The following is a 56,522-nucleotide window of genomic DNA, read 5'->3' on the forward strand; positions in this document are numbered from 1 at the left end:
CCTACAGCTTGTGCTTCGACACCACGAGTTTGGCACATCGCAATGCCGTCAGGGGAGAGCGGCATCCACCCCATCTCCGGCGTCGCCGCATTGGCAATCCGCCGCCCGCCGCTATCATCCCCCTGTCCCGACGGAAGGCGCCATGACCCGACCCCCGCTTCTGATCCCGCGCCCCGAGGGGCTCTACTGCCCCGGCGGCGATTTCTTCATCGACCCGACGCGCCCCGTCGCCCGCGCGCTGATCACCCATGGCCATTCCGACCATGCCCGCCCCGGCCATGGCGCGGTCATGGCCACGGCACAGACGCTGGACATCATGGCGATCCGCTACGGCGAGGACTTCACCCGCAGCCGTCAGGTGCCGGAAGGCCCGACCCGCATCGGCGAGGTCACGGTCAGCTTCCATACGGCGGGCCATGTGCTCGGCTCGGCCCAGATCGCGGTGGAAGGCCAGGGGACGCGCATCGTCGTCTCGGGCGACTACGCCCGCGTGCCGACCCCGACCTGCGCGCCCTTCGAACCAGTCCCATGCGACATCTTCGTCACCGAGGCGACCTTCGCCCTGCCGGTGTTCCGCCACCCGCCGCCGCAGGCAGAGATCGCCCGGCTGCTGGCCAGCGTCACGGCCTATCCCGACCGTGCGCATCTGATCGGCGCCTATGCGCTGGGCAAGGCGCAGCGGCTGATCGCGGCGATCCGCGCGGCGGGGTGGGATGCGCCGATCCATATCCACGGCGCGCTGCAACGGCTGTGCGATTACCACGTCGCGCAGGGCATCGACCTGGGCGACCTGCGCCCGGCGACCGAGGGCCGCAAGGCCGATTTCGCCGGTTCCATCGTCATCGCGCCCCCCTCGGCCTTCGCCGCCACCTGGGCACAGCGCTTTCCCGATCCGGTCATCGCCTTCGCCTCGGGCTGGATGCAGGTCCGCGCCCGTGCCCGCCAACGCGGCGTCGAACTGCCGCTGGTCATCTCTGACCACATCGACTGGCCGAACCTGACCGCCACCATCACCGAACTGGACCCCGCCGAGGTCTGGATCACCCATGGCCGCGAGGACGCGCTGCTGCGCTGGTGCGAACTGACCCGGCGGCAGGCGCGGCCCCTGCACCTTGTCGGCTACGAGGACGAGGCGGAATGAGCCTCGCCGCCTTCGCCACGCTTCTGGAGCGGCTGGCCTTCACCCCGCAGCGGCTGGGCAAGGAACGCCTTCTCGCCGCCGCCTTCGCGGGCCAGCCCGATCCCGAACGCGGGTTGATGCTGGCCGCCCTGACCGGCGACCTGAAGCTGCGCCAGGTCACGCCCGGCCTTCTGCGCGGGCTGGCCGAGGCGCGGGTCGATCCGGTGCTCTTTGCCGCCAGCTACGATTTCGTCGGCGACCTGGCCGAGACGATCGCCCTGATCTGGCCCGAAGGCGCACGGTCCGACCCGCCGCTGTCCGAAGTTGTCCAAGAACTTTCCACCACCCCGAAGGCCCGCCTTCCCGCCCTGATCGCCGCCCGGCTCGACGCTCTCGGCGGCTCGGAACGCTACGCCTACCTCAAGCTGGCCACCGGAGCCCTGCGGGTCGGCGTCTCGGCCCGCCTCGCCCGCGCGGCCTTCGCCGGCTGGGCCGGGCTGCCCCTGACCGAGGTCGAGGAGATCTGGCACGCCCTCTCGCCCCCCTACCATGAGCTTTTCGCCTGGGCGGCGGGCGCCCCGCGCCCCGAGGCCGCCGCCCGCGCGCCGTTCCGCCCGGTGATGCTGTCCACCGCGACCGATCTTGACCAGCTGGCGGCGCTGGACCCCGCCGATTTCGCGGCGGAATGGAAATGGGACGGCATCCGCGTGCAGGCCGTCAGCGACGGCGGCACGCGGCGGCTCTATTCCCGCACCGGCGAGGACATCAGCGCCGCCTTTCCCGATGTGGTCGAACGCATGACCTTCGAGGGCGTGCTGGACGGCGAACTGCTGGTGCGGCGCGGGGACGAGGTGGCCCCTTTCGGCGACCTCCAGCAGCGGCTGAACCGCAAGACCGTGACGCCCGCGCTGCTGCGGTCGCATCCGGCGGGGCTGCGGCTTTACGACGTGCTGTTCTGGCAGGGCAGGGACCAGCGCGACCGGCCCTGGCAGGACCGCCGCGCCGTGCTGGCCGATGCCGTGGCCGGACTCGACCCGAGGATCGACCTGTCCCCGGAACTGGCCTTCGCCGGCTGGGACGACCTGGCCGCGCTGCGCGCCGCCCCGCCCTCGGCGGTGATCGAGGGGGTGATGATCAAGCGCCGCGACAGCCCCTATCTGGCGGGCCGGGTGCGCGGCCACTGGTTCAAGTGGAAGCGCGATCCCTACCTGATCGACGCGGTGCTGATGTATGCCCAGCGCGGCCATGGCAAGCGGTCGGGCTACTATTCCGACTTCACCTTCGGCGTCTGGAACGGGGATGAACTGGTGCCGGTGGGCAAGGCCTATTTCGGCTTCACCGATGCCGAACTGAAGGATCTGGACCGTTTCGTGCGCAACAACACGGTGGACCGCTTCGGCTCGGTCCGTTCCGTGGCCCGGACCCGGGTGGTCGAGGTCGCCTTCGAGGGGCTGAACCGTTCCTCCCGGCACAAGTCCGGCGTGGCCATGCGCTTTCCCCGCATCAACCGCATCCGCGACGACAAGCCCGCTGCCGAGGCCGACGATCTGGCCACGCTTCAGGCCCTGCTGGACAGGAACCCGGCGGGCAGCACGAAGTGAAGACAGGCGCGGGATCGGAACCGGCGGTCGGCCCGGCCGGCGTGGCCGTCATCCCGTCGCGCCCGGCCCGGCCTGCGGCGTGCTCACATGCCGCGCCGCCGCCCGCGATGCCGCCCCGGCCGCGGCGCGCCGGCTCTCGCCCCGCACCAGGCCTGCCGCCAGCGTGCCGATGAAGGCATCGCCCGCGCCGTGCGAGGACACCACCTGCACCGGCTCGGCCGGCAGGGCGAATGCCGTCCCCGGCTCTGCCGCCGCAAGGCCATGGGCGCCGGCGGTGACGATCACGGCGCGAAAGCGCGCGGCCAGGCGGCGGGCGGCGGCGGCGGCGCTGTCCAGCGAGGCCACCTGGCCTGCCCCCATCATCTCGGCCTCGACGGCGTTGACCACCAGCAGGTCCACCAGCCCGGCCAGTTGCGGCGGCAGGTCCCGCGCCGGGGCCGCGTTCAGCAGGCAGCGGATCCCCCGCGCCCGGGCCGCGTGCGCCGCCGCCAGGTTCAGCGTCTCGGGGATCTCGTTCTGCAACACCAGAAGCCCCACGTCCTGCCACAGCTCCGGCGCCGCCAGCGCGGCGGGATCGGCCAGAAGATTCGCCCCGGAGACGATGGTCGCGGCATAGTCGCCCTGCGCATCCAGGATCGCCACGCTCATCCCCGAGCCCGCTCCGGGCAGGGTCGCCACGAACCGGTCGTCCACGCCGCCCGCCCGCAGCCCCGCGCGCAGGAAGGCGCCGAAACCGTCGTCGCCCACCGCGCCGAACATCCGGCAGGGCACCCCGGCCCGCACGGCCGCCACCGCCTGATTGCCGCCCTTGCCGCCGAACCGGGGATACCAGCGCCGGCCGATGGCGGTCTCGTCGCGGCGGGGCAGGTGGTCGGCCTCGACGATGATGTCATGGTGCAGGCTGCCGACGACAAGGACGGTGGCCGGGACTTTGGCTTCGGTCACGGGGGACTCCTTCGCTTTCGCCGCAGGTTACGGCGCCCGCAGCCTTGCGCAAGCTGTTGCCCGCAGCGGCTGCCGGTGTAGCATCCGGCCAGGCGACCCTGGCACGAGGCCCCCATGCCCGACTTTCCGATCATCGACAGCCACCTGCACCTGTGGGATCCCCGGCGGCTGGACTATCCCTGGCTGGCCGGCCTGCCGCTGGACCGGCCCTTCCTTCCGGCGGATTTCCGCGCCGCCAGCGCCGGGGTGGACATCGAGGCGCTGGTCTTTCTGGAATGCGCCGCCGCGCCGCATCTGACCTTCGCCGAGGCGCAGGCCGTCCTCGGCTGGGCGGAAGAAGAGCCCCGCATCGCCGCCATGGTCTGCAACGCCGCGCTGGAGCGGGGCGACGCGGTGCGCGGCGATCTGGAGCGGCTGGCGGCGACCGAGAAGGTCCGCGGCATCCGCCGCATCTATCAGGACGAGCCCGACCCGGACTTCTGCCTGCGGCCCGATTTCGTGGCCGGGGTCCGTGCCCTGTCCGATTACGGCCTGTCCTTCGACCTCTGCCTGAAACATCCCCAGCTGCCCGCGACCATCGGCCTTGTCGATGCCTGCCCCGACGTGCCGATGGTGCTGGACCACATCGCCAAGCCCGGCATCGCGGCGGGGCTGATGCAGCCCTGGGCCGACCAGCTGCGCGATCTGGCCCGGCGCGAGAATCTGGTCTGCAAGCTGTCCGGCGTGGCCACCGAAGCGGCAGAGGACTGGACGCCCGCGACGCTGCGCCCCTACATCGATGTGGCGCTGGAGGCCTTCGGGCCATCGCGGATGATGTTCGGCGGCGACTGGCCGGTGTCCACCTTGCGGCTCGGCTATCGCGACTGGGTGGCGCTGGTGGACGAAGTGACCGCCGATCTGTCCGATACCGAAAGGCGGCAGATCTTCCGCGACACGGCGAGGGCCTTCTACCGGCTCTAGTGTTCCGCATCTAACACAAGCTTCCGCCTTGAGTGACGAAGGGCAGCAATGCGGGACAAAGCTGCCATCCGACGCCGTGCGACGTCTTCGAATGCTGGCGCGAAAGCTATCGCTGACAATTCGAGCGGACGTCAATTGCCCTCATTAAGCTATTTATGAAGAATATCCGTCGTCGCGAAAACGCCAATACGCCGCGGCGCACCGGCTTTCAAACGCGCTGGTCTGCATCAAGGTGATGTTCAGGATGCAGTTTGAGTGCTCGCGCGGTATTCCGATCCCTTGTCCCCAATGTAGCGTGCGTTCTCCTCGCGCAGACGTGCCGCCGCGTCGTCATAGAGGAACGGAAGGAAGGCAAAGCGCCTGCCCTTTGTGACAGTGCTCACTTTATGAAGAAGCGAACATGAAAACACCACCGCACCGCCGGGCGGAGCCTTGAAACTGCGCGGTCCATATTCCGGAAAACTGACTTCGCCACCCTCGAAGTCGTCATTGAGGTTCACCGATACCGCAAACCGTCGATGCACTGTGCCCTTTGTGGTGTTGTCCCGGTGTGCTGAGAAATGCCCCCCATCCTCGGCGGCATAGCAAGAGACGATGTATCGCTCCATCCGCGTCACCTTGAATTGGTAAACCTTCTTGATCTCCGGTACAACACGGCGCACGAAACGCGCTTGCAGGGCAGAAATCAGGTCCTTGTCCTCGATGTTGTAGTCCTTGCGCCGTTTGAAGCCTGGGTCCGTTATGCCAATGGTCCTGCCGTCGACCTCGCGCATAAAGCCGCTCTCCTCGCCGCCTTGTGCTTCGTAAAGGCCGATCAGATGACGGCACAGCTCGGGCTCAAAGACCCGCGGCAGGAACAGGATCGGCGCCATGATCTCAACCCCGGCGTAGCGCTCCGGTGGAGGCAGATCGTCGATCACAGCCATGACAGCTGCAATATCGCCTCTGTCCTCCCGAAACGGAATCGCAGCAATGACCCGCATTGTAGGGTCAATGACCACCCATTGCCGTGCAAACGCTACGTGTCCGCCAACCGGCTGCGCATCCGCCGCCACGACACCATAAAGGCGCGATGCAACAAGGTCGAAGTCCCAGAAATGACGATAGCCGGGAATTCGGTTCTGAACGCGGTTGGCGGCCTCGTCGCCAGGGTCCACGCTCACGCCAAAAAAGCAGGCCTGAACGTCGTTAAATACATCAGGCCGCGCATATGCAGCGTTAAGTGCGGCCTGCGCATGGCCATCAGCCGCGCTGCCGAAGAAGCAAAGCACGAGATACCGCCCCGCAGCTGAATCGAAAGCGTAGCGTGGATTGCTGACGCTGCGTTGAATGAAGGAAGGAGCGGGGTCGCCCGGCGTGATCAGGGTTGGACTGTCGGTCTGCAATGGTGACGCCATGTCTTGGCCCTTTCCGTCTGGGTTTTCGCCTTCAATTCTCAACAAGAACACGTATGCAAGTCAATCTGTTGCCCGCCTCTGCCAAGAGTCTGCAAAGGCAAGCACCTGCAGGTCCAGTCAGACCCAAATGAGAGTCCGTTTCGGGCTCCAAGCAGTCATTGGGCATCTTGTGCCAGGTGACGAACACTTGCCTCACATCACCGCGCCGATCTGCCATGGCACGAACTCGGCCCCGCCAAAGCCCAGCTCTTCCGACAGCGTGCGCGCGCCCGAGGCGACGGCGATGATCTTCTCCAGGATCTCCTCGCCCTTGGCCTCGATGCTGGTGCCCTCGAGGATGTCGCCGCAGTTGATGTCCATGTCCTCCTTCATGCGGGCATACATCTCGGTGTTGGTGGCCAGCTTGATGCAGGGGCTGGGCTTGTAGCCCGAGACGGAGCCGCGCCCGGTGGTGAAGACGATCAGCGTGGCGCCGCTGGCGATCTGGCCGGTCACGCTGCACGGATCATAGCCGGGGCTGTCCATATAGACGAAACCGGGCGTGGTGATCGGTTCGGCGAACCTGTACACCCCGCTCAGGGGGGCCGTGCCGCCCTTGGCCACCGCGCCCAGCGATTTTTCCAGGATCGTCGTCAGCCCGCCGCGCTTGTTGCCGGGCGAGGGGTTGTTGTCCATCTCGCCGCCGTTGACGGCTGTGTAGTTCTCCCACCAGCGGATGCGCTCCAGCAGGCGCTCGCCGACTTCCGGGCTGACGGCGCGGCGGGTCAGCAGGTGTTCGGCGCCGTAGATTTCCGGCGTCTCGGACAGGATCGTGGTGCCGCCCATCCTGACCAGCAGGTCGCTGGCGTGCCCCAGAGCCGGGTTCGCGGTGATCCCGCTGTATCCGTCCGATCCGCCGCATTGCAGCCCGACGATCAGCTTCGACACCGGCGCGGCAACGCGCGTGACCTTCGAGGCGACCTCTGCCATCTCGCGCAGCACGCCCAGCGCCCGGTCGATGGTGGCGCGCGTGCCGCCCTCGCCCTGGATCGTCATGTAGCGGAAATTGCCGTCAGGCCGCAGCCGGCCCTGACCCACCAGGTCCGGCACCTGCATCACCTCGCAGCCCAGACCCACCAGCAGGATGCCGCCGAAATTCGCGTTCCGCGCATAGCCCTTCAGCGTGCGCATCAGCGTGTCGTAACCCTCGTTCACCCCCGACATGCCGCAGCCGGTGTTGTGGACGATGGGCACGAAACCGTCGATGTTCGGCATGGACGACAGCACGGGGTCCTTCTCGGCCGCCTCGGCGATGAAGCGCGCGACGGACCCCGAGCAGTTCACGCTGGTCAGGATGCCAAGGTAGTTGCGCGTCCCCACCTGCCCGTCCGCGCGGGGATAGCCCAGGAACTCGCGCGGCGGCAGCGGGGACAGGGGGCGGACCTCGGCGCCGATGGCATAGTCGGTCGAATGCGGCCCCATGCCCAGATTGTGGCTGTGGATGTGCCCGCCCGCCGGGATGTCCTCGGTCGCCTGGCCGATGGCCTGGCCATAGCGCAGCACCGTCTCGCCCCTGGCAATCGCGCGGGCGGCGATCTTGTGGCCGCGTGGGACAGGGCCGGGCAGGGGGACGTCCAGCCCCGCCACCGCGGCGCCCTTGGGCAGGTCGGCCAGCGCGATCACCAGGTTGTCCCGCCCGTGCAACCGTATTACGGCATCCGCCATCGCCTTCCCCCTTCACCCGCGGGGGCCAGGCCGCTTGACAGCCCGACCACCCGGTCTAACATGTTAGCATGCTACCAGCGCCCGCAACCGGATCACAAGACCAGAATGGCCCGGCCCGGCTGGAGCCGCTGGACCGCTTTCAGGGCTCGCTCGGCCAGCGGGTCTACCAAAGCCTGAAGCAGGCGATCCTTACGCTGGAGTTCCGCCCCGGCGACAGCATCCGCAAGCCCGAGATCTGCGACCGTCTCGGCGTCTCGCGCAGCCCGGTGGCCGATGCGGTGGCGCGGCTGGCGGCGGACGGGCTCGTGGATGTGATCCCCCAGGCCGGCACCTTCGTCACCCGCCTGTCGATGACCGACATCCGCGAAGGCGCCTTCATCCGCGAGGCGATCGAGGTTGCCGCCGCCGAACGGGTCGCCGCGCAGATCACCGAGGACCAGCTGCGCGACCTGCGCCGCAACCTGCGCCTGCAAGAGGCGCTGGTGTCCGAGGGCGACCGGCGCGGCTTCATGGCGCTCGACGCGCAGATGCACGAGATGATGCTGTCCTTCACCGGCTTTCCGCGCCTTGCCCAGGTGGCGCAGACCGCCTGGCTGTCGGTGGATCGCGCGCGCCAGCTGATCCTGCCGGTCGAAGGGCGGTTGCAGGCCACGCTGGAGGAACACCGCGCCATCCTCGCCGCCTTCGAGGCGCGCGACCCCCAGGCGGCCCGGCAGGCGCTGCAACACCATCTGCGCCAGCTGCTTACCTATCTCGCGCCGCTGGAACGCGCCCATCCCGAACTGTTCGCAGCCCCATGATCCCGAACAAGCCCCGCTATGCCACCCGGCTGAACGCCTTCAAGCGGAAGGGCGACACGGTAAAGCAGATGATCGCCGCCGCCGGGCAGGTCGGGGGCCTTGATGCCGCCGACCTGAACTTCCCCGACCATTTCGACCACCATTCCCCGGCCGAGCTGTCGCGGATCCTCGCCGACCACGGCATGGCACTGAACGGCCTCGCCATGCGCTATTACACCGATCCGGGCTTCCGCCTCGGGGCCTTCAGCCACCCCGACCCATCGGTGCGCCGCGCCGCCATCGACCTCACGAAACGCGGGATCGACGCGCTGGCGGCGATGGGCGGGCGGCTGATGACGCTCTGGCTGGGGCAGGACGGCTTCGACTATTCCTTCCAGGCCGATTACGCCCGGATGTGGGACGACAGCATTTCGGCCATCGCCGAGGTCGCCGACCACAACCCCGCCATCGACATTGCCGTGGAATACAAGCCCAACGAACCCCGCGCCCATGTGGTGATGCCCGACATGGCGACGACGCTGCTGGCCCTGGCAGAGGTCGCCCGGCCCAACACCGGCGTCACGCTCGACTTCTGCCACATGCTTTTCGCGGGCGAGATGCCCGCCCGTGCGGCGATGCTGGCAGGCCGCCACAGCCGCATCCTCGGCGTCCACCTGAACGACGGCTACGGCAAGCGCGACGATGGCCTCATCGCGGGCTCGGTGCATCCGGTGCAGACGGTGGAACTCTTCATGGCGCTGGACCGTCTTGCCTATGACGGGGTGATCTACTTCGACACCTTCCCCGACCACGGCGGCACCGACCCCGTGGGCGAGGCGCGGGCGAACATCGCCGCGACCGACCGCCTGCGCGCCATCGCGCGGTCTCTGGCTGGCAACGCCGATCTGGCGGCGGCGCAGACCCGCCAGGACGCCGCCGCCGCAACCCGGATCGTGATGACTGCGCTTTACGGCGCCTGAGGCCGCTCGTCGTCGCCCCGTGCGACGGGGCAGACGGTGCAGGAGCAGGCATCAGACCGGCGCATCCGCCCGGATCAGCCCCTCGTCCCGCAGCGCCTGCCACAACGCCTGCGGGATCACCGCCTGCGCCGCGGCCAGGTTCGACGCCATCTCCGAAAGCCCCTGCCCGCCGGGGATGACCGAGACCACCGCAGGATGCCGCAAGGGGAACTGGAACGCCGCATCGACCAGCCGCACCCCATGCGCCGCGCAGACGTCTTGCAGACGTGCCGCCTTGTCCAGCACCCAGTCCGGCGCGGGCGCATAGTTGTAATGCACCCCGGGTTTCGGCCCGACGGCCAGCACGCCCGAATTGTAGGGCCCGCCGACGACGATCCCCACGCCCCGCGCCTGGCACATCGGCAGGAAACTCTCCAGCGCCTCCTGCTCCAGCAGCGTATAGCGCCCCGCCAGCAGGAACAGGTCGAAATCGCCGCGCTCCAGCAGCCACTGGCAGGGCTGCCATTCGTTGATCCCGCCGCCGAAGGCCCGGATCACCCCCTGATCGCGCAAGGCCACCAGCGCGCGGTAGCCGCCCGCCATGAAGGCCTCCAGCCGCTCCTGCAAGGCGGCTTGCGAGCCGTGGTTGAAGATGTCCAGATCATGCGCATAGAGGATGTCGATCCGGTCCAGCCCCAGCCGCTCCAGCGAAAACTCCAGGCTGCGCATGGTGCCGTCATAGCTGTAGTCATAGACCTCCTTGCGCGAGGGCACATCGACCCATTTCCCCGCCCCGTCGCCCTGTCCCGGCGGGACGGCCCGCAAAAGCCGCCCGACCTTGGAGGACAGGACGTATTCGTCGCGCGGCTTGCCCCGCAGGAACCGGTTCAGCCGCGTCTCGGCCAACCCCAGCCCATACAGGGGCGCGGTGTCGAAATAGCGCACCCCGCCCTCCCAGGCCGCCTCCAGCACCGCATGGGCCTCATCGTCGCCGATCGCCCGGAACAGGTTGCCCAGAGGCGCCGTGCCGAAGCCCAGTTCAGTGAAGGTCAGCCCCCCGTTCCCCAGCCGATCCCAGTGTCTTGTCGCCAGCATCCGCCCCTCCCGCTTGCTGACATGCTAGTATGATCCGGCTTCCCGTCCAACGCCTTTCGCGTTAGCGTGACCCCTGTGGGAGGATGAGAATGTCACGCTTCAAGGCCGTTTTCGGCGACCGCAAGCCGGTCATCGCCATGGTTCATCTCGGCGCCTCACCGGGAGCGCCGTTGCATGACGCCGCCGCCGGGGTCGAGGGCATCCTCGCCGCCGCCCGCGCCGACCTGCGCGCGCTGCAAGCCGCAGGCTTCGACGCGGTGATGTTCGGCAACGAAAACGACCGGCCCTACGAGCTGCGCGTCGATACCGCCACCTCCGCCACCATGGCCTACATCATCGGCCGCCTGCGGGACGAGATCACCGTGCCCTTCGGCGTCAATGTCCTTTGGGACCCGATGTCCACCTTCGCCGTCGCCGCCGCCACGGGTGCGGCCTTCGTGCGCGAGATCTTCACCGGCACCTATGCCTCCGACATGGGCATCTGGGCCCCCGAAGCCGGCGCCGCCGTCCGCTACGCGCAGCGGCTTGGCGCTGGCAACGTCGCCCGCCTCTACAACGTCTCCGCCGAATTCGCCGACAGCCTCGACCGCCGCCCCCTGCCTGACCGGGCACGCTCCGCCGTCTTCTCCTCGATCCCCGACGCCGTCCTCGTCTCGGGCGCGATCACCGGCGAGGCCGCGCGGATGGAGGACCTCGAAGCCGTCAAGCGCGCCCTGCCCGCCACCCCCGTCCTCGCCAACACCGGGGTGAAACACGCCACGATCGCCGATGTCCTCGCCGTCGCCGACGGCTGCATCGTTGGCTCCGCGCTCAAGCACAACGGCGACACCTGGGCCGCCGTCGACCCCGACCGCGCCGCCGATTTCATGGCCCGCGCCCGCGCGGCCCGAGGTGGGAAATGAGGGTCGGGAAATGACTCTCCCCTCCGTCGCCGACCTCACCACCCAACTCATGCTGATCCCCGGCCTCGCCGGATACGAGACCCGCGTCGCCGCCGCCATCGCAGCACACCTCGAAACCCTCGGCCTGCCGCACACCTCCGACCGCCTCGGCAACCTGACCTGCACGATTCCCGGCGACCCGGCCCTGCCGCCCGTGATGATCTTCACCCACATAGACCAGCTCGGCTTCATCGTCCGCAAGATCGAGCCCTCCGGCCTCATCCGCCTCGAACGCCTCGGCGGCGTCCCCGAACGCGCACTTCCCGCGCAAGCCGTCCTCCTCTGCACCGACCACGGGGACCTCCCCGCCCTCATCGCCAACAAAAGCCACCACGCCACCACGCCGGAGGAGAAATACAAGGTCCTCCCCTACGCCGAGCTCTACGTCGATGCGGGCTTCACCTCGAAAGCCGAAGCCGAGGCCGCAGGCGTCCGCATCGGCACCCCCGTCACCTACCTCCCCCGCGCGCTGACCCTTGCGGGCGGCCGCATCGCCGGCACCTCCGTGGACGACCGCGCCGGATGCGCCGCCCTCCTGAAACTCGCCGAGGCCCGCCGCGCGAAACCCGGCCCCACCCTCCACCTCGTCTGGTCGGTGCAAGAGGAATACAACCTCCGTGGCGTCCTCCCCGCCGCCACCGCGCTGCAACCCGCCATCGCCGTCCAGATCGACCTCCTCCTCGCCTGCGACACCCCCGACATGACGGCCCGAGGCGACGTCACCCTCGGCGGCGGCCCCGGCATCTCGCTCTACTCCTTCCACGGCCGCGGCACGCTGAACGGCGTCATCCCGCACCCCGCCCTCGTCCGCCTGATGGAAACCGCCGCCGCCACCGCCAACCTCCCCCTCCAGCGCTCCGCCCATACCGGAGCCCTCACCGACCTCAGCTACATCCAGTTCATGGGCCCCGAAGGCGTCGCCTGCCTCGATGTGGGCTTTCCCATGCGCTACTCGCACTCCGCCCTCGAAGTCGTCGACCCCAAGGACCTCGAAGCCCTCGTCACCCTCCTCGACACCGCGCTTTCCGCCATCACCCCGGACCTGAAACTCACCCGATGACCCACACTCTCGGCCCCCACACACTGGGAATCGACATCGGCACCTTCGAATCCAAGGGCGTCCTCGTCGATGCCCAAGGGAAGATCACCGCCCAGGCCTCCCGCCCGCACAAGATGCTCGTCCCCCGCGCCGGATGGGCCGAGCACCGCGCGGATGAGGACTGGTGGGGCGATTTCGTCCACATAACCAAGGCGCTCCTCGCCCAATCCGGCCTCGACCCGCACGAGATCAAGGCCGTCGCCACCTCTGCCATCGGCCCCTGCATGCTGCCCGTGGACGCCGCAGGCAAACCCCTGATGAACGGCGTCCTCTACGGCGTCGATACCCGCGCCACCGACCAGATCGCCGCCCTGAATGACCGGATCGGAGAGGCCACGATCCACGCCCGCTGCGGCAACGCGCTGACCTCGCAGTCCGTCGGGCCAAAGATCCTCTGGCTCAAGGAAACCCACCCCGACCTTTACACCCGCACGGCCAAGGTCCTGACCTCCACCAGCTACCTCACCTGGAAGCTGAGCGGCGCATACGTCATCGACCACTACACCGCCGCCAACTTCTCGCCCCTCTACGACGTCGGCACCCAGAACTGGACCGCCGACCTCGCCCCCGAGATCATCCCCCTCCACAAACTCCCGCGCCTGATGTGGTCCACCGAAATCGCCGGTCACATCACCGCCGCCGCCGCGCGCGAGACCGGCCTCGCCCAGGGCACCCCCGTCACCTGCGGCACCATCGACGCCGCCGCCGAGGCGGTCAGCGTCGGCGTCCAGAACCCGGGCGAGATGATGCTGATGTATGGCTCCACCATCTTCATCATCCAGGTCACGGGCGAACCCGTCCGCGACCCGCGCCTGTGGTATGCGCCCTGGCTCTTCCCCGGCACCCATGCCTCGATGGCGGGCCTTGCCACCTCTGGCACGCTGACCCACTGGTTCCGCGACCAGCTTGCCCGCGACACCGACTTTGCCGCCCTCGTCACCGAGGCCGCCCAAAGCCCCAAGGGCGCCAAGGGCCTCCTCTGCCTGCCCTATTTCTCCGGTGAGCGCACGCCGATCCACGACCCGCACGCCCGCGGCGTGTTCTTCGGCCTGAACCTGACCCACACCCGCGCCGACCTGTTCCGCGCCGTCTGCGAAGGCATCGCCGCAGGCACCGCGCATGTGCTGGAGACCTATGCTCAGGTCGGCGCCTCCCCCGCCCGTGTCCTAGCCGTCGGCGGCGGCACGAAGAACCCGCTCTGGCTGCAAGCCACCTCCGACTTCGGCGGCGTTCCGCAGCATGTCTGCGAAAAGACCATCGGTGCCAGCTACGGCGACGCCTTCCTCGCCGCCTGCGCCATAGGGGCCGCAAACCCACAGGACATCCTGACCTGGAACCCGAACGCGACCACGGTCCAGCCCGAAGCCGTCCCCGCCTACGCCACGCAATTCCCGCTGTGGAAACGCCTCTACACCCAGACCCGCGACCTGATGCAGGCCCTGCCGTGACCCGGACCCTCGCCGGACGGTGGACCGGCCGATTGCTTGCCCCGTTCGTCGATGACTTCGCCACTTCTCGCTGCCGACCGCGCTTCGACGGGACGCCGAAGGCGCACGAGGAGGCATCCCCGGGGCATCACAACTCGGGCAATTCCACCACGCCCTTCTTCAGGATGAAGCAGCCGTAAGGGCCGGAGTCCGAGGTGCGGATGATCGCGAAGGCTTGCTTGGCGGCGGCGTAGAACTCGAACCGCTCCAGCGCCGCGATGGGCACCGGGCGCCCCTCGGCCTGATCGACGACGGCCTGCATCCGGGCGAAGATCGGCACCTGCCCGTCCGGGTTGCCCACCACCTGCATCCGCGTGACCGGCGCCGGGACAAAGGTATCCAGCGGCATCAGCGTCAGGATCGCCCTCGCGGCCGTGGGGATGTCGCATCCCGCCATGTCGATCAGCCGGCCATAGGTCGTCTCTGCCGCGATGGTCGCCGCGGGATGGTTCACGTCGCAGATCACCAGATCGTCGCCATGCCCCATCAGCATCAGGACATGCACCACCTCGGCCGACAGTCTCTGGTCGATCCCTCTCAGCATGGTTGCACAGGCCCGCAGAGTGTTACCAAATCATGAATGCCCACAGCCAACCCATTGATTCCATTGACACCGAGAGACGCGCCGCGCGCGGCGCTACTTCACCGCCCCCGCCGCCATGCCCTTGATGATGAACCGCTCCAGCAGGACCCCGATCACGATCAGGGGCAGGATCGCCGCGAAGGACAGCGCCGCCATCGACCACCAGTTGATCCCCTGGCTGCCGGTCTGGCTGGCCACCATCACCGGCAGGGTATTGGCGTGGGTCGAGGTCAGGAGGGCGGCGAAGAAATACTCGTTCCAGGTCAGGACGAGGGACAGGATGAAGGCTGCCACCATGCCGGGCAGCGCGATGGGCAGGATGATGGTCAGGAAGGCCCCCCAGATCGACAGCCCGTCCACCAGGGCAGCTTCCTCAAGCTCGGTGGGGATGGTCTCGAACTGGTCCTTCATGATCCAGATGACGATGGGCAGTACGGTCAGCGTGTAGAGCAGGATCAGCCCGATCCTGGTGTCGAGGAGCGCGAGTTCCTTGTACAGGACCAGGAAGGGCAGGGCCAGCACGACGGGCGGCAGGATCAGCTGGCTGAGAAAGAAGAACGAGATGTCGTCGTTCTTCATGAAGCCGAAGCGGTAGCGGAACCGCGACAGGCCATAGGCCGCCAGCGATCCCAGCACCACCGCCAGCGTCGAGGCCGACAGCGCCACGATGGCCGAATTGCCGAACCGCTTGACGAACTCGGCCCGCGCCGTGCTTTCGCGGCCCAGCGCCTCGGGCGACAGGCCGATCGATTCCCAGCCCTTCCACTTCGGCGCAAAGAACAGCTTCTTCGCCCAGTCGCCCTCGGGCGTCCAGTCGGCGGGCCAGGGGATCATCTGCCCCTGCATCACGTTCGGCGCCATCTTGAAGCTGGTGGTCGCGGTCCAGTAGATCGGGAACAGGCAGATCACCGCCCAGAGCGCAAGCACCCCGTAGATCGCCGCCCGGCCCGCCCACCATCTCATGCGGAAGCTGCGGTCGCTGTCGCTGTCGCGGAAGATCGGCGCGGGAGTGTCGGTCATCGCCGGGATCGCCTCAGGTGCGCGGCCGCGTCAGGCGCGCGGCGAGTTTCATCAGGATGGTCATGCCGATCACGATCAGCACCAGATAGACCATGGCCAGCATCGTGCCGTAGCCGACATTCGACCTTTCGCGGTATTCGCGGAAGATGAAGCTGGTGACGGTATCCGTCGCCCCCCCCGGCCCGCCCGAGGTGATGGTGATGACGATGTCGGCCAGCTTCAGCTTGAAGATGATGCGGATCAGGATCGCGGTCACCGAGACCGGCAGCATCAGCGGGAAGGTGATCTCCCAGAACGATTTCCACCCCGAGGCGCCGTCAACCCGGCTCGCCTCCTGCAACTCTTTCGGAATGGCCTGAAGGCCAGCCAGCAGCATGATCATCATGAAGGGGATGAAGGTCCAGGCGTCCAGCACCATGATGGTCAGCTTGGCCATCCAGGGCGACTCGAAGAAGCTGGGGTTCTCGATCCCCAGGGCGCGGGCAAGACGTGCCAGGGGGCCGAAGCGCGGCTCGAGCATCGACTTGCCGATCATCCAGCTGACCGCCACCGGCGACAGCATCAGGGGCATGAGGAAGGATACCCGCCAGAACTTCCGCGCCCGGATCTGGCCCGCAAGGATCAGCGCCAGACCGAAGGCGATGGCATATTCCACCACGATCGCGGCGACATAGATCACCATGTTGCCAAGCGCGTTCCAGTAGAACGGGTCGTGCCACATCTGCACCAGGTTCGCGGTGCCGTTGAACTGGCGGCCCGAAAGGCTGCTGAGATTCCAGTTGGAAAAGGCAATGACCAGTCCGAAAAGCAGCGGGAACACCGTCAGCGAGATCACGAACAGGGCGGCCGGCAGGACGAAGAGCGTCCGCTTGCCCTGTTCGCCCCGGACAAGGACCTGCGCCCAGCACAGGCAGGTGGCAAAGAGGCAGTAGGCATACAGCGTCGGGCGCCAGTTGGCGAAGCCGAAGTCCCGCCAGCCCGCAGTCTGGGCGACCTGGGCCGCCGCGACCAGCGCCATCAGGGCCGCCGAGCCCCAGACCAGCGCCCGGCCCATCCGGCGCCGGCTGTCGGAAATGTCGTCACTGGTCACGACGTGAAGCTGATCGCTGCCGCTCACCTGACTGCCCCTGCCTTCGGCGAAGAAGGGCGCGCAGGTCTCCCCGCGCGCCCCGCTGGTTCACGGATCGGGTCACATCCCCAGGCTGGCCTTGTAAAGCGCGATCTGGTTGTCGCGGCCGATCTGGTCGGTGATCTTCTCCCAGGCGGCGGCAATGGCATCCGCGGTTTCCTGGGCCGACTTGTACTGCCCGGCAAAACCCTTGGCCAGTTCGTCCTCGGCCACCGAGTAATACTGGAAGATGCCCGGGATCCGCGGCTCGATCGCCGCATTCGGGTGGTTGTAGCTGTCGGCGTTCGACCCGAGGTAGTCCTCGACGAAGGCCCGGTCATAGCCCGCCGCTTCCCATTCCTCGTAGTTGAAATGCGAGTTGCGGTAGGGCTGGAAGCCCGAGGGATAGGCCGCCGTCCACAGGGACAGGTCCTTGCCGCCCAGATGCGCCGCAGCCGACCAGGCCGCCTTGCGCTTCTTCTCGTCGCCCGAGACGCGGCTGGTCACATAGATGCCCCAGCCGATGTAGGCCATGACCGGCGCCTCGTTCGCGGTCTCTTCCCAGGCCCCTGCGGCAGAGTTGTAGCGCCGCTCCGATCCGGGGTTGATCCCGAAGCCCACCACGTCACCCACGACCGAGGTGTCCGAGGTGCGGGCCGAGGACCCCACGTCGCCCCACCACATCAGCATCGATCCGGTGCCGGCCAGGAACTGGCTGAAGGCCGTGGTGCCCGGGTCGGCGTTGATCTGGTCGGCCGGATAGGCACCGGGGGTGGCGATCAGGTCCATCACGTCCTGGATCGCCTGCACCCAGCCGGGGTTGTTCACCCGCGGCTTCATCGTGTCGGGATCGAACAGCCATGCCCGGTCGTCGGGGTGCTTCACATAGGCTGCGGCGCGGTTGCAGATGAAGTAGAAGCCGAAGCCGCCCCAGCCCTTCAGCGGATCAAGGTAGCCATGTGCCGGCAGGCCGGTCAGCGGGTCGGTCTGGCCGACCAGCGCCTTGGACACGGCGTTGACCTGTTGCCAGGTCCTGGGAACCTCGGCCCCGCCGATGGCGCCTTCGCCGAAGTAATCCTTGCGGTAGGCGAAGGTGTGGCAGTCGCCGTCGATGGTGATGCGGTATTTCTTGCCGTTCCAGGTGCCGACGGGCGGCTGGAGGTAGCCCACGAGGTCGCTGTCATCGATCTGGGCCGACACCCAGTCCGGCATCTCGTCCAGCAGGCCGCGGCCGGCGGTGTCGCCCTCGAAGGGGGCGCCCATCTCGAGGATGTCGAAATCGACCGTCCCGGTGGCGATGGACTGCTGGAGGCGCGAGTTGTAGTCGGCCTGCGCCAGGTCGATCCAGTTGATCCTGGCGCCGGTATAGGCTTCCCACGGCTTGAGGAAGCCGCGGAACAAGAGGTTGTGCAGGTTCTGGTTGTTCAGCCCCATGAAGGTCAGCTCGACCCCGGCGAACTCGCCCTCGGCCACGTTGGCCTTGGTGGCGCCGAGGCAAAGCTCGCCCACCTGCTGCCAGTGCGCGTCCGTCGGGCTGCCTTGGCCGACGCCCGGAATGGCAAGGATCCGGGCGCGCAGATTGTCCTGGGCCGAGGCCGGTTTCGGCATGAGGCCGGCAGGCAGCGCGCTGGCCGCCCCCAGAGCGGTCGCGCCCTTCAGGAACCGGCGCCGGCTGAGCCGGCTTGCATACTCGTATAGTCTTGGTTTCACGTTCGGTCCTCCCTTGGTTGTCTCTAGTGCCCCTTTGCGGGGTCGCGTCCTGTTCGTGCCGGCGTGCCGGAGGGGCTGCCGCCATTGGCGGTGGCCCGGGATTGTTCCTGGGAAAGGTTGCGGGGCCTCCCAACCCCGGGACAGCTGCCTGTCCCTGCGGCAAGCTTCGCAGTCCGGTCGGGGCTCTGTCAAGCTTCTAACATGTTAGTATGCTCAGCGGGTGGACAGCGCCTTGCGGCTGCGCTTAGTCTGGCGGCAGGGAACAGGGAGAGGGTGGCCCATGGCCGAAGTGACGATCCGGGCGCTGGAGAAATCCTATGGCGGACTGAAGGTCATCCATGGGCTGGACCTGGACATCCCGGACGGGGCCTTCGTGGTGCTGGTCGGGCCCTCGGGCTGCGGGAAGTCCACGCTTCTGCGGATGATCGCCGGGCTGGAGGAGATCACCGCCGGCGAGATCCGCATCGGCGCGCGGCGGGTGAACAACCTGCCACCGTCCGAGCGCGACATCGCCATGGTGTTCCAGAACTACGCGCTTTACCCGCACAAGACGGTGGCGGCCAACATGGGCTTTGCGCTGAAGATGCGCGGCATGAACAAGGCGGCGATTCGGACCAAGGTCGAACAGGCGGCGGCGATCCTGGGACTGACGCCCTACCTTGACCGCTATCCCCGCGCCCTGTCCGGCGGTCAGCGCCAGCGCGTCGCCATGGGCCGCGCCATCGTGCGCGACCCGCAGGTGTTCCTGTTCGACGAGCCGTTGTCGAACCTGGACGCCAAGCTGCGCGTCCAGATGCGGACCGAGATCAAGGAGCTGCACCAGCGGCTGAAGACCACGACCGTCTATGTCACCCACGACCAGATCGAGGCGATGACCATGGCCGACCGGATCGTGGTGATGCAGGGCGGCCGGATCGAGCAGGTCGGCGCCCCGCTGGACCTGTATGACCGCCCCGCGAACACCTTCGTCGCGGCCTTCATCGGCAGCCCCTCGATGAACCTGCTGGACGGGCGCATCGCTGGCGGGATGGTCGAGGTGGCAGGCGTCCGCCTGCCCCTGCCCGAAGGCGCGCAGGCCGAGGAGGGCTGCGCCGTGATCTACGGTATCCGGCCCGAGCATCTGGCCCTGGCCGATGCGGGTCTGTCCGGGACCGTTGCGGTGGTGGAGCCCACGGGATCGGAAACCCATGTCGTCGTCCGCCTTCAGGGCCGCGAACTGACGGCGGTGTTCCGCAACCGTGTGGGCTTCGGGCCGGGGGCCACGATCACTCTGGCGCCCGACGCCGCGGTGGCGCATCTATTCGACAAGGCCACGGGCCAGCGGCTTTAGGATCGGACAGGGGGGACCATGCTGAAGGGGATCGACAACCGGCTGAATGCCGATGTGCTGCGCGTGCTGCGGGCGATGGGGCATGGCGATGTGCTGATTGTCGCCGACACCAACTTTCCATCGGATTCCACAGCGCGGGCAACCGTGACCGGAGAACTGCTGCGGATGGAGAACCTGACCGCCGCCCAGGCGGTGCAGGCGATCCTCTCGGTCCTGCCGCTGGACACCTTCGTCGAGGATTTCGCCGGCCGGATGGAAATCGTCGGCGACCCCGCCACCATCCCTCCGGTGCAGGCCGAGGTTCAGGCCGAGATCGACCGTGCCGAGGGGCGACACCGCCCGATGATCGGCATCGAACGCTTCGCCTTCTACGACATGGCGCGGCGGTCCTATGCCGTCATCCAGACCGGCGAGCGGCGGTTCTACGGCTGCTTCATGTTCCGCAAGGGCGTGATCCCCCCGGAGGCCTGAGACATGAAACCCATCGTCATCCTCGGCATCTTTGTCGCCGACACCGCCTATCGCGCCGAGCGTCAGCCGAAGATGGGCGAGACCATCCTCGGCACCTCCTTTGCCCTCGGGCCGGGGGGCAAGGGCTCGAACCAGTCGGTCGCCGCCGCGATGGCGGGCGGCAAGGTGCATTTCATCACCCGCCTGGGGGCCGATGCCTTCGCCGAGATCGCACAATCCACCTGGGCCAGGGCGGGCGTCGTGCCCGAGGTGAAGGTGGATCGCGACAGCTATACGGGTGCGGCCTACATCTTCATCGAGAACGCCACCGGCAACAACGCGATCATCGTGGCACCCGGCGCGGCGGGAAGGGTCTCGGTCGAAGATGTGGAAGAGAAGGCCGACCTGATCCGGTCCGCCTCGGTCTTCGTCACCCAGCTGGAACAGCCGATTCCCGCGGCGCTGCGGGCGTTGCAGATCGCGCGTGCGGCCGGGGTGACGACGATCCTGAACCCCGCCCCCGCCGCCAGCCTGCCGGACGAGATGCTGGCGCTGTGCGACTACCTGACGCCGAACGAATCCGAGGCCGAGGCGCTGACCGGCCTGCCCGTGACCTCGGTCGAAGAGGCAGAGGCCGCGGCCCGGGCCCTGCGCGCGCGGGGCGTGGGCGCGGTGGTGATCACGCTGGGTGACAAGGGCGCGCTTTACCACGACGGCACGCGCACGGTGCATGTGCCGGTCATCTCGGCCGGCCCGGTGGTCGAGACGACGGGCGCGGGCGATGCCTTCAACGGCGGCTTCGCCGTCGCGCTGGCCGAGGGGCGCGAGGTGATCGAGGCGGTGCGCTTCGGCTGCGCCACGGCCGGGATTTCGGTCACCCGCCCCGGCACGGCCCCCGCCATGCCCGCAAGGGCCGAGATCGAGGCGCTGCTGGCGCGCGTTGCGGCGGGCTAACGGGCCACCCGGATCGTCGTGCCCCAGTGGCGCGCGGCGGCGGCCAGGTCCTCGGGCGGGTCCTCGTCGGTGACCAGGATGTCGATGTCGCGCGGATCGCCCAGCAGGATCGGCGCGGTGCGGTGGAACTTGCGGGCGTCGGCCGCGACGATGCAGCGCGCGGCCTGGTCCACCATGGCCCGCGCCAGCTGCGCCTCGGTCAGGTCCGAGAACATCAGCCCGCGCTCGGGGCAGATGCCCGAGGTCGAGATCACCGCCAGATCAAGCCGGAAGTTCCGCACGAAGGCCAGCGCCTCGGGCCCGAAACTGCCGCCGTCATTGGCGCGCAGCTCGCCCCCCGCGAAGAACACGCGGTTGCCGTTGCGCATCGCCAGCCGGTAGGCGACGGCGACCGAATTCGTCACCACGCTGAGGCCGGAATGACGCTGCAACGCCTCGGCGATCAGGCTGGTGGTGGAGCCCACGTCAAGAAACAGCGAGGCTCCGTCGTCGATCAGCCGCGCGACCTCGGCGGCGATGCGGCGCTTGGGTTCGGCATGTTCCTGAAGCCGCGTGGTCAGGTCGGCCTCGACCGCACGTTCGACCAGCCGCGCGCCGCCATGGTGCTTCTGCACCAGCCCGCCCTCGACCAGCCGGCGCAGGTTCCGCCGGATCGTTTCGTCCGATACGTCCAGCGCGCTGGCCAGGCTCTGGATCCGGGCCGTCCCGCCCGCCTTGCGCAGGGCCTCCAGGATCTCGGCCTGGCGGTGGTTCGAAGTGGTGTCGAGGTCGGTCATCGCTGTCTGCTTCTGTGGGACTGTTGAAATCTATCGCAGAAAGTCACGGAAAGCCACATGAACCAAGGTATCCGCGAGGGATATCTTGGAAATTCGTTGCGACATGTCGTGCCGGTGTTACTTTCGGTGCATCGCAATGGGGAATCACCCCGCGTCAACAAGAACCGGAAAACAGGGAGTCGACGGATGAGGAAGATGCTGCTCGCTTCGGTAGCCTTGGTGCTGGCGCAGGCCGTGACGGTCGGCGACCTGCGGGCCGAGGTGGAAAGCCCGGACCCGATCAGGCTGACCACGCATGACTGGTCGGGGCAGGTCATCAGCGCCACCATCATGTCCGAGGTGCTGCGCAAGGCCGGCTACAACACCGAGCTGGTCCAGGCCGATTATCTGGCGCAGTTCGCCGGGCTGAAGACCGGGGACCTGCACCTGGCGATGGAGATCTGGGCCACCACGGGAACCGACGCGCTGGAAGAGGCGACCGCCACGGGTAATGTGGTGAATTTCGGCGAGACCGGAATGATCGCGCGCGAGGAATGGTGGTATCCGGCATATATGGAAGAACGCTGCCCCGGTCTGCCGGACTGGCGGGCGCTGCTGGACTGCGGCGAGGCGTTCTCGACGGTGGAGACCGCGCCGAACGGCCGCTACCTGGGCGGTCCCGTGACCTGGGGCGGCTATGACGAGGAACGGGTCGAGGCGCTGGGCCTGCCCTTCGAGGTCGTCCACGCCGGCACCGATGCGGCGCTCTTCGCCGAGCTTCAGGCCGCCTACGAACGGCAGGATCCGATCATCCTGTGGATCTACGAACCGCACTGGGCCCCCGCGAAATACGCCGGCAGGTTCATCGAATTCCCGCCCTACGATCCGGCCTGCTACAGCGATCCGGCCTGGGGCGAGAACCCGGACATGGCCTATGACTGCGGCAAGCCCCTGGGTCCGATCTGGAAGGCGGGCTGGGCCGGTCTGGAAGGGAAATGGCCGGGCGCGGCGAAGATCATCCGCAACTTCTCCATCACCAACGACGAGATGGGGGCGATGGTCTACAAGGCCGATGTCGAGGGCGTCAGCATCGACACGGTGGTGGCCGAATGGATGGCCGCGAACGAGGCCACATGGCAGGCCTGGCTGAACTGACCCCAGCCTCGGCCCCGGTTGCGCCGGGTCCGGCCTTTCCCCTGCCGCATGGAATCCACAGGCCCGATGGAACGCCCGACCGTCCTTGAATGCCGGAACCTCTGGAAGCTTTACGGCGCCCAGGCCGAGGCGGTGCTTGCCCGGCACGGCGGCGCGCCCACGCCCGAGGCGCTGCGCGAGGCCGGGATCGTTCCGGCGGTGCGGCAGGCGGATGTCACGGTCGCCAGGGGCGAGATCTTCGTCATCATGGGCCTGTCGGGGTCGGGCAAATCCACCCTGGTGCGCTGCCTGTCGCGGCTGATCGAACCCACCGCCGGCGAGATCCGCTTCGAGGGCCGCGACCTTCTGGCGATGTCGGAGGCCGAGCTGATCGACCTGCGCCGACACCGGATGGGCATGGTGTTCCAGCATTTCGCCCTGCTGCCGCATCTGACCGTGCTGGAAAACACCGCCTTCCCGCTGGAAGTGCAGGGCGTTGACCGCCGCACGCGGCTGGAGCGCGCGCGCGAGGTGATCGAACTGGTCGGCCTGACCGGACGCGAGACGCGCTATCCGCATCAGCTCTCGGGCGGGCAGCAGCAGCGCGTGGGCATCGCGCGCTCGCTGATCGTCGAGCCGGACCTGTGGTTCCTGGACGAACCCTTCTCGGCGCTGGACCCGCTGATCCGGCGCGAGATGCAGGACGAGCTGCTGCGGCTTCAGGCCCGGTTGCAGAAGAGCATCGTCTTCATCACCCACGACTTCGACGAGGCGATCCGCCTGGCCGACCGGATCGCGGTCATGCGCGACGGCGCGATCGTGCAGACCGCGACACCCGAGGAACTGGTGTTGCGCCCGGCGACGGACTATGTCGCCGCCTTCACCCGCCACATCCCGCGCGCCAAGGTCATGCGGCTGGCCACCGCCGCGCGGCCTCTGACCGGCGCCGACTTTGCCGGCGATCTGCCCGCCAGCGCCCTGGTTGCCACCGTCGCCGACCGGATCGAGGCCGCCGGCAAGCCTTTCCGGGTGATCGGCGCCGCGGGTGAGGTCCTGGGCCAGGTCGATGCGCGCACCATCGTCGATATCCTGCTGGGACGGGACCTGCCGGCATGATCCGCGCACGCGCCGCGCGCTGGGCCTTCTGGCTGGGGCTTGCCGCGATCACCGCAGTCCTGTCGCTGAACGGCAAGGAGATCTCGCAGGCCCTGGGCTGGACCTGGGCCACCAGATATCCGCAGGCCTGGCAGCTGAACCTCGACCGCCAGATCTCGGCCGCGCTGAAATGGCTGCTGGAGGAGGCGAGCCTGGGGCCGTTTCGGTTCCGCGATGTCACCCGGCTCATCTCGGCGCTGATCGAGGCGCCCTACACGCTGCTGCGCGGGCTGGTCGTCGAGGGGTTCGCCTGGGGGCAGGGTCAGCAGGCGGTGCCGATCCTGCCGCCGATGTCCTGGCTGCCGGTGATCCTGGGCGCGGGCCTTCTGGGGCTGCGCCTGGGAGGCGCCCGGCTCGCGGTGCTGGCGGCTGCGGCCTTCCTTTACCTTCTGCTCTTCGGGCTGTGGCAATCGGCCATGGTGACGCTGGTCTCGGTCGCCATCGCGGTGCCGCTGGGGGTGCTGGGCGGGGCTGCGCTGGGCGTCGCGGCCTTCCGGCTGCGCTGGGTGGACCGGGCGCTGCGGCCGGTGCTTGACCTGATGCAGACCGTCCCGGTCTTTGCCTATCTGGTGCCGATCCTGATCCTGTTCGGCTTCGGCCCGGTGGCGGCGCTGGTCGCCACGGTGATCTACGCCATGCCGCCGATGGTGCGGATCACCACCATGGGTCTGCGGTCCGTGCCGGATGAGGTGGTCGAGGCCGGGCGCATGGCCGGCTGCACGGCGCGGCAACTGCTGTGGAAGGTCCAGCTGCCCTCGGCGCGCAGAGTGATGATGGTCGGGGTGAACCAGGTCATCATGCTGACGCTGAACATGGTCATCATCGCCTCGATGATCGGGGCGGGAGGGCTGGGCTACGACGTGCTGACGGCGCTGCGCAAGCTGGACGTGGGGCGTGGCGTGGAGGCGGGGTTCGGCATCGTGGTCCTGGCCATAGCGCTGGACAGGCTGAGCCAGGCGGCGGCCGCCCTTGGCCCGCAGGAACCCGGCGACAGACACTGGCTGTGGCGCAACCGCGGGCTTCTGGCCTGGCTGGCGGTGGTTGTCGCCAGCTACCCCCTGGCCCTGATCTTCCCCGCGCTGGCGGTCTATCCCGAGGGCTGGCAGCTTTCCACCGGCGGGTTCTGGGGCGCGGTCGTCTCCTGGATCAACCTCAACCTCTACGACCAGATCGAGGCGGCGAAGGTCGCCGCGCTGACCTATGTGCTGGTGCCGGTCAAGACCTTCCTTCTGGGCATCCCCTGGGCCTGGGGACTGGTGCTGGCTGCGGCCATCGCGGGCGGGATCGGCGGCTGGCGGCTGGGGCTGATGGCGCTGGCGATGACCGGGTTCATCGTCTCGGCCGGTCTCTGGCCGCAGGCGATGGTCACGGTCTATCTGTGCGGCGTGTCGGTGGTGATCGCCATGCTGATCGGCGTGCCCATCGGCATCCTTGCCGGGCAGAACGACCGCGCCCATGCCGCGGTCACGGTAGTGCTCGACACGCTGCAAACGCTGCCCAGTTTCGTCTATCTGATCCCGGTGGTGATGCTGTTCCGGGTCGGCGACTTCTCGGCGATGATCGCGGTGGTGCTTTATGCCGTCGTCCCCGCCATCCGCTACGCCGCCATGGGCATCCGCGGCGTCGATCCGCAACTGGTGGAGGCCGGGATCGTCTCGGGCTGCACCAGGGGCCAGCTGATGCGCAAGGTGAAGCTGCCGCTGGCCATGCCCTCGATCCTTCTGGGTCTGAACCAGACCATCATGCTGGCCCTGTCGATGCTGGTCATCACCGCGCTGGTCGGGACCCGCGATCTTGGCCAGGAGGTCTATATCGCCCTGACCAAGGCCAATGCCGGCAAGGGCATCGTCGCCGGTCTGGCCGTCGCCTTCATCGCCATCATGAGCGACCGGATCATCACCGCCGCCATCGCCCGCCGCACCGCTGCAAGAGAGAGCCATGCCTGAACCGGCCCCATCCCCCGCCGAAGCCCGCCTGATCGAAGCCGCACGCGGCCTGTCCTGCTTTGTCGCGCCCTCGGACGTGCGGCTGCTGGAAGGCGGCAAGACCAACCACAACGTGCTGGTCACGGATCAGGGCCGTCGCTTCGTCGTGCGCTTCGGCAGCGACATCCCCGAACACGGCATCCTGCGCTGGAACGAACTGGCGATCACCCGCGCCGCCGAACGGGCAGAGGTCGGCCCCGCCGTCCGCCATGCCGAGCCGGGCCTGCTGGTGCTGGACTATGTCGAGGCTCGGCCCCTGACCCCCGCAGACCGCGACGATCCGCTGCTGATCCCGCGGCTGGCCGATCTTGTCGCCCGGGTCCACCGTGACGTGACCCGTGTCGTCTCGGGCCCGGTCCTGTGCTTTTGCGTCCCGCACATCCTGCGCGACTATGCCCGGCTGCTGACCGAACGCGGCTCGCCCCACGCGCCGCTTCTGCCGGGGCTTCTGGCCCGGGCCGAGGACCTTGACCGCGCCATCGGCCCCTTCGAGCCCTGCCTCTGCCACAACGACCTTCTGCCCGGCAACATCCTGATCGGGGACAGCGGGATCTGGCTGATCGACTGGGAATACGGCGGCTTCGGCAATCCGCTGTTCGATCTGGGCGGCATCACCTCGAACAACGGCTTCTCGCCCCCCGAGGAACGGCTGCTGCTGGAGGCTTACCACGACCGCCCGCTGACTGATGCGCAATGGCGCAGCTATTCGGCGATGAAATGCGCGTCCCTTCTGCGCGAGACGCTATGGAGCATGGTCAGCGAACTGACCTTGACGCTCGACTTCGACTACGCCGCCTACACCGCCGAGAACCTGGCTGCCTTCGATGCGGCCTTCCAAGATTTCCGCACATTGTAAGGACTTGCCATGTCTGATCTTCCCGCCGCAGCGAAGGTTGTCGTCATCGGAGGCGGCATCGTCGGCTGTTCCACCGCCTATCACCTGGCCCGGATGGGGGTGGAGGTCGTGCTTCTGGAACGGAAGAAACTGACCTCGGGCACCACCTTCCATGCCGCCGGGCTGGTCGGCCAGCTGCGCACCAGCGCCAATGTCACGCAGCTTCTGGGCTATTCGGTGGAGCTCTACAAACGGCTGGAGTCCGAGACCGGCCAGGCCACCGGCTGGAAGATGAACGGTGGGCTGCGGCTGGCCTGCAATCAGGAACGCTGGACAGAGGTGAAGCGCCAGGCCACCACGGCGCACAGTTTCGGACTGGACATGCAGCTTCTGACCCCGAAAGAGGCGCAGGATCTCTGGCCGCTGATGGACGTGGGCGATGTGGTCGGCGCGGCCTTCCTGCCGACGGACGGGCAGGCGAACCCGTCCGACATCACCCTGTCGCTGGCCAAGGGTGCCCGCATGGCCGGGGCGAAAATCTTCGAGGACACCAAGGTCCTGTCGATCGACATCCGGGATGGCGTCATCCGGGGCGTGATCGTGGAAGGCGGGCGGATCGACTGCGAAAAGGTCGTGGTCTGCGCCGGCATGTGGACGCGCCCCTTCTGCGCGGCGCATGGCGTGAACGTGCCGCTGGTCCCGGTCGAACACCAGTACATCGTGACCGAGCGGATCGAGGGCGTCACCCCGACCCTGCCCACGCTGCGCGACCCCGACCGGCTGACCTACTGGAAGGAGGAAGTGGGCGGCCTCGTGATGGGCGGCTACGAGCCGAACCCCAAGCTCTGGCGCGACGGCAGCCTGCCGCCGGGGTTCCACTTCACGCTGCTGGACAACGACTTCGACCATTTCACCCCGATGATGGAACAGGCGCTGGGCCGGGTGCCGGCGATGCAGACCGCCGGGATCAAGCAGATGATCAACGGCCCCGAAAGCTTTACCCCCGACGGCATGTTCATCCTGGGCGAGGCGCCGGAACAGCGGAACCTGTTCGTCGGCGCGGGATTCAACGCCTTCGGCATCGCCTCGGGCGGCGGGGCGGGCATGTGTCTGGCGGAATGGGTGGCCAAGGGCGAGGCGCCCTTCGATCTCTGGCCGGCCGACATCCGCCGTTTCGGCCGACCGCATTTCGACAGCGACTGGATCCGCAAGCGCACCTACGAGGCCTATGGCAAGCATTACAGCATGGCCTGGCCGGGGGAAGAGCACCAGTCGGGCCGCCCCTGCCGGAAATCCCCGCTGTACGAGACCCTGAAGGCCGATGGCGCCGTCTTCGGCGAAAAGCTGGGCTGGGAACGGCCGAACTGGTTCGCCGATCTCGCAGCGGGCGAGGAACCGCGCGACGTCTATACCTACGGCCGCCCGAACTGGCATGCGGCGGTGGGCCGCGAACACCGGGCCTGCCGCGAGGGGGTGGTGATTTTCGACCAGACCTCGTTTGCCAAGTTCGCGCTGAAGGGGCCGGATGCGGAAAGGGCGTTGTCCTGGATCTGCGCCAATGACGTGGCCCGCCCCGTGGGCAGCCTGACCTATACTCAGATGCTGAACGACCGGGGCGGGATCGAGGCCGATCTGACCGTGGCCCGCCGCGCGCCCGACGAATTCTACATCGTCACCGGCACCGGCTTTGCCACGCATGACTTCGACTGGATCAAGCGCAACATCCCGGCCGGGGCCAATGCGCAGCTGTTCGACATCACCTCGGCCAATTCCGTCCTGTCGCTGATGGGGCCCCGCTCGCGTGAGGTGTTGCAGGCGGTGACGAGGGCTGATGTGTCGAACGCGGCCTTCCCCTTCGGCACCGCCCGCACCATCGGCATCGCCGGCTGCCCGGTCCTGGCCCTGCGCGTCACCTATGTCGGCGAGCTGGGCTATGAGCTGCATTTCCCCGTCGAATATGCGACCGCAGTCTATGCGGCCCTGCGCGAGGCCGGAGCGCCCTTCGGCATCCGCAACGCCGGCTACCGCGCCATCGAATCGCTGCGGCTGGAAAAGGGCTACCGCGCCTGGGGCTCGGACATCGGGCCGGACCACACGCCCGACGAGGCGGGGCTGGGCTGGGCGGTCAAGCTGAAGCGGGACATCCCGTTCAAGGGGCGCGAGGCGGTGGCAGCGCAGCGCGCGCAGGGGGTGAAGAAGAGGATGGCCACGTTCACCGCCGATCCGGGCGTGATCCTGCACGGGCGCGAGACGATCTACCGCGATGGCCGGCGCGTCGGCTGGCTCAGCTCGGGCGGCTTCGGGTTCACCCTGAACCGTTCGATCGGCATGGGCTATGTGCGCAATCCCGAAGGCGTGACGGCGGACTACGTCCTGTCGGGCCGCTATGAACTTGAAGTCGCCACCGAAAGGGTGCCGGCCGAGGTCACCCTGGCGCCGCTCTACGACGCGGGGATGGAACGCATCAAAGCCTAAAGCCCGCCCCTGGCCGAGGCGAGGCGGAAGCTGATCGCCTCGGCGACATGGGGCCTGCGCACCGCCGGACTGCCGTCCAGATCGGCGATGGTGCGCGCGACGCGCAGGACGCGGTGATAGCCGCGTGCCGAAAGCCCCATGCGCTCGGCGACCCGGCCGATCAGGTCGCGCCCCTCGGCATCCGGCGTCGCGTGCTCCTCCAGCGCTGCGCCTTCCAGATCGGCATTGACGCGCAGCGCGGGATGGTCGCGGAAGCGGGCGGTCTGCCGGTCGCGGGCGGCGGCGACGCGGGCAGCGATCGTGGCCGAGCTTTCGCCGGTCGCCGGCAGGTCGAGATCGGCGAAGGCCACGGGCGGCACCTCGACCCGCAGGTCGAAGCGGTCCATCAGCGGGCCCGAGATGCGGCCCAGATAGTCCTCTCCGCAAAGCGGTGCGCGCCCGCAGGCACGGGAAGGATCGGAGAGATAGCCGCATTTGCAGGGGTTGGCGGCGGCGACCAGAAGGAAGCGGCAGGGATAGCGGACATGGGCGTTGGCCCGCGCGACCATCACGCTGCCGGTCTCGATCGGCTGGCGCAGCGTGTCCAGCACCATGCGCGGAAATTCGGGAAGCTCGTCCAGAAAGAGGACGCCGTTGTGGGCCAGGCTGATCTCGCCCGGCTTCGCCCCCCGCCCACCGCCCACGATGGCGGCCATCGAGGCGGTATGATGCGGCTCGCGGAAGGGGCGGTCGCGCGAGATGCCGCCTTCGGTCAAGAGCCCCGCAAGCGAATGGATCATCGAGGTTTCCAGCGCCTCGGGGGCCGACAGCGGCGGCAGGATGCCGGGCAGGCGGGCGGCCAGCATCGACTTGCCGCTGCCCGGCGTGCCGACCATGAACAGGTGGTGCCGCCCCGCGGCGGCGATTTCCAGCGCGCGCTTGGCGCGTTCCTGGCCCTTCACCTCGCGGAAGTCGCGGGGGGTGGCGGTGCGGACGACTTCTCCCGCTTCGGCGGGAAGCAGGGGGGTGCGGCCGGTGTAGTGGTGCAGCACCTCTTCCAGAGAGGACGCGGCTAGGACAGTGGTGGCACCGACCCAGGCGGCCTCGGCCCCGCAGGCCTTGGGGCAGAGCAGCGCGCGATCTTCGACGGCGGCCGCCATGGCAGCAGGCAAGGCCCCGGCGACGGCGATCAGACGGCCGTCGAGGGACAGCTCGCCCAGGGCCACGGTGCCCTCGATGTCTTCGCGCGGGATGATCTCGAGCGCGGCGAGGAGGGCGACCGCGATGGGCAGGTCGAAATGCGAGCCTTCCTTGGGCAGGTCGGCGGGCGACAGGTTCACCGTGATCCGCTTGGCCGGCAGCGCAATCGACAGCGCCTGAAGGGCCGCTCGGACCCTTTCCTTGGCCTCGGTCACCGCCTTGTCGGGCAGACCCACCAGAGTGAAGGAGGGCGAGCCGGGAGAGACGGCGCATTGCACCTCGACCAGGCGGGCCTCGACCCCCTCGAAGGCGACGGTGAAGGCCCGGGCCGTCATCCTTTCGGTCCCCAGCCTTCTGACCGGTCAAGCCCTGCCCCAGGACCCGGACCCCGCCGCCACGTTCCGCACCGCGCCATGCGCCCCACCCGATTCACCTTGGTTAACGGGTAGGGCGAAATGGTTTACGAGTGGTAAAGCGCCATGAACTTCGGCCAGGCCTCGCCGTCGGCGAGGGTCTTGTCGCGGCAGAAGGCGTTGCAGAAGCCGAAGCGGCGGCCATAGATTTCCAGCGCATGGGTGACGGGCTTGCCGGAGTAGGGGCAGGCGCTGTTCACGGTGTCGGCGCAGTCAACCCTCCTCGCGGGCAGCGGCACCGGACCGGGCCAGTCGCGGCGGGGGTAGTCGCGGCGGTAGAAGTCCTGATCCGCGCCGTCGATCAGGCCCATCGCGCGCCAGCGGCGGAAGCCGGGATGGGACAGATGGGCGTTGACGTAGAGCATCGCCTCGGGTCCGACCGGCAGGTTGTAGGTGGCGATCCGGCTGGCGACGGGCGCAAAGAAGGCATCGGCAGCAGAATAGGCACCGCAGAGCCAGGGGGTCGTGGAACCGGTCGTCTGCCGCGCCCAGGACCAGAGGGTTTCCAGGCGGCGGAGGTCGGAAAGGACCGCCTCGGGCGGCTTGCAGCCGGTGTAGCTGACGCGCAGGTTCATCGGGCAATGACTGCGAAGCGCAGAGAAGCCCGCGTGCATTTCGGCGGCAAGGACGCGGGCGGTCGCGCGGGCGTGGGGATCGGTGGGCCAGATGCCGGCGTCGGGGTGGCGGGTCGCCAGTTCCTCGGCGATGACGATGGTCTCGGGCACGACCGCGCCGTCGGGGGTTCGCATCGTCGGCACGGTCCGCGCGGGGAAGTAATCCTTCAGCAGCGTCGGCAGCTCGTCGGTATAAAGCCGGGCCGAGTGTGTCCGCACCGGGATGCCGAACGCGTCGAACAGAAGCCAGCCGCGCAGGGACCAGCTGGAATAGGCACGGTCGCCGATCACGAGGTCGTACGGGGGAAGGTCATAGGTCATGTCTGTTGTCCTTTCGCCGGCATTTGACCCACGGCAGAGGCGGAAGGGAAACGCAGAATCGTGGCGTCGGCCATCACGGACAGTGATTGACCGACAGAACCCCGGGAGGCGCGAAGGTCAGGCAGGTGACCGACAGGTTGGCAATAGTCTGGGCCAGCGCCTGATACGGGGTCAGCCCGGCGGCGCGCTGATACTGGGTGAGGATGACGCCGAAATGCGCGACCACGATGATGTCGGGCAGCGGCGGCAGGCGGCCGAGGGCGCGTTCGACCCGATCGGCGGCGGCATGCCAGCTTTCGCCCCCGGGCGGCGCGATCTGGCCGGGCTCTTCCCAGTAACGGCGGCTGAGATCGGGCCAGCGCCGGGACACCTCGTCGAAATGCAGGCCCTCCCAGTCGCCGAAGTTGAACTCGCGCAGGTCGGGGTCATGCGGCAGGCGGGGGCGGGTCTTGCAGATGGCATCGGCGGTTGCCGTGGCCCGGCACAGGTCGGAGGAGATCACCGGCGCCTGCGCGGGCAGATGGGCGTCCAGTCGCGCGAGAGCTGCCGTATCAGTCAGATCGGCGGGGATGTCGCGCCACCCGGCGAAGGCCCTGGTGTGGGTCGGACCATGCCGCACGAACCAGAACCGCGTCACGGCAGGCTGCCTTTCAGGACCAGCGGCAGACCGGCGATGACCGTCACGACCAGCCCGGCGACCTCGGCCAACCGCTGGTTCAGCCGCCCCTGTTCATCCCGAAACCGTCGGGCCAGTGCGTTTTCGGGAACGATTCCCCAGCCGGTTTCGTTGGATACGATGACGACGGGGGCCGGGCAGGCCGCAAGGGCGGTCAGAAGGCGCGCAGTCTCGGCGGCAAGGTCATGGTCGGCGAGAAGGTGGTTCGTCAGCCAGAGCGTGGCGCAATCGATCAGCACCGCCTCTTCGGCCCGCACCGCCGCGAGGGGTGTTGCAAGGTCGAGAGGGGCCTCGTCGGTCGTCCAGCCGGCACCCCGGTCCGCACGATGCCGCGCGATCCGGTCGCGCATCTCGTCATCCCAGGCTTCGGCCGTGGCGATATAGCGGCGGGGGCGACCGGAAGCGGTGACCAGGCCCTCGGCGAAGGCGGATTTCCCCGACCGCGCGCCGCCGACAACCAAAGTGAGGGGCGGGAGTGATCCGGTCACGGATTGGCCTCGTAGAAGGGACAAGAACGGGCGAAAGCGCCGCTGCTGGATAATCTGGAGGTGGTCATGGCACTTGACGGATATACCGATCTGAACGTGTCGCGCCAAGCGATGAAGGCCGAACTGCTTGACGCCGAAACCGAGGTGCGACTGGCCCGGGCCTGGCGCGATCAGCGGGACGAACGCGCGCTGCACCGGCTGATCACCGCCTACATGCGGCTGGCCATCAGCATGGCCGCCAAGTTCCGCCGCTATGGCGCGCCGATGAACGATCTGATCCAGGAGGCGAGCCTGGGTCTGATGAAGGCAGCCGACAAGTTCGACCCGGACCGGGGTGTGCGGTTTTCGACCTATGCGGTCTGGTGGATCAAGGCCTCGATCCAGGACTATGTGATGCGCAACTGGTCGATGGTGCGCACCGGATCCACCTCCAGCCAGAAGGCGCTGTTCTTCAACCTGCGCCGGGTGCAGGCCAAGCTAGAGCGCGAGGCCTCGCAGCGTGGCGAGACCCTGGACCAGCACCAGCTGCGCCAGCTTGTCGCAGCCGAGGTCGGCGTGCCGGTGGCAGATGTCGAAATGATGGAAGGCCGGCTTTCGGGGTCCGACTTTTCGCTGAACGCCACGCAGTCGTCCGACGAGGACGGCCGGGAATGGATCGACGCGCTGGAAGATGACGGCGTGCAGGCCGCCGAGCTGATCGAGGATGCGCACGACGGCGCGCGGCTGCGGGGCTGGCTCGTAACCGCGATGCGGGGCCTGAATGCGCGCGAACGCTATATCGTGGCCGAACGCAAGCTGAAGGATGAGGGCCGGACGCTGGAATCCCTTGGCGAGGAGTTGGGCCTGTCGAAGGAGCGTGTCCGCCAGCTGGAGGCGGCGGCCTTCGCCAAGATGCGCAAGAGCCTGGAAGGCCAGTCGCGCGAGGTGCGGCATTTCCTGTGACCTGCGCGGGCTGCTGCTGAATTGACCGTCTGCGCGCAGCTCCATTGCCTCGCGGTGTCGTGTGAAGAACAGGACCGCGCTCAGGGCGCGCCTCACGCAGGCACGTCGGGATGAGGCTGGCAGGCCGGGATGCGTGGCGCGGGTGTTGAGTTTGCCCCGCTCCGCCCCTACACCTTGGGGCAGGCCACGGGGGATCTGCCGATGCTGGCGGACAAGCGCATTCTTCTGATCATCGGCGGCGGGATTGCAGCCTACAAGGCGCTGGACCTGATCCGTCGCCTTCGCGAGCGTGGCGCCCAGGTCCGCGCGGTGATGACCGGGGCCGCGCAGCAGTTCATCACGCCCCTGTCGGTCGGGGCGCTGACGGCGGATCATGTGTTCACCGACCTCTTCGACCGGCAGGACGAACAGGATGTCGGCCACATCCGCCTGTCGCGCGAGGCGGACCTGATCGTGGTCGCCCCGGCGACAGCCGACCTGATGGCCAAGCTGGCGCAGGGTCTGGCGGGGGATCTGGCAACGGCGGTGCTCCTGGCGGCGGACAAGCCCGTGCTGATGGCTCCGGCAATGAACCCGGCGATGTGGGCACATCCGGCGACCCGGCGCAATCATGCGCAGCTTCAGGCGGATGGCATTCGCTTTGTCGGTCCGAACCGGGGCGAGATGGCCGAAAGCGGCGAGGCGGGCGAGGGCCGGATGGCCGAACCGCTGGAGATCGTCGCGGCAGTCGAAGGCGCGCTGGGCGGGGGGCCGCTTTCGGGCAGGCATGTGATCGTGACCTCGGGGCCGACGCACGAACCCATTGATCCGGTGCGATTTATCGCCAACCGCTCCTCGGGCGCGCAGGGGACGGCGATTGCGGCCGCTCTTCGGGCGCTTGGCGCAAGGGTGACTTTCGTGACGGGGCCTGCGTCAGTGCCTCCACCCTCGGGCGTGACGGTCGTGGCCGTGGAAACCGCGCAGGAAATGGCGGCGGCGGTCGAGGCGGCCTTGCCGGCCGATGCAGCTGTGATGGCGGCGGCGGTGGCGGACTGGCGGGTGGCCAATGCAAGCGCGCAGAAGCTGAAGAAGGACGGGTCGGGCCGCGCCCCGGCGCTGGAGTTCGCCGAGAACCCGGACATCCTGGCTTTGGTGGCGAAGGGTCCGAAACGGCCCCGGCTGGTGGTAGGGTTCGCGGCGGAAACAACGGATGTGGTCGCCCATGCCACGGCCAAGCGGGCGCGGAAGGGCTGCGACTGGATCCTGGCGAACGACGTGTCGCCCGCGACGGGGATCATGGGTGGGGCCGAGAACGCGGTCACGCTGATCTCGGAAGCCGGGGCCGAGGTCTGGCCCCGGATGGGCAAGGCAGAGGTCGCGCGGCGGCTGGCGGCGCGGATTGCGGAAGCGTTGCGTTAGCTGGGGCGTCGGAGCCTCCGGCGGGGATATTTTGGGACAGATGAAAGGTTCGGTAATGCGTCCTGTTGTGCAGGTGCTTTGGGAAGACTGGGCCGACCGGAGCCTGCCCTTGCCCGCCTATCAGACGGCGGGGGCGGCTGGGGCGGACCTGTGCGCGAACTTTCCGCCGGATGCGCGAGAGGCGGGTCTGACGCTGGCCCCGATGCAGCGCGCGATCTGTCCGACGGGGGTCCGGGTGGCGGTGCCGGAGGGGTATGAGATGCAGGTGCGGCCGCGGTCGGGCCTGGCGTCCAGGCACGGGATCACGCTGCCGAACACGCCCGGAACGATCGACAGCGACTATCGGGGGCCGTTGGGGGTGTCGCTGGTCAATCTGGGAACCGAACCCTACACGATCCGCCACGGCGACCGGGTGGCGCAGGTTGTCGTGGCCCCGGTGGTGCAGGCGGGCTTTGCGGTCGTGGAGGCGCTGGACGACACCGCGCGGGGGACGGGCGGGTTCGGCTCCACGGGCTTGCGCGGATGATCGGGCTTCTGGGCTTTGCCGGACTTTGGGCGCTGGGCCGCTGGCGCGGCTGGGGGGCGCGGTGGCTGTGGCTGGCGGCGGGGTGGTGGGGCCTGCTGATGCTGGTCCATCTGCCGATGCAGGTGGAAAACCCCCTGGCACGGGTCCTGGGGGGCGACTTCCGGGGCTGGACGGTGTTCGGGCTGCTTGCTGCGGTCGTGCTGGGGTACCGCGAGGTGCTTCGCATGGTTCGCCGTCGGAAGGGGACCCAGCCGGAGGCTGCTCCTGCGACGGGGACGTTCCGCGAGGCCGAACTGGACCGCTATGCCCGCCACATCATCCTGCGCGAGATCGGCGGGCCGGGGCAGAAGCGGCTGAAGGGCGCGCGCGTGCTGGTGGTGGGGGCGGGGGGGCTGGGGTCTCCGGTCCTGTTGTATCTGGCGGCGGCGGGGGTGGGGACCATCGGGGTGATCGACCATGACGTCGTGGAAGGGTCGAACCTCCAGCGGCAGGTGATCCACACCGACGGGCGGATCGGGATGCCGAAGGTCTTCTCGGCCGAGGTCGCCATGCGCGCCCTGAACCCGTTCATCGAGGTGCGGCCCTATCATCGGCGGCTGACCGAGGAGATCGCGGTCGATCTGGTCCGGGACTATGATCTGGTGCTGGACGGGACGGACGATTTCGACACCCGCTATCTGGTGAACCGGGCCTGCGTGGCGGCGGGGGTGCCGTTGATTTCCGGGGCGATCACCCAGTGGGAGGGGCAGATCAGTCTGTTCGATCCGGCGAAGGGCGGCCCCTGCTATGCCTGCGTCTTCCCGGTTCGCCCCGCGCCGGGGCTGGTGCCGACCTGTGCCGAGGCGGGGGTGGCGGCGCCCTTGCCGGGGGTGATCGGGGCCATGATGGCGATGGAGGCGGTGAAGTGGGTCACGGGGGCCGGGGAGGGGCTTGCGGGGCGGCTGATGATCCACGATGCGCTGTATATGGAGACCCGGGTGATCGCGGTGAAAAGGCGGCCCGACTGCGAGGTCTGCGGGGGGCTGGCGGGCCGAAGCCCGACCTAGGGGGTGATCGCCGGGATTTCGGGTGCGAGAAGGTCTGCGAGGTCGAGCAGGATGTCCTCACACCCCCGGTCGGCAAGGGCCTGAATGCCGATGGGGTGGTTCGCGCTGCGGCCCGTGGTGACGGTCAGGCCGGGCAGGCCCTTGAACGGGGGGCGATCTGGGGCATCTGCGCCTCGATCACCTGGGCAAAGGCCTCGGGGCTGGACGTGTCGTGGTGGTCGGGAAACGGGAGTTGCCCCGAGACGGGGGTCAGCAGCACCGGCCAGTCGGCGAAGAAGAGGCGCCAGAGGCGGGCGAGGCGGGCGCGGGATTGCAGCGCGCGCATGAAGCTTTCCAGCGTCGGGGCTGGGGCGAGTTTCGTCAGTTCGGCGTGGATGAAGCTGGCGTCGGGGTCGGCTTCGCGGGCGATGGCCTGCGCCCCGCCGAGGCCGAATTCGCAGAGCCAGAGGGTGAGGTGCAGCTCCATCGCCTCGCGGAAGGGGGGGAGCGGCGGGGTGCCGATCTCCCATCCCTGCGCCTGAAGGAATTTCGCGGCCTCGGTCAGGGCCTGCCGTATGGCGGGGTCGGTTTGCAGACCGTCGGGGGCAAGGGCGAGGGCGGCACGTCTGGGGTAGGGCGCGGGCGCGGGCGTGACGGGGCTGTGCCAGGGGTCGCGCGGGTCGGGGTGGGAGAGGGCCAGGAGGCCGAGGCGCAGGTCGGCGGCAGAGCGGGCGAGCGGGCCGGAGACGGCCATGAGCTGCCCGCCGATCAGCCGGTCGCCCGCAGTGGCGTTGAAGGCGGGGACGCGGCCGAGGCCGGGGCGGAGGCCGTGGATGCCGCAGGCATGGGCTGGATAGCGGATGGACCCGGCGATGTCGGTGCCGTGGGCCAGCGGGCCGAGGCCAGCGGCGACGGCCGCGGCGGCACCGCCCGAGGAGCCCCCGGGTGTGAGGGCGGGGAAGGCGGGGTTCTTCGTGGCCCCGTGGAGCGCGTTGCGGGTGAACCAGCGGAGGGAGAAGGCCGGCGTGTTGGTGCGGCCGACGATGATTGCGCCCGCGCGGCGGAGGTTGGCGACGGGCGGGCTGTCCTCGGCGGCGATCAGGTCGGCCTGGATGCGGAGGCCGTTGGTCGTGGCAAAGCCTGCCTGGTCGATGTTGACCTTGACCGTGACGGGCACGCCGGCCAGGGGGCCGGGGTCTTCGCCGCGCGCAAACCGGGCGTCGATCGCGCGGGCCGCGGCGAGCGCCTGATCGTCCATCCGCTGCACGATGGCGTTGAGGCCGGGGTTCAGCCGGTCGATGCGGGCAAGGGTGGCGCGGGTCGCCTCTTCGGCCGAGATCTGGCGGGAGCGGACCAGGGCGGCGAGGGTCGCGGCGGTGCGTGTGGCGGGGTCCATGGGGCGCGCTCCTTCCCCGGGGCAGGTTGGAGCGGAACTGCGGGCAGGGAAAGAGGCAACGGCACGGACGGTGCGGGACGTGCGTGCCGCCTTGCATCGCGCATGGCGCATGGCATAGTCGGCGTTTGACAATTCCAACGGGAGCCTGACCGATGAAGACCGCTGCTGCCGCCCTTCTGGGCCTGACACTTGCCGCCCTGCCCGCGCTGGCGCAGGACCTGCCGGACCTTGGCGGGCGGGAGGTCGTCGTCGTGACCGAGAACGCCTATCCGCCCTTGCAGTTCCTGGACAAGTCGGGCGCCGCGGTGGGTTGGGAATACGACGCGATGGCGGAAATCGCCAAACGGCTGAATATCACCGTGACCTATCAGAACACCAGCTGGGACGCGATGATCCCGGCGGTCTCGGAGGGCCAGTTCGACATCGGCATGACCGGGATCACCATCAAGGAAGAGCGCAAGGAAAAGGTGGATTTCTCGGACCCCTACATGCGGTCGGAGATGCTGATGATCGTGCGGGGGGACGAGGAGCGGTTCACCGATGCGGCGTCCTTTGCGGCGAACCCGGAGCTGCTGGTCAGCGCGCAGCCGGGGACCTCGCCCTTCTACGCGGCGGTCTATGACATCCTGGACGGCAACGAGGAGAACCCGCGCATCATCAAGTTCGAGACCTTCGGCGCGGGGCTGGAGGCGCTGAAGGCGGGGGATGTGGATCTGACGCTGTCGGATTCGACGGCGGCGAATGGCTATGTGGCGGCGTCGAACGGGGGCCTGAAGATCATCGGCGAACCGCTTGCGACCGAGGATTTCGGCTTCATCTTCCCGAAAGGGTCGGATCTGGTGGCGCCGATCAACGCGGCGATTGCCTCGATGAAGGCCGACGGCACGCTGGATGCGCTGAACCAGAAGTGGTTCCTCGACTACAAGATGGGCGAGTGAAGGACAGCCCCCGGCCCGATCCGGGGGCGATCCGATGGCCCCGAACGCCGATCCGGACAAGGACTTTCCCTGGTGGCTGGTGATCCTGGCGATCACCGGCCTGTGGCTGTTGTACGAGATGCTGGCGGACGAGGTCTATGCCTCGGCCCTGCGGGTGCTGTCCAAGGGGCTGGTCGTGACGCTGACGGTGGCGGTGGTGGCCTATATGGGGGCCTGTGCGATCGGGCTGGGGCTGGCCACGATGGGCATGTCGCGGTTCATGGTCGTGCGTCAGCTGGCGCGGCTGTACATCGAGGTCATGCGCGGCGTGCCGATCGTGGTGCTGCTCTTGTACGTCGCCTTCGTGCTAGTGCCGGGTCTGGTGGCCGGGATGAATGCGCTGGCGGGCGAAGAGCTGCTGCGCACCCGGGATGTCCCCTTGCTGTATCGTGCGATCCTGGCCCTGATGCTGGCCTATTCGGCCTTTCTGGCCGAGATCTTCCGGGCGGGTCTTCAGGCCGTGGACAAGGGCCAGATCGAGGCGGCGCAGGCCCTGGGCCTGAACGGCTGGCAGCGGTTCCGCCATGTTCGATTTCCGCAAGCCTTTCGGCTGATCCTGCCGCCGTTGGGCAATGATTTTGTGGCAATGGTGAAAGATTCGAGCCTGGTGGCGGTGCTGGGAATCTCGGACGTGGCGCAGCTGGCCAAGGTCACGGCGGCGGGGAACTTCCGATATTTCGAAACCTACAACGTGGCGGCCTTCCTGTATCTGGTGATGACCATCGGGCTGTCGCTTCTGCTGCGCCGGTTCGAGCATCGGATGCGTCAGCGCGGGCGGGACGGCCACTGAGCGGAGCGGCTTGCGCCGCATCTCTTCTGTCTCGTCGTCGGCCTTCGCCTCCTCCTCGGATAATGGGGGTTTCACCCCCCAGACCCCCGGGCCCAGACCCCCGGGATGGTTCGGGAAGGGAAAGCCGGGGTGGACCTTCCTTCGGGGCGGGCCTAGCTTCGAAGCAAAGGAGATCTGCGATGAATGTGCTGCTGGAAAACTGGGACAGGCCGTTCGGTCTGCCGCCCTTTGACCGCATCCGGGACGAGGATTTCGGGCCGGCCTTCGATACGGCGCTTGCCCGGGCGCGGGCGGCGATCCTGGCGATTGCCGAAGGGCCGGGGACGTCCTTTGCCGAGGTGATCGAGGCGCTGGAACTGGCGGAGGGCGATCTCGACCGGGTGGCGGGGGTGTTCTACAATCTGGCCGGGGCCGACTCGACCTCTGCGCGCGAGGCCCTGATGCGGGAGCTGGCGCCGAAGATGTCGGCGTTTTCCAGCGAAGTCACCAACAACAAGGCGCTTTGGGCCAAGATCGAGGACCTGTGGCAGGCACGCGAGGGCCTGGGGCTTTCGCCCGAGCAGGCCCGCGTGCTGGAGCTGTACCGGCAGATGTTCCTGCGGTCCGGTGCGGCGCTGGAGGGAGCGGCGGCGGAGCGCATGACGGCGGTGAAGGCGCGGCTGGCGGTGCTGGGGACGCAGTTTTCGCAGAACCTGCTGGCGGACGAGAGGTCCTGGCACATGGAGTTGTCGCAGGCCGAACTGGCCGCGCTGCCGGGGTTCGTGCAGGAGGCCGCAAGCGCCGCGGGTGCGGAAAAGGGGCTGGGGCCGGTCATCACGCTGAACCGCAGCCTGATCGTGCCCTTCCTGCAATTCTCGCCCAACCGGGATCTGCGCGAGAAGGCCTATGAGGCCTGGGTCGCACGGGGGGCAAACGGGGGCGAGACGGACAACCGGGCGATCGCGGCAGAGATCCTTGCGCTGCGCCACGAGCGGGCAACGCTGCTGGGCTATCCCGACTTTGCCGCCTACAAGCTGGAGCCGGAGATGGCGAAGACCCCGGCGGCGGTGCGCGACCTTCTGATGCGGGTCTGGCAGCCGGCGCGGGCCCGGGCGCTGGCGGATGCGGGCGTGCTGGAGGCGATGCTGAGGGCGGACGGGTTCCCCGGGCCGCTGGAGCCCTGGGACTGGCGCTATTACAGCGAGAAGCGCCGCAAGGCGGAGCATGACCTGGATGAGGCGGCGCTGAAGCCCTACCTGTCGCTGGACGCGATGCTGGGGGCGATGTTCGACTGCGCGACGCGGCTTTTCGGGCTTGAGTTCCGCGAGATCGCGGGGCCGTTCTATCACCCGGACGTGCGGGGGTGGGAGGTCACTCGGAACGGCGCGCATGTGGCGGTCTTTCTGGGCGACTACTTTGCCCGGGGGTCGAAACGGTCGGGCGCCTGGTGTTCGGCGATGCGGTCGCAGCGCAAGCTGGGCGGGGAGCAGCGGCCGATCGTCGTGAACGTCTGCAATTTCGCCAAGGGTGAGCCGCGTCTTCTGTCCTGGGACGATGCGCGGACATTGTTCCACGAATTCGGCCATGCGCTGCACCAGATGCTGTCGGATGTGACCTATGGGTTCATCAGCGGGACGAACGTCGCGCGGGATTTCGTGGAGCTGCCGAGCCAGTTGTACGAGCATTGGCTGGAGGCGCCCTCGGTGCTGGAGGCCCATGCGCGGCACCATGAGACCGGCGAGCCGATGCCCGCCGACATGTTGCGGCGGCTGCTGGCGGCGGGAACCCATGACCAGGGCTTTGCCACGGTGGAGTTCGTGGCAAGCGCGCTGGTGGACCTGGAGTTCCACACCGGCACGCCCCCTGCGGATCCGATGCAGAAGCAGGCCGAGGTGCTGGAGGCGCTGGGGATGCCCCGGGCGATCCGGATGCGGCACGCGACGCCGCATTTCGCGCATGTGTTCAGCGGCGACGGCTATTCCAGCGGCTATTACAGCTATATGTGGTCGGAAGTGATGGATGCCGACGCTTTCGCGGCTTTCGAGGAGGCGGGCGATGCCTTCGATCCCGCGGTGGCCGCGCGGCTGGAGCGGTTCATCCTGTCGGCCGGAGGGTCGGAGGAGGCCGAGGCGCTGTATATCAAGTTCCGGGGCAGGATGCCGGGGGTCGAGGCGTTGTTGAAGGGCCGGGGGCTGCTGGACGCGGCCTGAGGGGGGGTTTCACACCCCCGCACCCCCGTGAAGTATTTCGGACATGGGCAAGATCAGGTCGGGTGCAAGGCCCTAGCCTGGCGTCGCAGGCTGACGGGCGGCTGGCCGAAGCGGGCCCGGAAGGCGCGCGAGAAGGTGGCGGGGCCGGAAAAGCCGGTGCGGAGGGCAACCTCGGCGATGGGGTGGCGGGTGTCGGTCAGCATCCGGCGGGCAGCCTGGAGGCGCAGGTCGAGCGCGTGGGCGGCGGGGGTGGTGTCCAGCGCCTGCCGGAAGAGCGCTTCCAGACGGCGGGGGGAGAGGCCGACGGCTCTGGCTGTGGCGGCGGCGGGTTCGGGGGCGTCGATCCGCGCCTCCATCCTGGCCAGGGCTGCGGCCACGCGCGGGTCGAGGGCCGGGTCCTGGGGGGCGATCTGGGGCTCGTGCCCGGGGCGGTGGGTGGCCAGGAAGCTGGCGGCGACCTGCCGGGCCAGCGCGGCGCCGTGGCGGCTGCGGATCAGGTGCAGCATGAAGTCCTGCGCGGGGGCCGCGCCCGAGATGGTGACGCGGTTGCGGTCGATAACGAAGCGGTCGGGGACGACGTCGATGTGCGGGTGGGCGGCGGCGAGGTCTTCGAGGTCTTCCCAATGGACGGTGGCGCGGTGGCTGTCGAGGAGGCCCGCGCGGGCGAGGACCCAGGGGCCGGCGTCGATGCCGCCGACCAGCTGGAAGCGGGGGGCGATGCGGCGGAGGTCGCGGATCAGCGGGCGGGTGGCGACTTCGGCCAGGCGGTAGCCGGCGATGACGATGAGGGCGTCGGCGCCGCTGGCGTGGGCGAGAGGGCCGGAGGAGGGCAGTTCGATGCCACAGGTCAGGGGGACGGGGGCGCCATCGGGCGAGACGACGCGCCAGCGGTAGGCCTCTGACCCAAGCTGGCGGTTGGCGTTGCGCAGGGGGTCGAGGGCGGAAGCGACCTCGAGGATCGAGGCCTGCGGCAGGACGAGAAGCGCGATGGTCAGGGGCTCTCGCGATGGCTGAAAGATGGCGTTTTCCGTCATGAAGGTTTCGTAAGGTGCAAAGCGTGGGCTGGCAAGCGGGCTATGGTGGGGTCAAAGCCCGGGGAGGTCCGCGATGCCGCTGAACATGAACAAGGAAGTCTTCATCACCTGCGCCGTGACGGGGTCGGGGGGAACTCAGGACCGCTCGCCGCACGTGCCGCGCAGCCCGAAGCAGATCGCCGAAAGCGCCATCGCGGCGGCGAAGGCGGGGGCGGCGGTGGTGCATTGCCATGTGCGCGACCCCGAGACGGGCAAGCCCAGCCGCAAGCTGGAATATTACCGCGAGGTGACGGAGCGAATCCGGGACAGCGATACCGATGTTGTCCTGAACCTGACGGCGGGCATGGGCGGCGACATGTATTTCGACGGCACCGAGAAGATGACCGAGATGGCCGCGATTTCCGATATGTGCGGGGCCGAGGAGCGGGTGGCGCATATCGTCGAATGCCGCCCCGAGATCTGCACGCTGGACTGCGGCACGATGAATTTTGCCGAGGCCGATTATGTGATGGTGAACACTCCCGGCATGCTGCGCGACATGGCGCGGCGGATGACGGCGGCGGGGGTGCGGATCGAGATCGAGGCCTTCGACACGGGTCACCTCTGGCTGGCCAAGCAGCTGGTGTCCGAGGGCGTGATCCCGGAGCCGGTGCTGGTGCAGCTGTGCATGGGGGTGCCCTGGGGCGCGCCGGACGACCTGAACACCTTCATGGCGATGGTGAACAACGTGCCCCAGGGCTGGCATTTCAGCGCCTTTTCGCTGGGCCGGAACGAGATGGCCTATGTCGCGGCGGCGACACTTGCGGGCGGCAATGTCCGGGTCGGGCTGGAGGACAACCTCTGGCTGGAGAAGGGTGTCCTTGCGACCAACGCGCAACTTGTGGAGCGCGCGGCGACCATTGTCGAGAACCTGGGTGCGCGGGTGATCACTCCGGCCGAGGTGCGGGCGCGGCTGAAGCTGGAGAAGCGGGCTCCGGTGGCGAAGTAGGCCGATGCGGAGACCAGGCGCGGTGGCGCGGCCCATCGGGGCGGGGACCTGCCTTCTGCTTTTTGCGGCCTGCGTCGGGGATGGGCAATGGTACACGCCGGCGGGTGTGCCGCTGGGCGAGGTCGATTGCACCAGTCCGGCACCGCTGGATGGACCTGCGGGGCTGGAGATCTGCCTCGCGCGGGTGATCGACGACAGCCCCGATGCGGTGGTGCGCTGCCGAAGGGATGGCGGGCGGACGGGGCCGGTGTCGGTGGTGGACCGGCGCTTTGCCTGCGACTACCGCAAGCGGGACGATGGGTCCGTCAGCGGGTCGGATGACGGCAGGAAACAGGGAACGGGGGCGCGGCAATGAACCGGAAGGCGGCAATCATCGGGGGCGGGGTCATCGGCGGCGGCTGGGCGGCGCGGTTCCTGCTGAATGGCTGGGATGTGGGGGTGTTCGACCCCGACCCCGAGGCGGAGCGCAAGATCGCTGCGGTGATGGAGAACGCCCGGGCGGCGCTGCCCGCGCTGTCCGACGTGCCGATGCCGGCGGAGGGGAAGCTGACCTTCCACGGCACCATCGGCGAGGCGGTCGAGGGGGCGGACTATGTGCAGGAAAGCGTCTCGGAACGGATCGAGCTGAAGCACAAGGTCTATGCCCAGTTGCAACAATCGAACCCCGGAGTGCTGATCGGGTCGTCCACAAGCGGGTTCAAGGCCAGCGACTTGCAGAAATCTGCGGTTGCTCCCGAAAACATCATCGTCGCGCATCCGTTCAACCCGGTCTATCTGCTGCCCCTGTCCGAGATCAGCGGCAGCCCGGCCAACCCGCCCGAGGTGGTCGAAAAGACCGTGCAGATCATGAAGGATGTGGGCATGTTCCCGCTGGTGATCCGGCACGAGATCGACGCCTTCATCGGCAACCGATTTCTTGAGGCGGTCTGGCGCGAGGCCTTGTGGATGCTGAAGGACGGCATCGCCACGACCGAGGAGATAGACGAGGCGATCCGCATGGGCTTTGGCCTGCGCTGGGGCCAGATGGGCCTGTTCGAGACCTACCGGATCGCCGGGGGCGAGGCGGGGATGCGGCATTTCATGGCGCAGTTCGGCCCGGCGCTGAAATGGCCCTGGACCAAGCTGATGGACGTGCCCGAGTTCAACGACGAGCTGGTGGACCTGGTCGCCAGCCAGTCCGACGCGCAGTCGGGGATGTATGGCATCCGTGAACTGGAGCGCATCCGCGACCGCAACCTCGTGGGCTTCCTGCGGGCCTTGAAGGAACGCAACTGGGGCGCGGGGAAGGTGCTGCGCGAGCACGACGAACGCCGCGCCGCCGCCTTCTATGCCGAGATGGCGAAGGGGCTGGACACGGGGGCCAAGGCGGCCCCTCTGGTCATGTGGCAGGGGCAGGTCCTGCCGGGCTGGATCGACTACAACGGCCACATGACGGAAAGCCGTTATTACTTCTGCAATTCTGAGACGGTGGACAACTTCCTGCGGCTGATCGGCGCAGGGATGGACTATGTGGCAGCGGGACATTCGTACTATTCGGCCGAGACGCATATCCGCCATCTGGGCGAGGCGAAGCTGGGGGATCAGCTGCGCGGCGAGTTGCAGATCATCTCGGCGGACGAGAAGCGGTTCCGCAGCTTCGTGCGCATCCTGAAGGGCGAGGATTGCGTGGCGACGGTGGAGCAACTTTGCCTGCATGTGGACATGAAGGCGGGCAAGACGGTGCCGGCCGCGCCCGAGGTCTGGGCAAACCTGAAAGCCGTCGCGGATGCTCATGCCGGGTTGCCGATGCCGGAAGGCGTGGGCCGGGCGGTCGGCCAGAAGAAGGAGTAGGGCGATGGATTTCGGACTGACCGAAGAACAGCGGATGATCGTCGAGACGACGCGGGCCTTCGTCGAGGAGGAGCTTTACCCGCATGAGCAGAGGGTGGAGCGGACCGGGGTCCTGCCGCTGGAGCTGATCCGTGAGATCCAGGCAAAGGCCATCGCGGCGGGGCTTTACGCGGCCAACATGCCGGTAGAGGTGGGCGGCGCGGGGCTGGATACGCTGTCCTGGCTGCTTTACGAGAAGGAACTGGGCCGGGCGAACTATGCGCTGCACTGGACCTGCGTCGCGCGGCCGTCGAACATCCTTCTTGCCGGGAATGCCGAGCAGCGGGAACGCTACCTCATGCCCTGCATCCGGGGCGAGACCTGGGATTGCCTGGCGATGACCGAACCCGGCGCGGGGTCGGACCTGCGCGGGATGAAGGCCAGCGCGCGGGCCGAGGGTGGCGACTGGGTTCTGAACGGGACGAAGCATTTCATTTCCCACGCCGACCTTGCGGGCTTTGCCATCGTCTTCATGGCGACGGGGGAGGAAGAGACTCCACGCGGCCCGAAAAAGCTGATCACGGCGTTTTTCGTGGACAAGGGCACCCCGGGGTTCACGGTCCGCGAGGGGTATCGGAACGTCAGCCACCGGGGCTATACGAATTCGGTGCTGGAGTTCGACGACTGCCGCGTGCCGGCGGAGAACGTGCTGGGCGAGGTCCACAAGGGGTTCGAGGTGGCGAACTCCTGGCTGGGGGCGACACGGTTGCAGGTGGCCTCGACCTGCCTCGGCCGGGCCGAGCGGGCGCTGGCGCTTGCCGTGGCCTATGCCGCGGAACGCAAGCAGTTCGGGCAGCAGATCGGCAAGTTCCAGGGGGTGTCCTTCAAGCTGGCCGACATGGCGCTGGAGCTGAAGGCGGCCGAACTGCTCACGCGCGAGGCGGCGTGGAAATACGACCAGGGCACGGTGACGGACGGCGACATGGCCATGGCCAAGCTGAAGGCGACCGAGGTGCTGGCGATGGTTGCGGACGAAGCGATCCAGATCCACGGCGGCATGGGGCTGATGGACGAGCTGCCGTTGGAGCGGATCTGGCGGGATGCCCGCGTGGAACGGATCTGGGAAGGCACGTCCGAGATCCAGCGGCACATCATCAGTCGCGAATTGCTGAGGGCGGTCGGGGGGTGAACCGGCGCACCGGGGGCCAGCCCCCGGACCCCCGGGATATTTGAGGACAGATGAAAGGGTTTGTTAACCTTGGCCTGCAAGAATGATCGCGCGGTACAGGCGGGGACGCCGATGACCGCGACAGGTGAAACCCTGCCTCGGTTCGCCGGGGCAGGGCGCCTTTCTTCGAATTTCATCTGTCTGCAAGTATCCCGGGGGTCCGGGGGCAGCGCCCCCGGGGCTTGTGCCGCAGAGCGGGGCCGCGCATGAGCCGTCTCGACCGCCTTCTCCGCCCGCGCCACATTGCCGTCCTTGGGGCCGGATGGGCGCTGAACGTGATCGAACAGTGCGCCAGGATGGGGTTCACGGGCCCGGTCTGGCCCGTGCATCCGACGAAGCCCGAGATCGGGGGGCTGAAGGCCTATGCGAGCCTCGCCGATCTGCCCGTAGCGCCGGATGCGGTCTTCGTCGGCGTGAACCGGTTTGCGACGATCGATGTCGTGGAGGAACTGGCCGCGCTTGGGGCGGGGGGAGCGATCTGCTTTGCCTCCGGTTGGACCGAGGCCGGGGAGCCTGGCTTGCAGGACAGGCTGGTCGCGGCGGCGGGGGACATGCCGATCCTGGGGCCGAACTGCTATGGGGTCATCAACTATCTGGACGGGGCGCTTCTGTGGCCGGACCAGCATGGCGGGGTTCCGGTGCAGACCGGCGTGGCGCTGGTCAGCCAGTCTTCCAACATCGTCATCAATATGGGGATGCAAGCGCGCGGCCTGCCGGTGGCCTATGTCGCCTGTCTGGGCAATGCCGCTGTCGTCGGGCTGGCCGAACTGACCGGGGCGCTGCTGGATGACCCTCGCGTGACAGCGGTGGGCCTGTATATCGAGGGGATCGACGATGCCCCTGCCTTTGCGGCGCTGGCCGAGAAGGCGCGGGCGATGGGCAAGGGGGTGGTGGCGATCAAGTCGGGCAAGACCGAAGCCTCGCGCACGGCGGCGGCTTCGCATACTGCCTCGCTGGCGGGGGGCGGGGCGGCCTCCAGCGCCTTTCTGCGGCAGGTGGGGGTGGCAGAGGTGAACACGCCAAGCGAGCTGATCGAGACGCTGAAGATCTTCCACGTCCACGGGCCGCAGATCGGGCGGCGGCTGTGCAGCCTGTCCTGTTCGGGGGGCGAGGCGGGGCTGGTGGCGGATCTGGCGGCGCCGCACGGGCTGGAGTTCCCTGCGGTGCCGAAGGCGACGCATGACCGGCTGTTCGCGGTTCTGGGCGAGATCCCCACGATCGCCAACCCCTTGGATTACCACACCTTCATCTGGGGCGACGGGCCGAAGACGACCGAGGTGTTCAGCGCGATGCTGGAGGCCTATGATGCGGGGATCTACATCATCGACACGCCCCGGGCGGATCGCTGCGATCCGTCGAGCTATCAGCCTGCGCTGGAGGCGATCGTGGCGGCGCAGAAGGCGACCGGCAAACCCGCCTTCCCCGTCGCCTCGATGGCCGAAAACTTCGGCGAGGGCCGGGTGCGGGACATGATGGCTCAGGGGGTCTGCGCGCTTTTGGGTCTGGAAACCGCGCTGGCGGCGATCCGGGCGGCTCAGACCCCCGCCGGAGTGCCGGGCTGGCGACCGGTGGCCGCGCTGCCCCCGCGCGAGACGCGGATGCTGTCGGAAGCGGAGGGGAAGGCGCTGCTGGCCGGGGCGGGAGTGGTGGTGCCGGGGTCGGTGACCGGGGCGACGATTGCCGAGGTGGCGGGTAAGGTGCGCTTTGGCGGGCCTTACGTCCTCAAGGGTCTGGGCTTTGCCCACAAGACCGAGGCGGGGGCGGTGCGGCTGGGGCTGGCCTCGCTGGAGGATCAGGCCGAGATGCCGGGGGCGACCGGCTATCTGGTAGAGGAGATGGTGACGGGTGCCGTGGCCGAGGTGCTGCTGGGTTTGCGCCGCGACCCGGTTTACGGCGTGACGCTGACCCTGGGGATGGGCGGGGTGACGGCGGAGGTGCTGGCCGATACGGTGACGCTGGTGCTGCCGGTGACGGAAGCGCAGGTGCTGGCGGCGGCGCGGGGCCTGCGGCTCTGGCCCCTGCTGGACGGCTATCGCGGGCGGCCGAAGGCGGACATGGGCGCCGTCGCGGCGATGGCGGTGCGGCTGGGGGCGCTGATGCTGGCCGACGAGAGCCTTGAGGAAATCGAGATCAATCCGGTCATGGTGCGCGAGACGGGCGCCGTGGCGGTGGATGCACTGGTCAGGAGGGTATGATGCCAGAGATGCAGATGCGAACCGAGGGTCCGATCCTGACCCGGCGCGAGGGGGCGATCCTGGAGGTCACGCTGGACCGGCCCAAGGCCAATGCGATCGACCTGAAGACCAGCCGGATCATGGGGCTGGTATTCCGCGACTTCCGTGACGACGACTCGCTTCGCGTCTGCATCCTGCGTGCGGCGGGGGAGAAGTTCTTCTGCCCCGGCTGGGACCTGAAGGCGGCGGCCGAGGGCGATGCGGTGGACGGGGATTACGGGGTGGGCGGCTTCGGGGGATTGCAGGAACTGCCGAACCTCAACAAGCCGGTGATCGCGGCGGTGCAGGGCATCTGCTGCGGCGGAGGGCTGGAACTGGCCTTGAGCGCCGACCTGATCCTGTGTTCGACGACCGCGACCTTCGCTCTGCCGGAAATCCGGTCGGGGACGGTGGCCGATGCCGCCAGCATCAAGCTGCCGAAGCGCATTCCCTGGCATGTGGCAATGGACCTGCTGCTTACGGGGCGCTGGTTCGACGCCGAAGAGGCGTTCCGCTGGGGCCTCATCAAGGAAATCTGCGCGCCGGAGGAGCTGATGGCCAGGACCTGGGCCCTGGCCCGGCTCTTGGAAAGCGGCCCGCCGCTGGTCTATGCCGCGATCAAGGAGATCGTGCGCGAGGCCGAGAACATGCGCTTTCAGGACGCGCTGAACCGGATCACAAAGCGCCAGTTGCCCACGGTGGACCTGCTGTATTCCAGCGAGGATCAGCTGGAAGGCGCCCGGGCCTTTGCGGAAAAGCGCGATCCGGTGTGGAAAGGGCGATAGGAGGCAGGGCGGGGTCAGAAGACTTCGGTCACCTCGTACATCACCGGCTCGAAACTGCGGCAAAGTTCGTTGATGCGGCGGTTCCTTTCGCGCATTTCGGGGGTGCGCAGCATGGCCTGATAATCGGCGCGGCTTTGCCATTGCGAATAGTTGCAGATCCGGGTCCGGGCGTCGTTCATGTGCAGGCCGGCGGCGATGAAACCGGGCTGATGGCGGATGCAGTCGCGATAGGCGGCCTCCAGCGCCTCGACCAGATCAAAGGCCATGGCGGGTGTCGTCTCGAAGGTGGTGATGACGGTTTGTCCTTGGAAATCCTTGACAATCTGCGGCATGTCGTCCTCCCTTTGTTGCCCAAGGATGCCATGAACCGGGGGCGATGGGCCATGAAATTTCTCGATCCGAACGACCCCGTCTTCCGCCATGCCTGGGTGCGCTGTCTGGTCGTGGTCCTGCCGCTGGTCTGGGGAGTGGTCGAGTTCGTCTGGATGCAGGCCCCGTTCTGGGGGATCCTGTTCCTGGCCGCGGGGGCCTATGCCGGCTATGCGCTGTTCGTCCAGCGCGACCGGGACTGAAGCCTAGTCCATCCAGTCCGGCTGCGGCAGGCCGATGGCTTCGGGGTCCGACAGATAGACCGCCCCCAGCGCCAGCGCGGCCACCACCAGGACCGCAAGGGCGATCTTCCAGATCGACCACGGCCTTTCGCCCTGCACCTCTCCGGTCTGGCCGTTGACGAGGAAGCGGTAGCTTTTGCCGTTGTACTTGTAGGCCGCCATCCAGACCGGCAGCAGGATGTGCTTGAAGGTCTCGTCCGACCAGCGCGTGTCGATGGAATGGATGCGCTGTTCGTCGCCGCCGATGTCGCGGCGGACATCGCTGCGGATCACGGACTCCATCCGGCTGCGGGCCTCGCGGTGGCCCTCGGCCAGCGGCACGGTATAGCCTTCGGCCTGGAAACCGGCCAGGAATTCGGGGGAATAGCTGGTCAGGGCGCCGAGGTCCCAGGGGGTGAGTTCATTGCCCAGCCGCGCGGGCAGGCTGCGCGAGGCCATCACCAGCACATCGTCGAAATCCCGCGCCACGCGGCCCGATGCGGGATACCAGCGCGTGCGGCGCACCTGTTCCTGTCGGGTCTCCGTCCGGCCGTTGACCCGCACCTGTACGGTCCGCATCTCATAGTAGTACTCGCCGCGCTCGCCGGCGTAACGGCTGGCGGTTGCGGCATCGAAGGTCCAGTAGGGGACATAGATCCCGGTCAGCGCCCGGCCCTTGCGGGCATATTCCAGCAGCGTGCCGGGGGCGAACCAGAGGCTGCCCAGCCAGGCGATCATCCGTTGCCGCGCCTCGGCCTCGGTCAGGACGAAGGGCACCAGCGCCTGCGGCTTGATGTGGCGTTCGGTCCCGGTGTCCAGCACGACCGGCGTGTCGCAGAAGGGGCAGGAGGTGGCATGGGTCGCGCCGGTGATCTCGACCTTCGCGCCGCAGCCGGGGCAGGAGGTCGTGCGCACCTCGACCATGTCGGTGCTGGCAAGGTCGTCACGCAGGCCCCGCGCAAGGTCAAGCTCTTGCAAGGCGCGTGCCCGCGCGCGGGGCGGGGCGGCCGGGATGTCCTGTTCATGGCCGCAATGGGCACAGACCAGATGGGTCTGGCCCGGCGCATAGCGCAGCTGCGCGCCGCACTGCGAACAGGGCCAGCGGTATTCCTCCTGCGACATGACGGTTCAGGGCTTCGGCGGCGGGGGCGGCACCTGGTCCAGAAGGCGGGCAAGCTCGGTCTCGGCGGCCATCTTCCAGCCGTCCTGGCCCGGGGTCCAGACCATCGTCGCGCGGGACAGCCGGCCCTCGGCCGCCATGCGCGCCAGGTCGGCCTCGGCGAAGGGGCCCGAGGTCGCCCCGTCCACCGCCAGATGCCACTGCTTGCCGGCGGGGGGCGGAGGCGGCGGCGGAGGCGGCGGGGCGGCGGCTGCACCCGGCTGCGCGCCCCAGGGCCCCATGTTCTGCGCCATCGCGGCCCCCATGCCCATGCCCATCCCGGCCCCCATGGCCGAGCCCATCGCGCTGCCCGGCCGGCCCATGCTTTCGGCCGCGTTGAACTGCATGTAGCGGTTCAGATTGCCCACCACGCCCATCGAGGTGCGCTTGTCCAGCGCCTTTTCCACCTCTTCCGGCAGGCTGATGTTCTCGATGTAGAATTCCGGGATCGACAGGCCGTATTCCCCGACCTTCGGCGCGATGGCATTGGCGATGATCTTGCCCAGATCGGCCAGGTTCGCCGCCATGTCCAGCACCGGGATCCCGGACTTGGCCAGCACCTGGCTTGCTTCTTGCACGATGATGTTGCGGATCTGGACGCTGATCTCGTCGGCGGTGAATTCGCCATCGGTCCCGACGATCTCTGTCATGAACTTTCCGGGATCGGTGACGCGCATCGAATAGGTGCCGAAGGCGCGCAGGCGGACCGGCCCGAATTCGGGGTCGCGCGCCATGATCGGATTCTTGGTGCCCCATTTCTGGTCGTTGAAGCGGGTGGTGTTGACGAAATAGACCTCGGACTTGAAGGGCGACCGGAAGCCATGGTCCCAGTGCTGCAAGGTGGTCAGGATCGGCATGTTGTTGGTTTCAAGCATGTAGAGCCCGGGGCCGAACACATCGGCCAGCTGGCCTTCGTGGATGAAGACCGCGGCCTGCCCCTCGCGCACCGTCAGCTTGGCGCCATACTTGATCGCCTGGCCCCGCCGGTCAAAGCGCCAGACCATGGTGTCGCGCGTGTCATCCAGCCATGAGATGACGTCGATGAATTCGCCCTTGAGGAAATCGAAGACCATGGGACCCTCCGTTTGGGTTCAACTGTCGCCGCCGGTCAGCCGGCGCGCAAGGGAATTGACGATGGGGCGGGCTTCGGCAGCGGTCATGCCGGGGCGCAGCTCGCGGCTGTAAAGGATGCGCAGCAGAAGCTCGTCGTGATCGGTCAGCAGCGCGAACTCCTCGTCGTCGTTGAAGATCGAGGGCCGCGCGCGGGGCGAATCGTTCGGCAGGCCAAGCCCTTGCGTCAGTTCCTCGTGCAGGCAGGACAGGCGCAGAAGGTCGGGATGTTCGGCGCGGATCACCGCGAAGGCCCGGGTGTAGGCCCCCCTGTCGTTGTCGGCCAGCGCATAGACCAGGCAGTAGGTGGACCGCGGCATGTCGGTGATCCCGGCCACTTCCGATGGGCCAAGGCCGGGCAGGGCGGCGCGGATGACCGGTCCCAGCGCCTCGCGTTCGTCCTCCGAGACGATGTGGATCAGGAAGTTCGGCGCCCGTTCATCGACCGAGATCGGATGGCCGGTGATCCGCGACAGACGCGCGGCGAAACTGGCGACCCGCGCCCGGTCGGTCGCCTGCCGGTCCGGCGGCACGCTGGCGCCGAAGCGCAGCCCGATGCGCACCGGGATCTCCCACCGTCGCAGGCTGCTTTCGGTCTCTTCGCGCACAAAGCCGCCCGGGGCGCGACGATATTCGTCGAACAGCGCGATGCGCATGAAATTGTCGGCCAGCATCCGGTCGGTGAAGGGAATGTCGGCGCCACCGTCGGTGCGCAGCATGCCCTGGGACAGCAGCGACTGCTGCACCCGGGCGTAATAGGCCATGGCCGCCGCGCTTTTCGCCGAGGGCGGAAGGGGTTCTGCCGGCGCGGGGGCCGCGGGCAGAGCCGGGCGGTCCACGGGTCCCGAGGCGATACAGCCGGCCAGGGCAAGGCAGGCAGCACCGGTCACAAGCGATCCGACTGTCGGGCTGCGTACCATGCCGTCGCGCCGGGCCTCAGGCCGAAGCCGCGGGCGTGATCTGGCGCGCCCTGGCCGCGGCCAGCGTGTCGCGCAGTTCCGCCTCCATCTTCACCAGTTCTTCCTCGGCCCTGGCGCGCCGCGCCTTGCCTTCGTCGGCGATGGCCAGGCTTTCGTTGATCGTGGCGATCAGGGTCGCATTGGCCGCCTTCACCGTCTCGATGTCGAAGACGCCGCGCTCCATCTCTTCGCGCACCACCTTGTTCGCCTGTTGCAGGTTCTCGGCGTTCGACTTCAGCAGTTCGTTGGTCAGGTCGTTGGCCTCGCGCACCGCCTGAGCCGCCTCTTTCGAGCGCTGGATCGTCACCGCCTGGGCCAGCTGGGTTTCCCACAGCGGCACGGTGTTGACGAGGGTGGAGTTGATCTTCGTCACCAGCGACTTGTCATTTTCCTGCACCAGTCGGATCGAGGGCAGCGACTGCATCGTCACCTGCCGCGTCAGCCGCAGGTCGTGTACCCGGCGTTCCAGGTCATCGCGTGCGGCGCGCAGGTCGCGCAGTTCCTGGGCCTTCATCACCTGATCGGCCTCGGGCGCGGCGGCGACCTCGGCCTCTTTCGCCGGAATCGTCACCGAATCCGTCTCGGCCAGCTTGGCCTCGCCGGCGGCGATATACAGGGCCAGTTCGTTGTAGAAGGTCAGCGTCTTTTCATAGAGGATGTCCAGGCTCTTGATATCCTTGAGCAAGGTGTGCTCGTGCGTCAGAAGCTCGCTGGTGATCCGGTCGATCTGGGCCTGCACTTCCTCGTATTTCGCGACGAATTCGGCGAAGGGGGCGGCGCGGCCCAGAAGCCTTTCCCACCAGCTGGCCTCGCGGCGCAGGTCCAGCTCGTCCGCGCCGAAGCCGCGGATCGTGGTGACGATCTTGCGCAAGGAGTCGCCCGCCGGGCCGACATCCTTGTTCTTTACATCCTGCAACATCGCCTGGCTTATGACCTGAAGTTCGGCCTGGGCGGCCGAGCCGAAGGAAATGATCGACTGCGTGTTGGCCAGGTCCACCTCGGCCATGCGCTTGCGGATTTCCTCGGCCTGGGGGGCGGAGGCCTCTTCCAGCGGCACGACCTCGGCCATGGGCTCGGGCAGGATGACGGCGGTGACCTTCTCGACCTCGGTCAGAAGGGCCTGGGCATTGGCTTGGACAGTGTCGGACATCTGGGTTTCCTTCAGGGTCAATGGTCAAGCTTGAGGCGGTCGCGCAGGACGGCGATCTCGACGTCCAGGTCGGTGCGGCTGTTGGTAAGGAAGGTTTTCGACTTTTCCGCGAAGGTTGTTTCAAGATCGGCCAGCAGCGATTCGTAATCGGCACGCGCGGCGGCATCGCGGCTTCGGGCGTAGTGGTCGGCGAACTTGACCGTCGCGTCCCGGGCCCCCATCAGATAGACCGACAGATACTTGCGCGCCGCCGTCAGGTCGCCCGGGTCGGATTCGATGGTGCGGAACAGGCCCCGAGCCGTCGCGGCAAACTGGTCCACCCGCCGTTCCAGCCCCCGGTCGCCCGCGCGCAGGATCGCGTCCCTCATCGCGGCCAGATGCGCCTCGCCTTCCTCTACCGCCCGGGCCACGCGGCCGGTCTGGAAGGCGTCGATCCCCTCCATCCCCTTGTCGGCCATCGGGTCCGGCCCGAAGGCCCCCAGATGCAGCCCCGCGCCCACCAGCGCGAAGAGCAGCGGATAGACGATCCCGTGGTCGGCGATCAGCCCGCCCACCGCCAGCGCCGCGCCGGTCAGCGCCGCCCCCAGAAGCTTGCGCGGCAGCGCCGGGCGCCGGGCGATCCTGCGGGCGTCATAGGCGGCCTCGGCCCGCATCCCCTCGCGTGTGAGCCAGGCGGACAGGATCAGCAGGCCCCCGGCGGCCAGGCCCATCAGCATCTCGCGCGGGCCGTCGCCGAAGGCCGGGAACAGGAACAGGAAGGCGCTGAGGAACAGGATCGAGGCCCGCCAGCCCCCCTTCGGCCGCAGATCCGCCGGGGCGGGTGCCTGTGCCGGGGGGCGGTTGGCCTGCGGCGAATACCTGCCGCCGAAACGCTCGGCCATCATGCGCCTCCGGACCAGGCGACATAGGCGACAAGCATCACCAGCAGGACCAGCGAGAGGTTCCGGAGCCCGGTTCCCGACATTCCGTGACCTCCTGCAAT

Annotated in this window: 51 protein-coding genes; 30 read left to right on the forward strand and 21 right to left on the reverse strand. The window is 68.2% G+C overall.

Translation table 11 applies throughout. The features are described from left to right. The first annotated feature begins 142 nt into the window (after positions 1–142). On the forward strand, positions 143–1,141 hold the full coding sequence (locus tag G8O29_RS15440) for a ligase-associated DNA damage response exonuclease (RefSeq protein WP_166404126.1): 999 nt from the start codon (positions 143–145) through the stop codon (positions 1,139–1,141). Continuing rightward, positions 1,138–2,721 carry a cisplatin damage response ATP-dependent DNA ligase gene (locus G8O29_RS15445; RefSeq protein ID WP_166404127.1) on the forward strand — a complete coding sequence of 528 codons (1,584 nt, stop codon included), beginning with the start codon at positions 1,138–1,140 and terminating at the stop codon, positions 2,719–2,721. Before G8O29_RS15440 ends, G8O29_RS15445 begins: the two co-directional genes overlap by 4 nt. Before the next feature lie 48 nt (positions 2,722–2,769). Here the strand turns inward: G8O29_RS15445 and G8O29_RS15450 are convergent, their stop codons facing one another. Continuing rightward, a complete protein-coding gene (locus G8O29_RS15450) occupies positions 2,770–3,666 on the reverse strand; it encodes a PfkB family carbohydrate kinase (protein WP_166404128.1) in 897 nt (298 codons plus the stop codon). A gap of 114 nt (positions 3,667–3,780) precedes the next feature. Between G8O29_RS15450 and G8O29_RS15455 the strand changes: the two genes are divergently transcribed. Next, positions 3,781–4,626, forward strand: a complete 846-nt coding sequence (locus G8O29_RS15455; protein WP_166404129.1) for an amidohydrolase family protein — start codon at positions 3,781–3,783, stop codon at positions 4,624–4,626. Between the two features lie 239 nt (positions 4,627–4,865). Here the strand turns inward: G8O29_RS15455 and G8O29_RS15460 are convergent, their stop codons facing one another. Both G8O29_RS15460 and G8O29_RS15465 read right to left on the reverse strand, forming a co-directional pair. After that, positions 4,866–6,074 (reverse strand): 2OG-Fe(II) oxygenase family protein, encoded by a 1,209-nt coding sequence (locus tag G8O29_RS15460; protein ID WP_367890189.1) that lies wholly within the window; start codon positions 6,072–6,074, stop codon positions 4,866–4,868. 141 nt (positions 6,075–6,215) lie between these two features. After that, positions 6,216–7,727, reverse strand: a complete 1,512-nt coding sequence (locus G8O29_RS15465) for a UxaA family hydrolase (RefSeq protein WP_166404130.1) — start codon at positions 7,725–7,727, stop codon at positions 6,216–6,218. 68 nt (positions 7,728–7,795) lie between these two features. On the opposite strand from G8O29_RS15465, the gene G8O29_RS15470 reads away from it, so the two are divergent. After that, a complete protein-coding gene (locus tag G8O29_RS15470) occupies positions 7,796–8,527 on the forward strand; it encodes a GntR family transcriptional regulator (protein WP_166404131.1) in 732 nt (243 codons plus the stop codon). After that, a complete protein-coding gene (locus tag G8O29_RS15475) occupies positions 8,524–9,486 on the forward strand; it encodes a sugar phosphate isomerase/epimerase family protein (protein WP_166404132.1) in 963 nt (320 codons plus the stop codon). Before G8O29_RS15470 ends, G8O29_RS15475 begins: the two co-directional genes overlap by 4 nt. A gap of 51 nt (positions 9,487–9,537) precedes the next feature. Here G8O29_RS15475 and G8O29_RS15480 read toward each other — a convergent pair whose 3' ends face one another. Beyond that, positions 9,538–10,560 (reverse strand): aldo/keto reductase, encoded by a 1,023-nt coding sequence (locus G8O29_RS15480; RefSeq protein ID WP_207623886.1) that lies wholly within the window; start codon positions 10,558–10,560, stop codon positions 9,538–9,540. Positions 10,561–10,649: 89 nt separating this feature from the next. Between G8O29_RS15480 and G8O29_RS15485 the strand changes: the two genes are divergently transcribed. From G8O29_RS15485 to G8O29_RS15495, 3 genes are read left to right on the forward strand one after another with little or no spacing between them, the layout of a single operon-like run. Further along, positions 10,650–11,462, forward strand: a complete 813-nt coding sequence (locus G8O29_RS15485; RefSeq protein WP_166404133.1) for a BtpA/SgcQ family protein — start codon at positions 10,650–10,652, stop codon at positions 11,460–11,462. A gap of 10 nt (positions 11,463–11,472) precedes the next feature. Next, on the forward strand, positions 11,473–12,561 hold the full coding sequence (locus tag G8O29_RS15490) for a M42 family metallopeptidase (protein WP_166404134.1): 1,089 nt from the start codon (positions 11,473–11,475) through the stop codon (positions 12,559–12,561). Further along, positions 12,558–14,048, forward strand: coding sequence for an FGGY-family carbohydrate kinase (locus G8O29_RS15495; RefSeq protein WP_166404135.1), 1,491 nt, complete (start codon positions 12,558–12,560; stop codon positions 14,046–14,048). Before G8O29_RS15490 ends, G8O29_RS15495 begins: the two co-directional genes overlap by 4 nt. Before the next feature lie 127 nt (positions 14,049–14,175). Here G8O29_RS15495 and G8O29_RS15500 read toward each other — a convergent pair whose 3' ends face one another. The 4 genes from G8O29_RS15500 to G8O29_RS15515 form a co-directional block, all read right to left on the reverse strand. Then, on the reverse strand, positions 14,176–14,631 hold the full coding sequence (locus G8O29_RS15500; protein WP_166404136.1) for an RbsD/FucU family protein: 456 nt from the start codon (positions 14,629–14,631) through the stop codon (positions 14,176–14,178). A 93-nt stretch (positions 14,632–14,724) separates the two neighbouring features. Further along, the gene (locus tag G8O29_RS15505; protein ID WP_166404137.1) at positions 14,725–15,690 is read right to left on the reverse strand and encodes a carbohydrate ABC transporter permease; all 966 of its coding nucleotides are present in this window, start codon (positions 15,688–15,690) and stop codon (positions 14,725–14,727) included. 13 nt (positions 15,691–15,703) lie between these two features. Continuing rightward, positions 15,704–16,807: a carbohydrate ABC transporter permease gene (locus tag G8O29_RS15510; protein WP_367890190.1), complete on the reverse strand. Its 1,104-nt coding sequence runs from the start codon at positions 16,805–16,807 to the stop codon at positions 15,704–15,706. 72 nt (positions 16,808–16,879) lie between these two features. Then, entirely contained in the window at positions 16,880–18,508 is a 1,629-nt protein-coding gene (locus G8O29_RS15515) for a substrate-binding domain-containing protein (protein ID WP_166404138.1), read from the reverse strand. A 280-nt stretch (positions 18,509–18,788) separates the two neighbouring features. Here G8O29_RS15515 and G8O29_RS15520 point away from each other — a divergent pair, with 280 nt between their 5' ends. The 3 genes from G8O29_RS15520 to rbsK are packed head-to-tail and all read left to right on the forward strand — an operon-like array spanning position 18,789 to position 21,242. Next, positions 18,789–19,838 carry an ABC transporter ATP-binding protein gene (locus tag G8O29_RS15520; RefSeq protein ID WP_166404139.1) on the forward strand — a complete coding sequence of 350 codons (1,050 nt, stop codon included), beginning with the start codon at positions 18,789–18,791 and terminating at the stop codon, positions 19,836–19,838. An 18-nt stretch (positions 19,839–19,856) separates the two neighbouring features. After that, entirely contained in the window at positions 19,857–20,309 is a 453-nt protein-coding gene (locus G8O29_RS15525; RefSeq protein WP_166404140.1) for an RbsD/FucU family protein, read from the forward strand. 3 nt (positions 20,310–20,312) lie between these two features. Continuing rightward, positions 20,313–21,242, forward strand: a complete 930-nt coding sequence (gene rbsK, locus G8O29_RS15530; protein ID WP_166404141.1) for a ribokinase — start codon at positions 20,313–20,315, stop codon at positions 21,240–21,242. Here rbsK and G8O29_RS15535 read toward each other — a convergent pair. Beyond that, positions 21,239–22,018 carry a DeoR/GlpR family DNA-binding transcription regulator gene (locus tag G8O29_RS15535; RefSeq protein ID WP_166404142.1) on the reverse strand — a complete coding sequence of 260 codons (780 nt, stop codon included), beginning with the start codon at positions 22,016–22,018 and terminating at the stop codon, positions 21,239–21,241. The two genes, rbsK and G8O29_RS15535, sit on opposite strands and share 4 nt — an antisense overlap. Before the next feature lie 186 nt (positions 22,019–22,204). On the opposite strand from G8O29_RS15535, the gene G8O29_RS15540 reads away from it, so the two are divergent. The 5 genes from G8O29_RS15540 to G8O29_RS15560 all read left to right on the forward strand — a co-directional run bounded on the left by G8O29_RS15540 (position 22,205) and on the right by G8O29_RS15560 (position 29,581). Continuing rightward, the gene (locus G8O29_RS15540) at positions 22,205–23,152 is read left to right on the forward strand and encodes an ABC transporter substrate-binding protein (protein ID WP_166404143.1); all 948 of its coding nucleotides are present in this window, start codon (positions 22,205–22,207) and stop codon (positions 23,150–23,152) included. 66 nt (positions 23,153–23,218) lie between these two features. Further along, positions 23,219–24,247, forward strand: coding sequence for a quaternary amine ABC transporter ATP-binding protein (locus G8O29_RS15545; RefSeq protein WP_166404144.1), 1,029 nt, complete (start codon positions 23,219–23,221; stop codon positions 24,245–24,247). Next, positions 24,244–26,232, forward strand: a complete 1,989-nt coding sequence (locus G8O29_RS15550) for an ABC transporter permease (RefSeq protein WP_166404145.1) — start codon at positions 24,244–24,246, stop codon at positions 26,230–26,232. The genes G8O29_RS15545 and G8O29_RS15550 overlap by 4 nt, the downstream gene beginning before the upstream one ends. Next, complete coding sequence (locus tag G8O29_RS15555; protein WP_166404146.1) at positions 26,225–27,127, forward strand: choline kinase family protein; 903 nt, start codon at positions 26,225–26,227, stop codon at positions 27,125–27,127. Before G8O29_RS15550 ends, G8O29_RS15555 begins: the two co-directional genes overlap by 8 nt. 9 nt (positions 27,128–27,136) lie before the next feature. After that, a complete protein-coding gene (locus tag G8O29_RS15560; RefSeq protein ID WP_166404147.1) occupies positions 27,137–29,581 on the forward strand; it encodes a GcvT family protein in 2,445 nt (814 codons plus the stop codon). Here G8O29_RS15560 and G8O29_RS15565 read toward each other — a convergent pair. From G8O29_RS15565 to cobU, 4 genes are all read right to left on the reverse strand, one after another. Continuing rightward, positions 29,578–31,095 (reverse strand): YifB family Mg chelatase-like AAA ATPase, encoded by a 1,518-nt coding sequence (locus G8O29_RS15565; protein ID WP_166404148.1) that lies wholly within the window; start codon positions 31,093–31,095, stop codon positions 29,578–29,580. The two genes, G8O29_RS15560 and G8O29_RS15565, sit on opposite strands and share 4 nt — an antisense overlap. Positions 31,096–31,220: 125 nt before the next feature. Next, on the reverse strand, positions 31,221–32,108 hold the full coding sequence (locus G8O29_RS15570) for a glutathione S-transferase (protein WP_166404149.1): 888 nt from the start codon (positions 32,106–32,108) through the stop codon (positions 31,221–31,223). A gap of 73 nt (positions 32,109–32,181) precedes the next feature. Then, positions 32,182–32,745, reverse strand: a complete 564-nt coding sequence (locus G8O29_RS15575; RefSeq protein WP_166404150.1) for a histidine phosphatase family protein — start codon at positions 32,743–32,745, stop codon at positions 32,182–32,184. Beyond that, the gene (gene cobU / locus G8O29_RS15580) at positions 32,742–33,272 is read right to left on the reverse strand and encodes a bifunctional adenosylcobinamide kinase/adenosylcobinamide-phosphate guanylyltransferase (protein ID WP_166404151.1); all 531 of its coding nucleotides are present in this window, start codon (positions 33,270–33,272) and stop codon (positions 32,742–32,744) included. Before cobU ends, G8O29_RS15575 begins: the two co-directional genes overlap by 4 nt. Positions 33,273–33,338: 66 nt before the next feature. On the opposite strand from cobU, the gene G8O29_RS15585 reads away from it, so the two are divergent. From G8O29_RS15585 to G8O29_RS15600, 4 genes are all read left to right on the forward strand, one after another. Continuing rightward, the gene (locus tag G8O29_RS15585) at positions 33,339–34,214 is read left to right on the forward strand and encodes an RNA polymerase factor sigma-32 (RefSeq protein ID WP_166404152.1); all 876 of its coding nucleotides are present in this window, start codon (positions 33,339–33,341) and stop codon (positions 34,212–34,214) included. Positions 34,215–34,415: 201 nt separating this feature from the next. Next, positions 34,416–35,612, forward strand: a complete 1,197-nt coding sequence (gene coaBC, locus G8O29_RS15590) for a bifunctional phosphopantothenoylcysteine decarboxylase/phosphopantothenate--cysteine ligase CoaBC (protein WP_166404153.1) — start codon at positions 34,416–34,418, stop codon at positions 35,610–35,612. A 55-nt stretch (positions 35,613–35,667) separates the two neighbouring features. Continuing rightward, positions 35,668–36,138 (forward strand): dUTP diphosphatase, encoded by a 471-nt coding sequence (gene dut / locus G8O29_RS15595; protein ID WP_166404154.1) that lies wholly within the window; start codon positions 35,668–35,670, stop codon positions 36,136–36,138. Then, positions 36,135–37,184, forward strand: coding sequence for a HesA/MoeB/ThiF family protein (locus G8O29_RS15600; RefSeq protein ID WP_166404155.1), 1,050 nt, complete (start codon positions 36,135–36,137; stop codon positions 37,182–37,184). The genes dut and G8O29_RS15600 overlap by 4 nt, the downstream gene beginning before the upstream one ends. 124 nt (positions 37,185–37,308) lie before the next feature. On the opposite strand, the gene G8O29_RS15605 is transcribed toward G8O29_RS15600, so the two are convergent. After that, on the reverse strand, positions 37,309–38,559 hold the full coding sequence (locus G8O29_RS15605) for an amidase (protein ID WP_207623890.1): 1,251 nt from the start codon (positions 38,557–38,559) through the stop codon (positions 37,309–37,311). Between the two features lie 152 nt (positions 38,560–38,711). Here G8O29_RS15605 and G8O29_RS15610 point away from each other — a divergent pair, with 152 nt between their 5' ends. From G8O29_RS15610 to G8O29_RS15620, 3 genes are all read left to right on the forward strand, one after another. Further along, positions 38,712–39,497 carry a transporter substrate-binding domain-containing protein gene (locus tag G8O29_RS15610; RefSeq protein WP_166404156.1) on the forward strand — a complete coding sequence of 262 codons (786 nt, stop codon included), beginning with the start codon at positions 38,712–38,714 and terminating at the stop codon, positions 39,495–39,497. A gap of 34 nt (positions 39,498–39,531) precedes the next feature. Further along, the gene (locus tag G8O29_RS15615) at positions 39,532–40,326 is read left to right on the forward strand and encodes an amino acid ABC transporter permease (protein ID WP_166404157.1); all 795 of its coding nucleotides are present in this window, start codon (positions 39,532–39,534) and stop codon (positions 40,324–40,326) included. Between the two features lie 179 nt (positions 40,327–40,505). After that, on the forward strand, positions 40,506–42,515 hold the full coding sequence (locus tag G8O29_RS15620; protein ID WP_166404158.1) for a M3 family metallopeptidase: 2,010 nt from the start codon (positions 40,506–40,508) through the stop codon (positions 42,513–42,515). 53 nt (positions 42,516–42,568) lie between these two features. On the opposite strand, the gene G8O29_RS15625 is transcribed toward G8O29_RS15620, so the two are convergent. Then, positions 42,569–43,549 carry a GlxA family transcriptional regulator gene (locus tag G8O29_RS15625; protein ID WP_166404159.1) on the reverse strand — a complete coding sequence of 327 codons (981 nt, stop codon included), beginning with the start codon at positions 43,547–43,549 and terminating at the stop codon, positions 42,569–42,571. 73 nt (positions 43,550–43,622) lie between these two features. Here G8O29_RS15625 and bcoG point away from each other — a divergent pair, with 73 nt between their 5' ends. From bcoG to G8O29_RS15655, 6 genes are all read left to right on the forward strand, one after another. After that, the gene (gene bcoG, locus G8O29_RS15630) at positions 43,623–44,537 is read left to right on the forward strand and encodes a 3-dehydrocarnitine:acetyl-CoA trimethylamine transferase BcoG (protein WP_166404160.1); all 915 of its coding nucleotides are present in this window, start codon (positions 43,623–43,625) and stop codon (positions 44,535–44,537) included. A 4-nt stretch (positions 44,538–44,541) separates the two neighbouring features. Next, positions 44,542–44,892: a hypothetical protein gene (locus tag G8O29_RS15635; RefSeq protein ID WP_166404161.1), complete on the forward strand. Its 351-nt coding sequence runs from the start codon at positions 44,542–44,544 to the stop codon at positions 44,890–44,892. Further along, positions 44,889–46,367 (forward strand): carnitine 3-dehydrogenase, encoded by a 1,479-nt coding sequence (locus G8O29_RS15640; protein ID WP_166404162.1) that lies wholly within the window; start codon positions 44,889–44,891, stop codon positions 46,365–46,367. Before G8O29_RS15635 ends, G8O29_RS15640 begins: the two co-directional genes overlap by 4 nt. Before the next feature lie 4 nt (positions 46,368–46,371). Beyond that, the gene (locus tag G8O29_RS15645; RefSeq protein WP_166404163.1) at positions 46,372–47,535 is read left to right on the forward strand and encodes an acyl-CoA dehydrogenase family protein; all 1,164 of its coding nucleotides are present in this window, start codon (positions 46,372–46,374) and stop codon (positions 47,533–47,535) included. A gap of 245 nt (positions 47,536–47,780) precedes the next feature. Continuing rightward, entirely contained in the window at positions 47,781–49,769 is a 1,989-nt protein-coding gene (locus G8O29_RS15650) for an acetate--CoA ligase family protein (protein WP_166404164.1), read from the forward strand. Beyond that, positions 49,769–50,572: a carnitinyl-CoA dehydratase gene (locus G8O29_RS15655; protein WP_242679136.1), complete on the forward strand. Its 804-nt coding sequence runs from the start codon at positions 49,769–49,771 to the stop codon at positions 50,570–50,572. Before G8O29_RS15650 ends, G8O29_RS15655 begins: the two co-directional genes overlap by 1 nt. A 14-nt stretch (positions 50,573–50,586) precedes the next feature. Here the strand turns inward: G8O29_RS15655 and G8O29_RS15660 are convergent, their stop codons facing one another. Continuing rightward, entirely contained in the window at positions 50,587–50,904 is a 318-nt protein-coding gene (locus G8O29_RS15660) for an antibiotic biosynthesis monooxygenase family protein (RefSeq protein ID WP_166404165.1), read from the reverse strand. A gap of 51 nt (positions 50,905–50,955) precedes the next feature. On the opposite strand from G8O29_RS15660, the gene G8O29_RS15665 reads away from it, so the two are divergent. Further along, positions 50,956–51,144: a hypothetical protein gene (locus G8O29_RS15665; RefSeq protein WP_166404166.1), complete on the forward strand. Its 189-nt coding sequence runs from the start codon at positions 50,956–50,958 to the stop codon at positions 51,142–51,144. Between the two features lie 3 nt (positions 51,145–51,147). On the opposite strand, the gene G8O29_RS15670 is transcribed toward G8O29_RS15665, so the two are convergent. Genes G8O29_RS15670 through G8O29_RS15690 form a run of 5 tightly spaced genes read right to left on the reverse strand, consistent with a single transcriptional unit; the run spans position 51,148 to position 56,421 of the window. Continuing rightward, positions 51,148–52,284 (reverse strand): TFIIB-type zinc ribbon-containing protein, encoded by a 1,137-nt coding sequence (locus G8O29_RS15670; RefSeq protein ID WP_166404167.1) that lies wholly within the window; start codon positions 52,282–52,284, stop codon positions 51,148–51,150. 6 nt (positions 52,285–52,290) lie between these two features. Further along, positions 52,291–53,394 (reverse strand): SPFH domain-containing protein, encoded by a 1,104-nt coding sequence (locus G8O29_RS15675; protein WP_166404168.1) that lies wholly within the window; start codon positions 53,392–53,394, stop codon positions 52,291–52,293. Positions 53,395–53,412: 18 nt separating this feature from the next. After that, on the reverse strand, positions 53,413–54,351 hold the full coding sequence (locus G8O29_RS15680; protein WP_166404169.1) for a DUF2927 domain-containing protein: 939 nt from the start codon (positions 54,349–54,351) through the stop codon (positions 53,413–53,415). Positions 54,352–54,367: 16 nt separating this feature from the next. After that, on the reverse strand, positions 54,368–55,540 hold the full coding sequence (locus tag G8O29_RS15685; RefSeq protein ID WP_166404170.1) for a toxic anion resistance protein: 1,173 nt from the start codon (positions 55,538–55,540) through the stop codon (positions 54,368–54,370). 17 nt (positions 55,541–55,557) lie between these two features. Next, positions 55,558–56,421 (reverse strand): 5-bromo-4-chloroindolyl phosphate hydrolysis family protein, encoded by an 864-nt coding sequence (locus G8O29_RS15690; RefSeq protein ID WP_166404171.1) that lies wholly within the window; start codon positions 56,419–56,421, stop codon positions 55,558–55,560. Positions 56,422–56,522 lie beyond the last annotated feature (101 nt).

It is taken from the genome of Rhodobacter calidifons, from assembly GCF_011174775.1.
Taxonomy (GTDB): Bacteria; Pseudomonadota; Alphaproteobacteria; order Rhodobacterales; family Rhodobacteraceae; genus Tabrizicola; species Tabrizicola calidifons.

Coding starts and splice junctions, on each gene's coding strand:
- G8O29_RS15445 (WP_166404127.1), top strand. CDS start 1,138: ATGAGCCTCGCCGCCTTCGCCACGCTTCTGGAGCGGCTGGCCTTCACC.
- G8O29_RS15665 (WP_166404166.1), top strand. CDS start 50,956: ATGAAATTTCTCGATCCGAACGACCCCGTCTTCCGCCATGCCTGGGTG.
- G8O29_RS15485 (WP_166404133.1), top strand. CDS start 10,650: ATGTCACGCTTCAAGGCCGTTTTCGGCGACCGCAAGCCGGTCATCGCC.
- G8O29_RS15655 (WP_242679136.1), top strand. CDS start 49,769: ATGCCAGAGATGCAGATGCGAACCGAGGGTCCGATCCTGACCCGGCGC.
- G8O29_RS15685 (WP_166404170.1), bottom strand. CDS start 55,540: ATGTCCGACACTGTCCAAGCCAATGCCCAGGCCCTTCTGACCGAGGTC.
- G8O29_RS15560 (WP_166404147.1), top strand. CDS start 27,137: ATGTCTGATCTTCCCGCCGCAGCGAAGGTTGTCGTCATCGGAGGCGGC.
- G8O29_RS15635 (WP_166404161.1), top strand. CDS start 44,542: ATGCGGAGACCAGGCGCGGTGGCGCGGCCCATCGGGGCGGGGACCTGC.
- G8O29_RS15600 (WP_166404155.1), top strand. CDS start 36,135: ATGATCGGGCTTCTGGGCTTTGCCGGACTTTGGGCGCTGGGCCGCTGG.
- G8O29_RS15660 (WP_166404165.1), bottom strand. CDS start 50,904: ATGCCGCAGATTGTCAAGGATTTCCAAGGACAAACCGTCATCACCACC.
- G8O29_RS15565 (WP_166404148.1), bottom strand. CDS start 31,095: ATGACGGCCCGGGCCTTCACCGTCGCCTTCGAGGGGGTCGAGGCCCGC.
- G8O29_RS15690 (WP_166404171.1), bottom strand. CDS start 56,421: ATGGCCGAGCGTTTCGGCGGCAGGTATTCGCCGCAGGCCAACCGCCCC.
- G8O29_RS15525 (WP_166404140.1), top strand. CDS start 19,857: ATGCTGAAGGGGATCGACAACCGGCTGAATGCCGATGTGCTGCGCGTG.
- G8O29_RS15480 (WP_207623886.1), bottom strand. CDS start 10,560: ATGCTGGCGACAAGACACTGGGATCGGCTGGGGAACGGGGGGCTGACC.
- G8O29_RS15505 (WP_166404137.1), bottom strand. CDS start 15,690: ATGACCGACACTCCCGCGCCGATCTTCCGCGACAGCGACAGCGACCGC.
- G8O29_RS15680 (WP_166404169.1), bottom strand. CDS start 54,351: ATGGTACGCAGCCCGACAGTCGGATCGCTTGTGACCGGTGCTGCCTGC.
- G8O29_RS15440 (WP_166404126.1), top strand. CDS start 143: ATGACCCGACCCCCGCTTCTGATCCCGCGCCCCGAGGGGCTCTACTGC.
- G8O29_RS15545 (WP_166404144.1), top strand. CDS start 23,219: ATGGAACGCCCGACCGTCCTTGAATGCCGGAACCTCTGGAAGCTTTAC.
- G8O29_RS15520 (WP_166404139.1), top strand. CDS start 18,789: ATGGCCGAAGTGACGATCCGGGCGCTGGAGAAATCCTATGGCGGACTG.
- G8O29_RS15585 (WP_166404152.1), top strand. CDS start 33,339: ATGGCACTTGACGGATATACCGATCTGAACGTGTCGCGCCAAGCGATG.
- G8O29_RS15535 (WP_166404142.1), bottom strand. CDS start 22,018: ATGACCGACCTCGACACCACTTCGAACCACCGCCAGGCCGAGATCCTG.
- bcoG (WP_166404160.1), top strand. CDS start 43,623: ATGCCGCTGAACATGAACAAGGAAGTCTTCATCACCTGCGCCGTGACG.
- G8O29_RS15495 (WP_166404135.1), top strand. CDS start 12,558: ATGACCCACACTCTCGGCCCCCACACACTGGGAATCGACATCGGCACC.
- G8O29_RS15570 (WP_166404149.1), bottom strand. CDS start 32,108: ATGACCTATGACCTTCCCCCGTACGACCTCGTGATCGGCGACCGTGCC.
- G8O29_RS15490 (WP_166404134.1), top strand. CDS start 11,473: ATGACTCTCCCCTCCGTCGCCGACCTCACCACCCAACTCATGCTGATC.
- G8O29_RS15625 (WP_166404159.1), bottom strand. CDS start 43,549: ATGACGGAAAACGCCATCTTTCAGCCATCGCGAGAGCCCCTGACCATC.
- coaBC (WP_166404153.1), top strand. CDS start 34,416: ATGCTGGCGGACAAGCGCATTCTTCTGATCATCGGCGGCGGGATTGCA.
- G8O29_RS15455 (WP_166404129.1), top strand. CDS start 3,781: ATGCCCGACTTTCCGATCATCGACAGCCACCTGCACCTGTGGGATCCC.
- G8O29_RS15610 (WP_166404156.1), top strand. CDS start 38,712: ATGAAGACCGCTGCTGCCGCCCTTCTGGGCCTGACACTTGCCGCCCTG.
- G8O29_RS15465 (WP_166404130.1), bottom strand. CDS start 7,727: ATGGCGGATGCCGTAATACGGTTGCACGGGCGGGACAACCTGGTGATC.
- rbsK (WP_166404141.1), top strand. CDS start 20,313: ATGAAACCCATCGTCATCCTCGGCATCTTTGTCGCCGACACCGCCTAT.
- dut (WP_166404154.1), top strand. CDS start 35,668: ATGCGTCCTGTTGTGCAGGTGCTTTGGGAAGACTGGGCCGACCGGAGC.
- G8O29_RS15650 (WP_166404164.1), top strand. CDS start 47,781: ATGAGCCGTCTCGACCGCCTTCTCCGCCCGCGCCACATTGCCGTCCTT.
- G8O29_RS15540 (WP_166404143.1), top strand. CDS start 22,205: ATGAGGAAGATGCTGCTCGCTTCGGTAGCCTTGGTGCTGGCGCAGGCC.
- G8O29_RS15640 (WP_166404162.1), top strand. CDS start 44,889: ATGAACCGGAAGGCGGCAATCATCGGGGGCGGGGTCATCGGCGGCGGC.
- G8O29_RS15550 (WP_166404145.1), top strand. CDS start 24,244: ATGATCCGCGCACGCGCCGCGCGCTGGGCCTTCTGGCTGGGGCTTGCC.
- G8O29_RS15620 (WP_166404158.1), top strand. CDS start 40,506: ATGAATGTGCTGCTGGAAAACTGGGACAGGCCGTTCGGTCTGCCGCCC.
- G8O29_RS15470 (WP_166404131.1), top strand. CDS start 7,796: ATGCTACCAGCGCCCGCAACCGGATCACAAGACCAGAATGGCCCGGCC.
- G8O29_RS15555 (WP_166404146.1), top strand. CDS start 26,225: ATGCCTGAACCGGCCCCATCCCCCGCCGAAGCCCGCCTGATCGAAGCC.
- G8O29_RS15475 (WP_166404132.1), top strand. CDS start 8,524: ATGATCCCGAACAAGCCCCGCTATGCCACCCGGCTGAACGCCTTCAAG.
- G8O29_RS15615 (WP_166404157.1), top strand. CDS start 39,532: ATGGCCCCGAACGCCGATCCGGACAAGGACTTTCCCTGGTGGCTGGTG.
- G8O29_RS15670 (WP_166404167.1), bottom strand. CDS start 52,284: ATGTCGCAGGAGGAATACCGCTGGCCCTGTTCGCAGTGCGGCGCGCAG.
- G8O29_RS15605 (WP_207623890.1), bottom strand. CDS start 38,559: ATGGACCCCGCCACACGCACCGCCGCGACCCTCGCCGCCCTGGTCCGC.
- G8O29_RS15675 (WP_166404168.1), bottom strand. CDS start 53,394: ATGGTCTTCGATTTCCTCAAGGGCGAATTCATCGACGTCATCTCATGG.
- G8O29_RS15500 (WP_166404136.1), bottom strand. CDS start 14,631: ATGCTGAGAGGGATCGACCAGAGACTGTCGGCCGAGGTGGTGCATGTC.
- G8O29_RS15645 (WP_166404163.1), top strand. CDS start 46,372: ATGGATTTCGGACTGACCGAAGAACAGCGGATGATCGTCGAGACGACG.